Below are 56,904 nucleotides of genomic sequence, written 5' to 3' on the forward strand. Positions count from 1 at the left end.
ATCCGAACCTGTCCCCGTGCCGGTGACGGCGACGCACCCGATCCCGTGCCCGTGCCGGTGGCGGCGCCGCATCCGAACCTGTCCCCGTGCCGGTGACGGCGACGCACCCGATCCCGTGCCCGTGCCGGTGGCGGCGCCGCATCCGAACCTGTCCCCGTGCCGGTGGCGGTGACGCATCCGAACCTGCCCCCGCCGGTGACGGCGCCGCACCCGGCCCTGTCCCCGTGCCGGTGACGGCAACGCATCCGACCCTGTCCCCGCCGGTGACGGCACCGCACCCGACCCCGTCCAGGCCCGGCGCACGCCGTTTCTCACACGTCCTGGCCGCTGCCGCCGCCCGACCAGACCTTGATGCCCTTCAGGATGTCGTCGATCACCGCTGTGCGCTGGCCCACGTCCAGGCCGAAGCGGATCACGAGGATGTCGTGGGCGTCGTTGGGGGAGGGGAAGGCGACCGATTCGACGTAGCCGTCGGCGCCCTTGCTGGTGACGGCCTTCCAGCGCACCGCGTAGCCCTTCTGGCCGGCCACCGTCACGGCCTTGGAGGCGAGCACCTCGTGCGAGGTGATGCTGCCGTAGGTCGTGCCGCCGTACGACTGCTTGGCGTTGGCCGCGATGTCGGCCTTGGCGACCGCCTCGGCGGTGTCGCCCTTGGTGCCGAGCGCGGAGGCGGACGCGGTGTAGGCGCCGCCGGCCGTGCAGGTCTGGGAGGCGTTGCCGGGGCACTTGTAGGACTTGTCGGAGGTCACCTGCGCGCCGATGCTGATGACTTCGCCGGTCCAGCCGTCCGGCACCGGCATGCTGATGCCGTTGAACGGGTCGGGCAGGGTGCCGCCGCCCTTGACCTTGGGCAGCTGGGAGCGCCGGGGCGACGGCGAGGCCCCGGGGTCACCCGGGCCGCCCCGGTCCCCGGGTCCGGAGTCCTCGGGCCCGCCCCGGCCCCGCTGCTCCTGCCCCGCGCCCGCGCGGTCGGGGGTGCCGCCCGAATTCCTGGCGAGGGCGTACACCCCGACCCCGATGCTCGCCAGCACCGCGACCGCCGCCGCGACGGCTATCCCGACGCGCAGTCCACGCCGGGGCGCGGGCGGGGGCGGGAAGGGGGAGCCCGCCGGATAGACCGGGGGAGCGGGAAACGTGCCGTGGCCGGCCGGGCGGACCTGGGCCGTCCAGGCGGTGCCGTCCCACCAGCGTTCGGCGGGCGGGGCGTTGTGCGGCTGCCCGGGATCGGGATACCAGCCGGGAGGAGTCACCTGCGTCATGGACACACCGTATGAGGCATCGGTGGAAGCGTGATGCGAGCGTCCCCGACGAGATGCCCGCCGCGCCGGACCGGCCACCGTGCCGAAGTGACTTCCATCACCCCCGAAGAACCCTCTCCCGTTCCCAACTCGCACCAATCCAGGCATTATTGACGCCTCATCGGGCGCAGACCGACCGGTCGGGCCGGGGTGGCGTCGACTGGCCGGTGACCAGTCCGGGATGGGGATACGACACTGCCCGGTCGGACCACCAACCCTCCCCCGAGACGGCTACGCTCGTGGTCTGCACGCCGTCCGGGCGACCTGGGGAGGGAACAGGATGACGCGGGCACGGCCGTCGGCGGCCGCCCCGGCCCACCTGTGGGAACGGGACGCGGAACTCGCCACCATCGCGCAGGCGATCGACGACCTGCGCGCCGACCGCGACTCCGGCGGAAACGTGCTCGTGATACGCGGCGAGGCCGGACTCGGCAAGACCGCGCTGCTCAACGAGACCCGCCGCCTGGCCGAACGCCAGGGCTGCACCGTCTGGTCCGCCCGCGCCGGCGAGACCCTGCGCACCGTCCCCTTCCACGTCCTGCGCCAGCTCCTGCAGCCCATGCTCACCTCGATGCTGCCGGAGGAGGCCCGCGCCTACCTCGGCGACTGGTACGACATCTCCGGCCCCGCCCTCGGCATCGTGGAACCCGGCGCCGCCCCCGCCGACCCGCAGTACGTCTGCGACGGACTCGTCGCGACCGTACGCCGGTTCGCCACCGGCGAGTGGCCGCTCGTCCTGCTCATCGACGACGCCCACTGGGCCGACCTGGAGACGCTGCGCTGGCTCGCCGCGTTCACCGCCGGCCTCGCCGACCTGTCCGTACTCGTCGTGGTCACCCGCCGCTCCGGCGCCCTGCCCGACGGCAGCGCCCGCCACCTGGAGGCGGTGGAGAGTGCCGGACACCGCGTGGACGGCCTGAGCACCCTCACCCCGGAGGCCACCGCCGGACTCACCCGCGCCACCGTGGGTCCGCACGCCGACGACCCGTTCTGCCGCGAGGTCTGGGCCGTCACCGGCGGCATCCCCTACGACACCGTCGAACTCCTCGCCAAGGTCCGCGACAGCGAACTCCAGCCGGTCGAGGGCCGCGCCGCCGAACTGCGCGGCCTGAACCACTCCGGGCGCGGCGGAGGAGTCGTCGAGCGGCTGTCCGTACTCGGCGACGAGGCCACCCGGTTCGCGTGGGCGGCCGCCGTCCTCGGCACCGGCAGCACCGTGGACCTCGTCGCCCGGGTCGTCGGGATGACCCCGGCGGCCGCCGAGGAATGCGTCGAACGGCTCTGCGTCGCCCGCATCCTGACCGACGGCATCCCCGACCCCACCCTGCCCCCGCCGCACGGCACGGTCCTCGAATTCGTCCACCCGCTCGTCGCCAGCGCCGTCTACGACTCCATGACGGACAGCACCCGCGGCTTCCTCCACAGCATCGCCGCCAAGACCGTCACCGAGAGCGGACGCGGCGCCGCCGAGGCCGCCCGGCATCTGCTCAAGGTGGACCCCGAGGGCGACGAGGAACTGGTCGCCCAGCTGCGCGAGGCCGCCCGCGAACACCTCGCCGTCGGCGCGCCCGACGCCGCCTGCCGCTGCCTGGAACGCGCCCTGGAGGAACCGCCCCGACCCGAGATCCGCGCCAAGGTCCTCTACGAACTCGGCTGCTCCACCCGCCTGACCGCGCCCGCCGTCACCGTCGAACACCTGCGGGCCGCGCTCGCCACGCCCGGCCTCGACCACGCCGAGCGCGTCGAGGCCGTCATCCGCCTCTCCCAGGCGCTGCTCCACAACGACCAGCTGGAGGAGGCCGTCCGCACCGTCGGCGCCGAGTCCGCCAAGTACCGGCCGGGCCCGGTGCGGATGCGCCTGGAGGCCTTCCGGTTCATGTGGGAGGCCATCCACCGCGAGACGATCTCCCCGGAGCGCTCCCGGCGCCTGACCGAACTCGCCGACACCTGCACCGGCCGCGACAACAGTGAACGCGCGCTGCTCATCCTGCGCGGCTTCGACGCCATGACCCACGGCGAGAACGCCGCGGCCGTCGTGGAGCTGTGCGACCGGGCCCTGGTCAACAACCGCCTCGCGCCCGGACTCGGCTGGACCGACGAGGAGTGGGGCGTCGAGCTGCTCATGATGCTCGGCAGCACCTACGCCTACACCGACCGGCTCGACCTCGCCGACAGCCTCTTCGCCGAGGCCCTGCGCGCCTACCGGAGCGCCGGATGGCACGGCGGCCACCTCTCCCTGGCCAACTCCTACCTCGGCCTCGCCCTGCGCCGCCAGGGCAGGCTGAAGGAGGCCGAGAGCACCCTGCGCGAGGCCCTGGCGCTCGCCGAACGGGTCGGCCGGCGGCTGCCGTTGTACTGGTCCGCGATGTGCGGCCTGGTCGACACCCTGCTCGCCCGGGGCCACGTCGACGAGGCGTGGGCCGTCGCGGAGCGCGGTGGCTTCGCACCGCCGTACCCGTCCACGATCGTGCTGCCCGACCTGCACTCCGTACGCGGCCGGCTGCTGCTCGCCGTCGGCCGCACCGAGGAGGGGATCAACGAGCTGGAGGCCGCCGAGAAGACGGCCGTCGCCCGGGGCGGACACAACCCCGTCCTCGCCCCCTGGGCCGTCGACCTGGCCCGCGCCCTCGCCGTCCAGGACCCCGCGCGGGCCCGCACCCTGGCCGCCGACGCCCGCCGCCAGGCCGAGCGCTTCGGCACCGACACCGCCATCGGCGAGGCCCTGCGCTGCGCCGCGTTCCTCGCCACAGGCCAGGAGGCGGTACGCCTCGCGGGCAAGGCGGTCGCCTACCTGGAGGCGTCCCCCTGCCAGTACGAACACGCGGCCGCTCTCGTGGAGTACGGCATCGCGGCGGACTCGGCGGCCGACCTCGCCCGGGGCCTGGAACTGGCCCGCTCCTGCGGCGCCGACGGCCTGGTGACCCGCGCCGAACAGGCCCGGCGCACCGAGTAACCCGCTACCCCCGACCCCCTACGCGCTCCCCAGGATCTCCGCGAGGTCGTACCGCACCGGCTCCTCCAGCTGCGCGTACGTACAGCTCTCCGGCGTACGGTCCGGGCGCCAGCGGCGAAAGCGCGCCGTGTGCCGGAACCGCGCCCCGTTCTCCATGTGGTCGTACGCCACCTCCGCGACCCGCTCCGGGCGCAGCGGCACCCAGGACAGGTCCTTCTTGCCGGACCAGCGGCTCGGCGCCCCCGGCAGCCGGGCCTCCTCGTGCGCCGACTCCTCCGCCCAGCGCGCCCACGGATGCCCGCGCACGTCCGTCATCCGCAGCGGCGCCAGCTCCTCCACCAGCTCCGCGCGCCGCTTCATGGTGAACGCGGCCGCCACGCCCACGTGCTGGAGCGCGCCGTGGTCGTCGTAGAGCCCCAGCAGCAGCGAGCCCACCACCGGGCCGCTCTTGTGCAGCCGGTAGCCCGCCACCACCACATCCGCCGTCCGCTCGTGCTTGACCTTGAACATGGCCCGCTCGTCCGGGAGATACGGCAGCGCGAGCGGCTTGGCCACGATCCCGTCCAGGCCCGCGCCCTCGTACCGCTCGAACCACTCCCGCGCGACCTCGATGTCGGTCGTCGCCGGGGCCAGATGCACCGGCGGTGTCACCCCGGCCAGCGCCCGGTCGAGCAGGGCGCGCCGGTCGGAGAGCGGGACGTCGAGCAGGGCGTGGTCGTCCAGGGCCAGCAGGTCGAAGGCGACGAAGGAGGCGGGCGTCCGCTCGGCCAGCGTCCGCACCCGCGAGTCGGCCGGGTGGATGCGCTCGGTCAGCGCGTCGAAGTCCAGGCGCCCCTCCCGTGCGATCACGATCTCCCCGTCCAGCACGCACCGCTCGGGCAGCCGCTCCTTCAGCGCCGCCACCAGCTCGGGAAAGTACCTGGTCAGCGTCTTGCCGGTGCGGCTGCCCAGCTCGACCTCGTCCCCGTCGCGGAACACGATCGCCCGGAAGCCGTCCCACTTCGCCTCGTAGTGCATGCCCGGCGGGATCGTCGCCACCGGCTTGGCGAGCATCGGCTTCACGGGCGGCATGACCGGCAGATCCATGGCTCCGATTCTGCGCGCGCCCCGCCGTACGCGCCCGGTGTGCGCGGTGTGCGGGGGACGCCTACGGTGGCCGCATGGGCGATGCGGTGGAACTGGAGGTGGCCGGCCGGACCGTACGGCTGACCCACCCGGAGAAGGTCTTCTTCCCGGAGCGCGGATTCACCAAGCTGGACGTCGCCCGGTACTACGCCTCGGTCGGCCCCGGCATCCTGCGCGCCCTGCGCGACCGCCCCACCACCCTGGAGCGCTACCCGGACGGCCTCGGCGGCGAGTGGTTCTTCCAGAAGCGGGCGCCCAAGAACATGCCCGACTGGATCCCCACCGCCCACATCACCTTCCCCAGCGGCCGCAGCGCCGACGAGATGTGCCCCACCGAGGAGGCCGCGGCGGTGTGGGCCGCGCAGTACGGCACGCTCACCTTCCACCCCTGGCCGGTGCGCCGCGACGATGTCGACCATCCCGACGAACTGCGCATCGACCTCGACCCGCAGCCCGGCACCGGCTACGAGGACGCGGTCCGCGCCGCCTTCGAACTCCGTTCTGTGCTGGAGGAGTTCGGGGGACTGCGGGGCTTCCCCAAGACCTCCGGCGGCCGGGGACTGCACGTCTTCGTCCCCATCGAACCGCGCTGGACCTTCACCCAGGTCCGCCGCGCCGCCATCGCGGTCGGACGCGAACTCGCCCGCCGGATGCCGGAGCAGGTGACGGTGAAGTGGTGGAAGGAGGAAAGGGGTGAACGTATCTTTATTGACTACAATCAGACCGCGAGGGACCGCACCATCGCCTCCGCCTACTCCGTCCGCCCCCGCCCCGAGGCCACCGTCTCCGCACCCCTGCGCTGGGACGAGGTGGCCGACGCCCGGCCCCGCGACTTCGACCTCGCCACCATGCCGGTCAGGTTCGCGGAACTCGGCGACGTGCACGCGGACATGGACGACCATGCCTACTCCCTGGACGCCCTCCTGGAACTGGCCCGCAAGGACGAGAGCGACCACGGTCTGGGCGATCTGCCGTACCCGCCGGAGTATCCGAAGATGCCTGGCGAGCCCAAGCGGGTGCAGCCGAGCCGGGCCCGCAAGGACCAGGCTTCCTCCTGACGATCGCCCCCGGTGCCGGCGGCCGCCCCGCGGCTATCCTGGGCGGCAGCCGCCCGATGAGGAGCACCGAGTGACCGAGGCAGTGCCGCGCCCCACGCTGGAGGCCGTCGCCGAACGGGCCGGGGTGTCACGGGCCACCGTCTCCCGCGTCGTCAACGGCGGCGACGGGGTGCGCGCCCCGCTCGTCGCCCGCGTCCAGGAGGCCGTCGAGGAACTGGGCTACGTCCCCAACCGGGCCGCCCGCAGCCTCGTCACCCGACGCCACGACGCGGTCGCCGTCGTCATCGCCGAACCCGGCACCCGCGTCTTCGCCGACCCCTTCTTCGCCGCCCAACTGCGCGGGATCAGCAAGGAGTTGACGGCCCACGACAATCAGCTCGTGCTGCTGCTCACCGAGGGCCGGGACGACCACGCGCGGGTGGCCCGCTATCTGGCGGGCGGCCATGTGGACGGCGCGCTCGTCTTCTCCCTCCACCTGGACGACCCGCTGCCCGGCCTCATCCACGACGCGGCCGTCCCGACCGTCTTCGGCGGCCGTCCCGACTGGAACGACGGCAGGGGCGGCCCGGTGTACGTCGACAGCGACAACCGGGGCGGCGCCCGCGCGGCCGTACGCCATCTCGCCGCCCTCGGCCGCACCCGGATCGCACACATCACCGGACCCCTGGACCAGACCTCGGCGGTGGACCGCCTGGACGGCTACCGGGACGTCATGGGCACCGACGCCCCCGGCCTCGTCGCCCCCAGCGACTTCACCCCCTCCGGCGGCGAGCACGCCATGCGCGAACTCCTCGACCGCCGCCCGGACGTCGACGCCGTCTTCGCCGCCAACGACCTCACCGCACTCGGCGCCCTGCGCGTCCTGCGCGAGCGCGGCCGCCGGGTCCCCGAGGACGTGGCGGTCATCGGCTTCGACGACATGGCCCCCGTCGCCGAACAGACCGACCCGCCCCTGACCACCGTCCGCCAGGACATCGAGGAGATGGGCCGGTTGATGGCCCGCCTGCTGCTGCGGGGCCGTACGGCGCCGGACGGGACGCTCTCTTCCGTCGTCCTGCCTACGACGCTGGTCCACCGGGCGACGGCGTAGCGGACCTGGCTCAGCCCTGAGGCCGCTCGCCCCTGATCACCGCGAAGCGGGCGCCGTACGGGTCCGTGAGCCGTGCCATGCGGCCCACACCCGGGACGGTGACCGGAGGCAGCAGGACGGTGCCGCCGCCCTTCCGGGTCTGCTCGGCCACCGCGTCGGGGTCCGTCACCGCGAAGTACGGCAGCCAGTACGCTCCCGCCCCCGTGTCCGCCGGGTCGTCGGCCGAGCGGACGACGCCGCCGAACATCGCGTCCTCCCCGGCGCCGGGCGGGTTCACGCAGGTGTACATGCCGTCGGGGAACTCGGTGGCGGAGGTCTCCAGGCCGAGTACCCGGTGGTAGAAGGCCGCGCCCGCCGCCACGTCCGGGGTGTGCAGCTCGACCCAGCACAGCGCGCCCGGCTCGTCCGCCGCGTCCAGCCCCTCGACCTCGCCGGGCTGCCAGACCCGGAACACGGCCCCGGCGGAGTCGGCGAGGCCCGCCATCCGGCCGAGTCCCATGACGTCACCCGGCGCGAACAGCACGCTGCCGTGCGCCCGTTCGGCCGACTCCGCCGTGGCCTCGGCGTCCTCGCTGCGGAAGTACACCGTCCAGCCCGGCAGCTCACGCCCCGCACCGGTCGGCATCGCGCCGGCGACCGTCCTGCCGTCCAGCTGGAAGAAGCCGTACCCGCCCGCGTCCGGACCCAGCGGGCGGAACGTCCAGCCGAAGAGGGCGCCGTAGAAGGCGAGCGCGCCGTCGAGGTCCGGGGAGGCGAGGTCGATCCAGTTCGGAGCGCCCTCCAGGGCACGGGTGCTGAGCATGGCTCGCCCTCCTCACGGTCCGTGGCACTGCCGAGTCTGGCACCGCGCACCGGCCCGCGCCGCCGGAGCGCGTCCGCGCGCGCCGCCGTGCGGGGCGGCCGCCGGGACGCGACGATGGGCCCGGGCACCGGTGTGACGGCGTTGTTGACCCGGCGTTGACAGAACGTTTTTCGCGGCCCGGCACGATCGCCTCCATGCACACCGAGACGATGACCCCGGCCGACACCGACTGGCAGAACCAGGCCCTGTGCGCGCAGACCGGGGCCGAGTTCTTCTTCCCCGAGCCCGGCAGCTCCGTCCGCGAGGCGAAGCGGATCTGCGGCATGTGCGCGATCCGCTCCGCCTGCCTGGAGTACGCGCTCACCCACGACGAACGCTTCGGGGTGTGGGGCGGGCTGTCCGAGAAGGAGCGCATGGCACTGCGGCGCGCCTCCCGCTGAACCGGGGAGACGCGCCGCAGAGAGACAGGCCGGGTGTGGTTCAGCCCGCCGCGCGCGACGCCATCCGCGCCTTGCGGGCCGCGAGACGCTCGTCGAACGTCGTCGCCTGGGCGTCCAGACCGCCCATGTAGAGGCCGAGTTCCTCCTGCGCCGCGGCTCCCTCGGGGCCGAGACCGTCGATCTCCATGACCTTCAGGAAGCGCAGCACCGGCTGGAGCACGTCGTCGTGGTGGATGCGCAGGTTGTAGACCTCGCCGATGGCCATCTGCGCGGCGGCCCGCTCGAAGCCGGGGATGCCGTGCCCGGGCATCCGGAAGTTGACGACCACGTCGCGCACGGCCTGCATGGTGAGATCGGGGGCCAGCTCGAAGGCGGACTTCAGCAGGTTCCGGTAGAAGACCATGTGCAGGTTCTCGTCGGTGGCGATGCGCGCCAGCATCCGGTCGCAGACCGGGTCGCCCGACTGGTGGCCGGTGTTGCGGTGCGAGATGCGGGTGGCCAGCTCCTGGAACGCGACGTACGCGATCGAGTGCAGCATCGAGTGCCGGTTGTCGGACTCGAAGCCCTCGCTCATGTGCGACATGCGGAACCGCTCCAGCTCGTCCGGGTCCACCGCACGCGAGGCGAGCAGATAGTCGCGCATGACGATGCCGTGCCGGCCCTCCTCGGCCGTCCAGCGGTGCACCCAGGTGCCCCACGCGCCCTCGCGGCCGAAGAGCGAGGCGATCTCGTGGTGGTAGCTCGGGAGGTTGTCCTCGGTGAGCAGGTTCACCACGAGCGCGACGCGGCCGATGTCGGTGACCTTCGACTGGTCCTTGGCCCACGCCTCGCCGTCCTCGAACAGGCCGGGGAAGTTGCGCCCGTCGCTCCAGGGCACGTACTCGTGCGGCATCCAGTCCTTGGCGACCTTCAGATGCCGGTTCAGCTCCTTCTCCACCACCTCTTCCAGCGCGAACAGCAGCCGGGCGTCGGTCCATACGGACGGGCTGCCGAGGTGAGGGGAGGTGATCGTCACGGGAACTCCAGGAAATGCCGAGCGGGGAGCACAAACGAAGTGAAAGAGGGCGGGCAGGCCGGGGAAGGGCCGCGCCGCGAACCTACGAGATCGTAGGCTACGAGTCCGTAGGTTACGAACCCGTAGGTTAAGGGTGGCGTAAAGACGACTCCGCAGCAGGTGGGAGGGCGTTTCGAAGACGTGGCGACACGTACGCCGAATGGCCCCGGAACCGCCGGTTCCGGGGCCATTCGGGTGAACTTGTCACTCGGTCGGGCCTGCCTCGATCTCCTCCCGGCTCGTCTCGCGCAGTACCCCGTCCGCCATCAGCAGCCAGCGGGTGATCCCCGCCGAGTCCAGGAACGGCAGATCGTGGCTCGCGATCAGCAGCGCGCCCTCGTACGACTCCAGGGCCGTGGTGAGCTGCCGGACGCTCGCCATGTCCAGGTTGTTCGTCGGCTCGTCCAGGAGCAGCAGCTGGGGCGCGGGCTCGGCCAGCATCAGCGCGGCCAGCGCCGCCCGGAAGCGCTCGCCGCCGGAGAGGGTGCCCGCGAGCTGGTCGGCCCGCGCGCCCCGGAACAGGAAGCGGGCGAGCCGGGCGCGGACCCGGTTCGCGGTGGCGTCCGGCGCGAACCGGGCCACGTTCTCCGCGACCGTCGCCGTGTCGTCCAGCACGTCGAGGCGCTGCGGCAGGAACCGGAGCGGGACATGCGCCCGCGCCTCGCCCGCGACGGGCGCCAGCTCCCCGGCGACGGTCCGCAGCAGGGTCGTCTTGCCCGAGCCGTTGCGCCCGACGAGCGCGATCCGCTCCGGGCCGCGCAGATCGAGCACGCCCTCGACACGCGCCCCGAAGGCCGTCTCCAGCTTCTCCAGGGTGAGCACCTGGCGGCCGGGCGGCACGGCGGTGTACGGCAGGTCGACGCGGATCTCGTCGTCGTCCCGTACCGCCTCCACCGCCTCGTCCAGACGGTCCCGCGCCTCCGCGAGCCGCTCCTCGTGCAGGATGCGGTGCTTGCCCGCCGACTCCTGGGCGGCGCGTTTGCGGGAGCCCATCACGATCTTCGGCTCGCGCTTGGACTCGTACATCTTCTGGCCGTACCGCTTGCGGCGGGCCAGCTTGGCGTGGGCGTCGCTCAGTTCGCGCTTCTGCCGGCGCACATCGGCCTCGGCGGCGCGTACGGTGCGTTCGGCGGCCTCCTGCTCCACCGCCAACGCCTCTTCGTAGTCGGTGTAGTTGCCGCCGTACCAGGTGACCGTGCCGGAGCGCAGGTCGGCGATCCGGTCGACCAGGTCGAGGAGTTCACGGTCGTGGCTGACCACGACGAGGACGCCGGACCAGTTGGCGACGGCCGCGTGGAGGCGTCTGCGGGCATACAGATCCAGGTTGTTGGTGGGCTCGTCCAGGAGGAGCACGTCCGGGCGGCGCAGCAGGAGCGCGGCAAGACGCAGCAACACCGCCTCGCCGCCGGAGAGTTCGCCCGCCGTGCGGTCCAGGCCGAGGTGGCCCAGGCCGAGTTCGCCGAGAGTGGCGAGGGCGCGCTCCTCGACGTCCCAGTCGTCGCCGAGGGCCTCGAAGTGCTCCTCGGCGGCGTCACCCGCCTCGATGGCGTGCAGGGCGGCCCGCCGGGCGGCGATGCCCAGGGCCTCGTCCACGTGCAGGGCGGTGTCGAGTGTGACGTGCTGCGGGAGGTAGCCGATCTCGCCGAGCGCCTTCACGGTGCCCCCGGAGGGGGTGAGTTCACCGGCGATCAGCTTCAACAGGGTTGATTTTCCTGATCCGTTGGCGCCGACGAGGCCGGTGCGGCCGGGGCCGAAGGCGATGTCGAGGCCGTCCAGGACGGTGGTGCCGTCGGGCCAGGCGAAGGAGAGGGAGGTGCAGGTGAGGGATGCGGGTGCGGATGACATGGGGCCTCGCGGGGTGCCGGTGCGGTCGGGGGCGCGTATGGAGACACCGCGAGGCGGAAACCGGGACCAGGGGAGGCGGAGGAAAAGGGCCTGTGTCTGGAGGACGGCTCGGACGCCGAGGTCGTACGCCACGCACACCCCCTGGGGTGTGGACGCGGTGTCTCAGAACCTCAGACGAGCAACGTCCTACTCCGATCGACGACGACAGAACCGCTGTACACCGTAGGAGCGGCCGGGAGGGCTGTCAAAAGGTTTACCGGCGCCCCGGGGCACCCGGACGGGCCGCCGCCCCGCCCTCGGCCGCCGCCCCCGTCCTCAGCAGGCGTCCCGCATCAGCGCCGCCAGCCCGCCGTCCAGGTCCAGCTGGAGGTGCTCCCGGCCCATCGGGACCAGCTCGGCGGTGGCCGCGAGGAAGCGCCGTACGTCGCCGGAGTGCAGATGCACCACCGCCATGCCCTCCGGGGCGTGGAACTCCAGCACGGTCCGGTCGTACCCGTAGGGGCGGACCCGGACGTCCCCCTTGCCCTCCGGTCCGGCCAGCCCGGCGGCGAGCAGGTCGCGGGAGAAGGTCCAGCAGATCTCCACGCCCGCGAGGGTGGCCGGGGCCGGGAAGGTCATGCGGACGGCGAAGGGGTCGTTCCGGTCGTAGTGCAGAGTCACCGGAATGGTCGGCATACGCGGGGCGGCCGCGACCAGCCGCGCCTCCACTGCCTGCTCGATGGTGGACAACACCTTGCTCCCTCGTGACGGCCGGACGTCCTCGGGGCGTCTGGCGACCTGACACCGGGAGAGACGTCGGAAGCGGCCGTTCCGTGCACATGGAGGGACCGTGACGTCCGTCACCGTAGGGGTACTTCCGGTGGGGCGGCGCGAACGGGGTACCCGTGCCGTGTCCCCCCTTGGGCCTCCTGGGGCGGGGATGTCCGGACCACGACGACGAGACGACGACGGGAGCGATCATGCCTGCCGGTTCCAGCCCCAAGCGCGAGCGGCAGTACGAGCACATCAAGGAGAGCGAGCTGGAGCGGGGTGCGAGCACCGACCGGGCCGAGGAGATCGCCGCGCGCACGGTCAACAAGGAACGCGCCCGCACCGGCGAGTCGAAGACCGCGAGCCGCAGCTCGACCGAGGACATGTCCTCCGGCGAGCGCGGCGGCAGGCGGTCGGGCCACGGTTCCGGCGGCCCGACCTACGACCAGCTCTACAACGAGGCCAAACAGCGCAATATCCACGGCCGCTCCGACATGAACAAGGAGCAGCTGCGGCAGGCTTTGGACGAGAAGAAGGGCTGAGGCTCAGCCGGGCGTCTCGCGGTACCGCGCCGGACTCAGCCGAGCGTCTCCCGGTACCGCTCCAGCCCGGGCGCCGTCTTCGTCGCGGTGAACTCGGTGACGCGGTACTCGCACACCCCGGCGGTCACGAACGGATCGCCCGCCACGGCCTCCTCGACGGCCGCCCGGTCCGCGCCGGCGGCCAGGATGATCCCGCCGTCGCGCGGGTTCTTGCGTCCGGAGGCGAGGAAGAGCCCCTTCGCGTACTGCTCGTCCAGCCAGGTCACATGCGCGGCGAGCGCGGCCTCGACGGCGTCGAGCGGGGCGGTGTAGGTCAATTCGAGCACGAACATGATCGCGAGCGTACCGCCTGGCGCCGTACAGTCGGCTGCGCTATGACGACCATCGCACCGGTGCCCGAGGACTGGCCCACCACGGAGGCGGAGGCCCGCGCGGTGCAGGACGCCCTGCGCGGCCGGGTGATCCTTTCCGAACCCGGCCCGCCGCCGGGCACGGGCCATGTCACGGGCCTGGACGTGGCCTACGACGACGAACGCGACCTGGTCGCGGCGGCGGCCGTCGTCCTGGACGCGGCCACGCTGGAGACGGTCGCTCAGTCCACGGCGGTGGGCCGCGTCTCCTTCCCCTACGTCCCCGGCCTGCTCGCCTTCCGCGAGATCCCGACGCTCCTGACCGCCCTGTCGCGGCTCCCCTGCCCGCCCGGCCTCCTGGTCTGCGACGGCTACGGCCTCGCCCACCCCCGCCGCTTCGGCCTCGCCAGCCACCTCGGCGTGCTCACCGGACTCCCCGCGATGGGCGTGGCGAAGAACCCCTTCACCTTCACGTGTCTGGCCCCCGCCGCCCCACGCGGCAGCACGGCCCCCCTCCTGGACGGCCCGGAGGAGGTCGGCCGCGCCCTGCGCACCCGCGAGGGCGTCAAGCCGGTCTACGTCTCCGCGGGCCACCGCGTCACTCTCGCCGGCGCCGTCGCCCACACCCTGGCGCTGACCCCGGAGTACCGCCTCCCGGAGACGACCCGCAGGGCGGACGCGCTGTGCCGGAGGGCGTTGCGGGAGGCGGTGGGGGAGGGGGTGTGAGGGCGGGAGCCCACATGGAGGGAGCCCATATGGCGGGACCGCACATGGTGGGACCTCACATGGTAGGGGTCCAGTCGGTGTTCGCGCCGCACACCACCAGACAGGGTCGCTCTCCGGGAACCCGCCCGGCGAGCCACGCCGCGAAGGGGACCGCCGCCGCCGGTTCGGCCGCGATCCGGTACTCCTCCCACAGCAGGTCGCGAGCCGCGAGGATCTCCTCGTCGCCGACCAGCACGGACACCACGTCGTGGGCGGCCAGGACGGCGTAGGGGAGGGCGCCCGCCCGGCTCGCGCCGGTCGCGGAGGCGGCGACGGAGTCCACCGCCGAGTCCGTGGGACCGCCCGCCGCGAGCGCGTCGTGCAGACAGCGGCAGTGCTCGGGCTCGACGGCGACGACACGGCGTCCGCCGGGGACGACACCGCGTCCGCCGGGGGCGCCCTCGGGTACGCCGGACGCGTTCTCGGGTCCGTCGGCGACGCCCTCGGGCAGGCCGAGGGCGAGGGCCGTACCCGCCGCCAGTCCGCCGCCGCCGACCGCCACCGCGACCGTGTCGACGTCCGGGGCGTCGGCCAGGATCTCGGCGGCCACCGTGCCCTGACCGGCGACGACGGCCGGATCGTCGTAGGGGTGTACGAACCGGTGCCCCGGCCGTGCCGCGATCTCCGCCGCCGCCGAGGCGGCCTCGGCGAAGGTGGCGCCGTGCCGGACCAGCCGTGCGCCGGCGGCCTCGATGCGGCGGGCCTTCGCCTCCGGAACCGTCCGGGGTACGTAGACCGTCGCGGACATCCCGAGCAGGGAGGCCGCCGTCGCGACCGCGAGCCCGTGGTTGCCGCCCGACGCGGCCACCACATGGTCGTCCGAGGACCCGGAGAGCATCGCGTTGAGCGCACCGCGCAGCTTGAACGAGCCGCTGCGCTGCAGATACTCCAGCTTCAGCAGGACGCGGCGGCCATCGGTCTCCACGTCGAGCAGGGGCGTACGGCGGACATGGGGGCGGATGCGGTCGGCGGCGGCGCGCACGTCGGAGGCGGAGGGTGTGGGGGCCGGGCGGAGGGTGGGGGTCTTCATGCGGTCCATCCTTCGCGGGCCGCTCCCGTTAGCACAAGCGGCGATCGGTAAGCCGCCGTTAGCTGTGCTTACGATGGCTCCATGGTGCGAGAACTGGACGTGAACCGGCTGCGGGTCCTGGTCGAGGTGGCGCACGCCGGGTCCATCGCGGAGGCGGCGCGCACGCTGGCGTTCACGCCGTCCGCGCTGTCCCAGCAGATCGCCAAACTGGAGGCGGAGCTGGGCGCCCGGCTGCTGGAGCGCCGCCCGGGCGGCGTCGTCCCGACCCCGGTCGGCGCGGTCCTGGTCGAGCACGGGGAGCGGGTGATCGGCGAGCTGCGCCAGGCACGCACCGCCGTCGACACCGCGCTCGGCGTCCAGCCACGGCACCTCGCGCTCGGCTCCTTCGCCACCGCCGCCCAGACACTGGTCCCGACGGCACTCGCGGAACTCAAGAACCGTCACCCGGAAGCCGAGTTGTCGCTGGTGGACATCGAACCACCCGACGGATACGGCCTGGTGACCTCGGGCGACCTCGACGTCCTGATCACCCACCGCTATCCCGGCGTACCCCCGACCCCGCATCCCGGCCTGGAGCGGCGGCCGTTGCTCGCCGACCCGCTCCGGCTCGTCCTGCCGTCCGGCCATCAACTCGCCCCGCACCCGACCGGCATCGCCCTCGCCCGACTCGCCGACGAGACCTGGATCTCCGGCGCCCCGGGCATCCCGAACCGCGTCTGCCTCGAACACCTCGCGCGTCAGGCGGAGTTCGACCCCCGAGTGGCCTACGAATCCGCCGACTACCACGTCATCCTGGCGCTGGTGGGCGCCGGTCTGGGCATCGCGCTGGTCCCCGAGAGCGTGCTCGCCGGTGCGGACCGAAGCTGGGTCGCGGTGCGTGAGTTGCGCGGGCTCATCCCCGCGCGCGAGATCGCCGTCGTCCACCGTCGGCGGCCGGCCGTACTGGTCCGGGAGCTGACGGAATACCTGCGCACGGCGGCCGATGCCGTGCGCGGAGGCAGACGCTCGTAGTTCTAGTCCTGCAACATGTCCGTGAATTGCCAAGAGTGCCCTGGCGAGTGATCGGCAAAGAGCGTGCACGCCTCTCGCTGCATGGGCCTCACGGTGGGGTCAACCGCGCCGCAGGGCCGCAGAATGACGTACGTGAACTCGTCGTCCTCCCAGATGACCCACACGTGAGAGTCAGGGCTCAGCTCGCCCAGGTAAGCGGCGTGACAGGTGCTGTGCCGGCTGCCCAGCTCACACACAACGTGGCCGTACAGCTCCCAGGGGAAATCCTCCCCCACCGGTATGCCCCCGGCCGCAAGGGCCTTCATCAGGTCCAACCACGGTGAGGGGGCGGAGGCATTGCAGTGATACATGATCGCTCTCTGTCTGGGAAAAGAGAGCCCCGCCCGCGAGCCTTCGGGGGTGGAGCACGCGGGCGGGGCAGATGATGCAGCGAAGGCGGGGCCTCGCTGATGGGGTCGCTAGGCGCTGAGCTCCAGCGCGGCGGGCTCGAAGTAGGACTCCGCGCGGAAGACACCGGCGAAGGTGCCGGGGCCGTGCCGGTCATCGAGCCACGCGCCCAGCCCTCGCGTGTCACCGCTGATCACGGCAGCCAACAGGAGGTCGTGCAGGTTCTCCTCCTCCCCGGGTGCGAACTCCCCTAGGAAGGACGCGTATCGGCGGCTCACGCCCGCCTCGAACCGGCACAGCCTCTCGACGTACTCGGCTTCCTCGCCGGAAAGCTCCTCGCGCAGCTTCGCCGTCACGTCGCTGGCTGAGAGCGTCCCGGTCATGTCCCGGAACGCGAGTCGGCCCATGGTGTCCTCGGGCTCGCGGATGTCCGCTCGTTCTGCTGCCTCGCGGGTGATGCGTTGGGCCTCCCTGTCGCAGGCCCCCTCCATGACGATCCCGAGGTTCCGCGTGTGCGGGCTCCCCTGTGGGTCGGCGGCCGAGTAGGACTGTCCGGAGGGGCGCCGGAAGTTGATCCCGTACTGAGTCCGGGTCGGCTTGCCTCCGACCGAGATGTACCGCCGCCGAGAGCCGTAGTGCAGACAGTCATGGGCGTAGGCCCGGAGCAGGTCGAGTAGCGCCAGTTCCGGGCGCTGGGGCGTGTCGCCCCCCATCGGACCGTGCATGGTCACGACCGCGAACATCTGAAGATGGCGGTAGCCCTGGTTCAGGTGCTGGAACCCTCCGAAGGCACCGACCCGCCGCGACTCCGCCCCCACCAACACGCGGTCGAGCGGCAGGAGTTGAGAGAGACTGAGTTCCGCGTAGCGGCACCGGACCGCGTACAGCCCGCTGTGGAACACGGCCGTGTCGCGCCCGCGTTCTGCCACGCCGTGAGGCGTTCCGGGGCCGTTCGGAACGTGTGCTCCGGGTGCTGGCCGGTCAGCTCCGACGAGTCAGCCCGTAAGAAACCCAGGGCTGCGGCGACGCCATCACCGATGACGGTCTCGTTCGGCGCGAACGGCGTCACTCCTGCGGGTCGCCCAGGATGAGCTGCCGGTGGGAGTCCTGCATTCCCTCGGGCAGCGAGTCCGTGCTGAACCACTGTGCCTCCAAGATCTCGAAGTTGTCGATCTTCAGGGTTCCTCCGGTGTGCAGCGCTTCGTACGCCACCTCAACCCGGAGTTTGTAGCCGCTTGTCACGCTCACCAGCCGACCGGGCTTCACGCTCAACCCGGTCTCCTCCTTCACCTCCCGCACGATGGTGAGCGGGAACTCTTCACTCTTGATCGCGTAACCGGTGGGAAGTCCCCACGGCCTCTCCGGGGGCCACATGCGGTGCTTGAGCAGCAGCACTTGACCCACATCGTTTCGGACGACTCCCGTCACGCCGACCATGAATTTGGCGTGTGCGAACCACAGAACCCGCCATTGCAGAGGGCCCCGGATCAGCCGCCAGAGTCGGGCAACCATTCGTTTCATCGTTTGCCTTTCATCGGGCCTGCGCGGCGCTTCGGGTGCGCCTCCGCAGTGATTGCGCCGAGTCTTTCAGCCGGAGACAGCCTTCGAGGCTCGACGCCGTGACCCGCCGTCAGGCAGAGCCGAACGGGGCGGGCAACGCTGCTGCCCCCATAGCGAATGCGAGCCTCGGCCCGTCGGACGGTCACAGGTACTCACCCCGACTGCGCGCGTTCGCGCGAGCGGTCTTCGCCTGTAAGCGCTGTTCAGGGCTGGCCGGCTGTACCGATTCGGGGGCAACGGTCCATTCCCTGCCGCCAGTGATCGGCCGCAGGGACCACTGACCGCACCACTCCCCGCGAAACTCGCCCACCTTGTCTCGACTGGTGTCGTACACAAGATCGCTGATCTGCGGCATGAAATCGCCCATCGAATGCCCCCTTTCCGGTGCCGGGTTCGATCTAAGAGAACCGCCGCAGGGGGTATCCGGGTACCGTCAACGTCACTGGCAAACCCTGGCACTTGGCTTGGGCGCGGTCGGGAGGAGCGGGGATGGGTGAAGATAAGAACAGTAGGAACCAAAAGCTCAGCGACATGTTCGAGCGCTCAGGTATGACCCAAGGGGACTTAGCGCGCAGGATTGGGAAAAGGCCCAACTCTACGGCCTCCGGGGAGTACAGCCCGACGCAACCAATGTGCGACGCTGATTGCAGGGCGGCCAGCCGCGCGACCCCTTGCCGAAGATCATTGCTGACACGTTCTCGGATCACTTCGGGTACCGGGTGACGACGTACGACCTTGGCTTGGGAGACTCGCCCGACCTTGACCGGCCGCTGACCTACAGCTCATCGTTCCAAGAGACGGTCGAGTCAGTGACCGAGCTAGGGAGAGCGGACATGGACCGCAGGAATTTTCTGGCCACTACGCCGTTCTTGGCGGCGGCGAGCGTCGGGCCGTCACGCGACTGGTTGTTGAACGTGCTCGACCAGGACGAGCCCGAGCCCGGCCCCCGCGTCCGACTGGAAGACGTGACGAGCGTCCGCAACATGTTCGGGACGTTCCAAGAAATGGACGTGATGCAGGGGGGCGGCTCCGGCCGCCTGGTGCTCACTGAGTACATGAATCAGCACGTGTATCCACTCCTTCGGCGTACTCACTCGGACGCCGTACGTAGTGCGTTGTGCAGCGCTGCTGCTGAACAGACGTACCTGCTCGGATGGATGGCTTTCGACAACGGCGAGCACGGCACCGCACAGCGGTATCTGATTCAGGCCCTCCGTCTGGCGGAAGAGTCAGGGGACGTGGCGCTCGGAGCGCACGTCCTCGCAGGCATGGCCGACCAAGCGACGTTGCTAGGCAACCCTGTCGAGGGACGCCGGTTGGCGCAGGCCGGGAGGCAAGGGCTACGAGAAGTGCAGTCCCCCGCCTGCCTCGCGGACCTTTGGGCGCTGGAAGCCCGTGCGCTTGCCGCGCTCGGGGACGAGCGGGGGACGGCGCGGGCCGTGCTGCATTCGGAAGCTGCGTTCGCCCGTGTGGTGCGGGAGGACGAGCCGGAGTGGGCCAAGTTCATCGACGGGGCGTATCTGCACGGCGAGCACGCCAACGCGTTCCGCGATCTTCAGCAGCCTGAGCACAGCGCAGAGCACGCACGGCAGTCCATCGAGTATGCCCGCGCCCAGAACCGAGCGCGACGCGGAGCGATGTCCCACGCTGTCCTTGCTGTGTCCCACCTTCAGCGCGGGGACCTCGAAGCCGCACACGCAACGGGCGTCCGCACGCTCGAACTCGCAAGGCGCGTGAAGTCCTCACGAAGCGTCGAAGCGGTTCAGGACGTACAGCGACGCATGATCCCGTTCGGTCGGCACGCCCTTGTTGCTGACTTCAACGAGCGCGCCCGGCAGCTTGTAGCCGCCGCCTAGCCGAGGAGTTGCGGCTGCTACGCCGTCTTTGGTGAGCGGAGAAGGCGGCCGCTGTCCTACCTCTCCGCCACCACCCGGAACCCGATCCCCGCCCCCCTGAGCCGCTCGGTCAGCGCGTCCCCCATCGCCGTCACCGTCGTGACCTGCCCGGAGACCGGGGGATTGCTGTCGAAGGCCAGGGAAAGCGCCGACTCCGCGAACATCTTCGCCGTTTCGTCGTAGCCGGGGTCGCCGCCGGTGACCTCGGTGTAGACGCGGCGCCCGTCGCCCTCGCCGATGAAGCGGACGCGGAACCAGCTGCGGGCGCGGCGCTCGGGGCTGGGCCCCTCGCCGGGGCGGAGGCGGGCGGAGAGCCAGTTGCGGACCGGCGGGAGCTGGGCGGCGCAGGCGAGGGCGCCGACGGCGGCGATGCCGCCCGCCGCGACCGGGAGGTGGCGTACGGCCGCGTAGTGGCGGTAGCGGAAGTCGGGGCCGTAGCGGTCGAGGGAGCGGGCCGAGCGGACGACGATCTGGGGGTCGATGGTGGGCAGCGGGAGCGCCCAGGCGCCGATCTCGCCGGCGTAGCGCGGGGCGCCCAAGGGAGCCGTGGCCCGGCGGCCGAGCAGGCGGGGCTCGTGGCGGGCGCGGTCGCGGGCGGCGGCCAGCATCCGGCCGCCGCCCGCGAACTGGCCCAGCGCGGAGGCCAGGGTGCCGCCGGAGAAGGCCGCGTCCACGGTCACGAACCCGTCCACGGTGAGCGGCACCCCCTCGGGCAGCTGCCGGACCGTGAAGTACGCGCCCAGGTCGTGCGGCACCGAGTCGAAACCGCACGCGTGCACCAGCCGGGCGCCGGTCTCCCGCGCGCGGGCGTCGTGCCGTACGTACACCAGGTCCACGAACTCCGGCTCGCCGGTCAGGTCGAGGTAGTCGGTGCCGGTGTCCGCGCAGGCGGCGACCAGGTCCTCGCCGTGATCGACGTACGGGCCGACCGTCGTCGCCACCACGCGCGCGTGCTCGGCGAGGGCGCGGAGGGTGGCCGGTTCGGCCACGTCCGCCCGGAGGACGCCGATCGCCTCGCCGCCCGGCAGTTCCGCGCGCAGTCGCTCCAGGCGGGCCTCGTCGCGGCCCGCGATCGCCCAGCGCAGCCCGGCGGGGGCGTGTGCGGCGAGGTAGCGCGCGGTCAGGGTGCCGACGAAGCCGGTGGCTCCGAAGAGCACGATGTCGTAGGGACGGTCCGTCGTCTTCACCCTGCTCATGACACCCCTGTCCATGACCCTCCCGCCCGTGCCACCCCTTGGTGGTACAGCCCGCGCCGCGCCGGTCGGCCGAGGCTAGCGTGGGCGGTGCGGACCACGACCGGCGGGCCGGAGGCGGTCGTGCGGGTGCCCGGGAATACCCGGAAGAAGCGGACGAAGCCCGCCGGGCACTCGGCTAAGCGCTCGCTCGTTCAGGTCTTGTGCCCGGTGGAACGTCTTCCTAGCATCACCGGTGTTACATCGGTTGTGTCACACACGCTTGGGGGCTGACGGCATGACGACGGCAACGACGCCGGGGCAGGGCCCGCTCACCGGCGTGCGCGTGGTGGAGCTGGCCGGCATCGGCCCAGGGCCGTTCGCCGCGATGCTGCTGGCCGACCTCGGCGCGGACGTGGTCCGGGTGGACCGCCCGGGCGGTGCCGGACTCGGCGTCGACCCGGCGTACGACGTGACCAACCGCAACAAGCGCTCCGTCGTCCTCGACCTCAAGGCCCCCGAAGGCCCCGCGCGCGTGCTCGACCTCGCCGAGCGCGCCGACATCCTCATCGAGGGCTACCGCCCGGGAGTGGCCGAGCGGCTCGGCGTCGGCCCCGCCGACTGCCACGCCCGCAACCCCCGTCTGGTCTATGGCCGCATGACCGGCTGGGGCCAGGAAGGACCGCTCGCCCAGCGCGCCGGCCACGACGCGGCGTACATCGCCCTCACCGGCACCCTCGGCATGATCGGGCGCCCCGGCGAGCCCCCGGCGCTGCCCGCCAACCTCCTCGGCGACTACGCGGGCGGCTCTCTCTACCTCGTCGTCGGCGTCCTCGCCGCCCTCCACCACGCGCGCGGGAGCGGCACCGGACAGGTCGTGGACGCCGCGATCGTGGACGGCACCGCCCATCTCTCCGCCATGATCCACGGCATGCTCGCGGCCGGCGCCTGGCAGGACCGCCGCGCCGCCAACCTGCTGGACGGCGGCTGCCCGTACTACGGCACGTACGAGACCGCCGACGGCCGGTACATGGCGGTGGGCGCCCTGGAGGCCCGGTTCTACGGCGAGTTCCTGCGCCTGCTCGGTTTGGAGGGGCTGGAGAGCGCCCACCACGACCTCACCCGCTGGCCCGAGCTGCGCGAACGGACAGCGGCCCGCTTCAAGTCCCGTACCCGCGAGGAGTGGACGGCCGTCTTCGCGGACTCCGACGCCTGCGTGGCCCCCGTGCTCTCCCTGACCGAGGCCCCGCACCACCCCCACCTCGCCGCGCGCGGCACCTTCACCGACCACGCGGGGCTCACCCAGCCCGCCCCGGCCCCCCGCTTCTCCACCACCCCGACCGCCGTCCGCACCGGCCCCGCGCTGCCGGGCACCGGAACATCCGAAGTGGCCCGGGAGTGGGGGATTCCCCCACTCGACGACGACCGCCACGACGACTCCCTCGCAGGCGCCGACTGACAGCGGCGACCCCCGCGACACCCCGCCCGGCCACCGGCCACCCACCCGAAAGGCACCCCAGTGAGCAGCGAAGCGTACGTGTACGACGCGATCCGCACCCCGCGCGGCCGCGGCAAGGCGAACGGCGCCCTGCACGGCACCAAGCCCGTCGACCTCGTCACCGGCCTCATCCGCGAACTGCGGGGCCGCTACCAGGGCCTGGACCCGGCCGCCATCGACGACATCGTGCTCGGCGTCGTCGGCCCGGTCGGCGACCAGGGCTCGGACATCGCCCGGATCGCCGCCGTCGCCGCAGGGCTGCCGGACACCGTGGCGGGCGTCCAGGAGAACCGCTTCTGTGCCTCGGGTCTGGAGGCCGTCAACATGGCCGCCGCCAAGATCCGCTCCGGCTGGGAGGACCTGGTGCTCGCGGGCGGCGTCGAGTCGATGTCCCGGGTGCCGATGGCCTCGGACGGCGGCGCCTGGTTCAACGACCCGATGACCAACCTGGCCACCAACTTCGTGCCCCAGGGCATCGGCGCCGACCTCATCGCCACCATCGAGGGCTTCTCCCGCCGCGACGTGGACGAGTACGCGGCGCTGTCCCAGGAGCGCGCCGCCACCGCGATCAAGGAGGGCCGCTTCGAGCGCTCCCTCGTCCCGGTGAAGGACCGCGCGGGCCTGACCGTCCTCGACCACGACGAGCACCCCCGCCCCGGCACCACCGCCGACTCCCTCGCGAAGCTCAAGCCGTCCTTCGCGGACATCGGCGAACTCGGCGGCTTCGACGCGGTCGCGCTGCAGAAGTACCACTGGGTGGAGAAGATCGACCACGTCCACCACGCGGGCAACTCCTCCGGCATCGTGGACGGCGCCTCCCTGGTCGCCATCGGCTCGCGCGAGGTGGGGGAGCGCTACGGCCTCACCCCGCGCGCCCGGATCGTCTCCGCCGCCGTCTCCGGCTCCGAGCCCACCATCATGCTCACCGGTCCCGCCCCCGCGACCCGCAAGGCGCTCGCCAAGGCCGGCCTGACCATCGACGACATCGACCTGGTCGAGATCAACGAGGCGTTCGCCGCCGTCGTGCTCCGCTTCGTCAAGGACATGGGCCTGTCCCTGGACAAGGTCAACGTCAACGGCGGCGCCATCGCGCTCGGCCACCCCCTCGGCGCCACCGGCGCGATGATCCTCGGCACCCTCGTGGACGAACTGGAGCGCCAGGACAAGCGCTACGGCCTGGCCACCCTGTGCGTCGGCGGCGGCATGGGCATCGCCACGATCGTCGAGCGCGTCTGAACTCCCGGCGGAATCAGCGGAATCAGCGGCACCAAGAGACTTCTACGGAGACGACTGTCATGACCGAGAGCACCACCATCCGCTGGGAACAGGACGACACCGGTGTCGTCACCCTCGTCCTCGACGACCCCGGCCAGTCCGCGAACACCATGAACCAGGCGTTCCGCGACTCCCTCGCGGCGGTCACCGACCGCCTGGAGGCCGAGAAGGACTCCGTCCGGGGCGTCATCTTCACCTCGGCCAAGAAGACCTTCTTCGCGGGCGGCGACCTGCGCGACCTGATCCGGGTCACCCCCGAGACCGCCCAGGACCTCTTCGACGGCGGCCTCGCCATCAAGCGGAACCTGCGCCGCATCGAGACCCTGGGCATCCCGGTCGTCGCCGCGATCAACGGCGCGGCCCTCGGCGGCGGCTTCGAGATCGCCCTCGCCTGCCACCACCGGATCGCCCTGGACGCCCCCGGCTCCCGCATCGGCTGCCCCGAGGTCACCCTCGGCCTGCTGCCCGGCGGCGGCGGTGTGGCCCGTACGGTACGGCTGCTCGGCATCACCGACGCGCTGCTGAAGGTGCTGCTCCAGGGCACCCAGTACAACCCGCGCCGCGCGCTGGACAACGGCCTCGTGCACGAGGTGGCCGAGACGCCGGAGGAGCTGATCGCGAAGGCCCGCGCCTTCATCGACGCCCACCCGGAGTCCGGGCAGCCCTGGGACCAGCCCGGTTACCGCATCCCCGGCGGCACCCCGGCCAACCCCAAGTTCGCCGCCAACCTGCCCGCCTTCCCGGCCTCCCTGCGCAAGCAGACCAACGGCGCCCCCTACCCGGCCCCGCGCAACATCCTCGCGGCCGCCGTCGAGGGCGCCCAGGTCGACTTCGAGACGGCCCAGGTCATCGAGGCGCGCTACTTCGTGGAGCTGGCCGCCGGGCAGACCGCCAAGAACATGATCCAGGCGTTCTTCTTCGACCTCCAGGCCGTCAACTCCGGCGCCAACCGCCCCAAGGGCATCGAGCCCCGCAAGGTCCGGAAGGTCGCCGTCCTCGGCGCGGGCATGATGGGCGCGGGCATCGCCTACTCGTGCGCGCGCGCCGGCATCGAGGTCGTGCTCAAGGACGTCGCCCTGGAGGCGGCCGTCAAGGGCAAGGGCTACTCCGAGAAGCTGTGCGCCAAGGCCGTCGCCAAGGGCCGTACCAGCCAGGAGAAGGCCGACGCCCTGCTGGCCCGCATCACCCCGACCGCCGACGTGGCCGACCTCGCCGGCTGCGACGCGGTGATCGAGGCCGTCTTCGAGGACACCGCGCTCAAGCACAAGGTGTTCCAGGAGATCCAGTCCGTCGTCGCGCCGGACGCGCTGCTGTGCTCCAACACCTCCACGCTCCCCATCACCGCGCTGGCCGAAGGCGTCGAGCGGCAGGGCGACTTCATCGGGCTGCACTTCTTCTCGCCGGTCGACAAGATGCCGCTCGTCGAGATCATCAAGGGCGAGCGCACCGGCGACGAGACCCTGGCCCGCGCCTTCGACCTGGTCCGGCAGATCAACAAGACCCCGATCGTCGTCAACGACTCGCGCGGCTTCTTCACCTCCCGGGTGATCGGCCACTTCATCAACGAGGGCGTCGCGATGGTCGGCGAGGGCATCGAGCCGGCCTCCGTGGAGCAGGCGGCGGCCCAGGCGGGCTACCCGGCCAAGGTCCTCTCCCTGATGGACGAGCTGACCCTGACCCTCCCGCGCAAGATCCGCGCCGAGACCCGCCGTGCCGTCGAGGAGGCGGGCGGCACCTGGACCCCGCACCCCGCCGACGAGGTCGTGGACCGCCTGGTCGACGAGTTCCACCGCCCCGGCCGCAGCGGCGGCGCCGGCTTCTACGACTACGAGGACGGCAAGCGCGCGGGCCTCTGGCCGGGCCTGCGCGAGCACTTCACCAAGCCGGGGTACGAGATCCCGTTCCGCGACATGCAGGAGCGGATGCTGTTCTCGGAGGCCCTGGACACCGTCCGCCTGCTGGAGGAAGGCGTCCTGACCTCCGTCGCCGACGCCAACATCGGCTCGATCCTCGGCATCGGCTTCCCCGGCTGGACGGGCGGTGTCCTCCAGTACATCAACGGCTACGAGGGCGGCCTGCCCGGATTCGTGGCCCGGGCACGGGAGTTGGCGGAGCGCTACGGCGACCGCTTCGACCCGCCCGCGCTGCTGGTGGAGAAGGCGGAGCGGGGCGAGGTGTTCACGGACGCGCGCTGACGCATCGTCAGATGGGGGCGCCCCGGGCCGGATTCGTCCGCCGGGGGCGCCCTTTCTATCCTTGGTGACCGTTCGCGGCGGCCGCCGCGCACGGAACCGACGGGGGAGAGCCGAGAATGGGTGCGGGCTGGCGCCGACTGGTGCTGACGACGGCTGTGGGCGGCATCGGACTGAGCCTGTACGCGGGCTTGCTGACCGTCGAGGACGTACGCGACCGGGCCGCGAGCGAGCGTGACATCGCCGCAGCCTGCGACCACCTGGTGTCGGGGGCGCAAGTGATGGACCTGCAGGGCGGCATGGTCCGGGCGGAATCCGACGACTGGGACAAGCGCCGGCTCGACATACGGCGGCTGCCCGGCACCTGCACCGTCTACAAGAAGACGGACGGCCCGCACAAATCCACCGAGCTGTTCCGGCTGGCCGTGCGGAGCGGCGACGACCCCGAGCCGGTGAACGGCGTCGGCGACCAGAGCTCCGTCCCCTTCTCCCTGTTCGACGACCACCTCCGTCCGAAGGCCGACGCCACCGCGGTCGCCGCCCGGGACCCGGAGGACTGGCCGCTGGGCGACGGCACGCTGGGCTCGTACACGGACTTCCGCACGACGATCCGTGCCGAGTGCGGCCCCGGCAGCGACACCGGGGCGCCGGGGCTGCTGAAGGTCACCGCCGTCGCCCTGTACCCGAAGGTCCCCGGCGAGGACCGCCGGCGCCTGGCGTCCCTCGCGCACGCGGCGATGCGGCAGCTCACCCACCGGACCGGCTGCCACACGCGGCTGCCGGCCCTGCCCGCCCGGCTGGCCCCCGTCCCCACCAGGCTGCGCCCGGCCGCCTCGGCCGGCGGATCCTGCCGCTGGGCCGCACGGCTGGTGAAGAAGGAGAACCGGCTCCCCGACCGTGCCCTGGCCACCCCGGTCCGCGACACGAACCCCGTCGAGAGCTGCCTGCTGGCGGTCGGCCCCGACCGGGTCCGGGCCGTCGCCCCCGGCCTGGACGGCGCTCAGCGCGACTACGCCGAGGCCACGCGCGCGGCCGCACCCTGGTGGCTGCGCACGGTCTCCTACTTCGGCGCCGAGGCGGAGTCCGTGAACCTCCGCACCCTCACCGACGACACGAAACTCAAGCCCGGCACGGCCGGCGGCGAGGAAGGCACCTGGTGGGCCTCCTCCCTCTGCCACGGCGAACCCGCCCTCCACACCCTCGCCACCGCCTCCCCCTACGACCGCGTCCTCGGCCCCGAGGCGATCAACTCCATGTTCCGCGCCTACGTCGACGACATCACGGCCCGCCGGGGGTGCGCCCACGTCACGTACCCCACGGCGAAGGACTTCCGGAAGAGGTGACGGGACCGGCCCGGTGAAGGGAGCTGTCGTCGGCGGGGAGTCGTGGGGCAGGGAGTCCCGGACGCTCCGTGAACGGGCCGGGCGCACGGTGCCGGGAATCCGGAACACGGGGTCCTACCTGGCCTCCCAGGTCGGCGACGTCTCACACCGGGAGGTGCGGGAGGGCGAGCTGTGGTCCAAGCCCACCTGGGCCGACGCCCAGAGCACCCGTGAGGGAACGGCGGCGCCCAGCTGCCGTGGGTCGACCCGGCACCGCCCGTCCCCTAGTCCCCGTCCTCCGCGGCCCCGGAAGCCCCCGCCTCTCCCAGCCACTGCCGCACCTCGCGCTTCAGCGACCGCTGGAACGTGGTCAGCAGCGCCTGCACCACCAGGGGCTGCATGTGGGCGGACAGGGAGCGGACGTCGCGGGCGTCCCGTTCCGTCACCGCGCCGCGGAGCAGGTCGGAGAGTTCACGGGCGGCGGCGCGGGAGTGGTCGAGGAGGGCGGTGCGGGCGGCGAGGATGACCTCCTGGGAGAGGGGGACGTCCAGGAGGCGTACACCGAGACGCAGGAGCCCGGCGTCCACGCGCCAGCCGTCGCCCTCCGGGGCGAGGACGTCCATCGCGGCGAGGCGGTGCAGGTCGTCCTCGTCCAGCGGGCGCCCGGCCCGGCGCTCCAGGTCCGCGTGCGAGAGCGTCTCCACCGCCTCGGGCGCCCAGGAGGAGACCACCGCGCGGTGCACGGCGAGGTCCTGGTCGGAGAGGTCGGCCGGGAGCCGCTCCAGATACCGTTCGATCCCGGCCAGCGTCAGCCCCTGGAGCTGGAGTTCCTCGATCAGCGCGAGGCGGGCCAGGTGCGCGCGGCCGTACCGGCCCACCCGGCGCGGGCCTATCACCGGGGGCGGCAGCAGACCCCGCGTGCCGTAGAAGCGGACCGTGCGCACGCTGACGCCGGACCGCGCGGCCAGCTCGTCGATGGTGAGCGCGGGTTCCTCGGCCTCGGTCGTCATGCGCAGCAGTATCGCCGCCGTACCGGTGCGGTGAAAGCCGGGGAGGATGTGTGAGAAGTACCGCTCTGTGACGTGGACCACCGCATTACGGGTGATCTCTCTGGGAAGCTGCTCCCTTGGTCTGAACCGCGACACACCGAGGCGGGGTGGGCCGAATTGTCAGGACCCCGGGCCCTCGTGGTCCGGGCGCACCAGAGAGTGGAACGACCCGTGAGCAAGGAAGCCGTGGAATCGGCACCGGCCGCCGTACAGGCGGCCCAGGCGTCCCAGACGCCCGCGGACGCGGGCGACGCCGGATACAGCAAGGACCTCAAGGCCCGTCACGTCAACATGATCGCCATCGGCGGTGCCATCGGCACCGGCCTGTTCCTGGGCGCCGGCGGCCGTCTGCACAACGCGGGCCCCGCGCTCGCGATCGCCTATCTGGTCTGCGGCGTGTTCGCCTTCTTCGTCGTGCGTGCGCTCGGCGAGCTGGTCCTGTACCGCCCCTCCTCGGGCTCCTTCGTGTCGTACGCGCGCGAGTTCCTCGGGGAGAAGGGCGCCTACGTCGCCGGCTGGATGTACTTCCTGAACTGGTCGACCACCGGCATCGCGGACATCACCGCGATCGCGCTCTACACGCACTACTGGAGCATGTTCACGCCGATCCCGCAGTGGGTGCTGGCGCTGATCGCCCTCGCGGTGGTGCTCTCCGTGAACCTGATCTCGGTGAAGATCTTCGGCGAGATGGAGTTCTGGTTCGCGATCATCAAGGTGGCGACCCTCGTCAGCTTCATGTTCGTCGGCATCTTCCTGCTGGCCACCCGGCACGACGTGGGCGGCCACCAGCCCGGCCTGAGCGTCGTCACCGACCACGGCGGCATCTTCCCGCACGGCATGATGCCCGTCGTCCTGGTCATGCAGGGCGTGATCTTCGCGTACGCCGCGCTGGAGCTGGTCGGCGTCGCCGCCGGTGAGACCGAGCAGCCCGAGAAGGTCGTCCCGCGCGCGGTGAACTCGATCATGTGGCGCGTGGGCCTGTTCTACGTCGGCTCGGTCGTGCTGCTCGCGCTGCTGCTGCCCGGCTCGGTGTACTCCGCCGACCAGAGCCCGTTCGTCACCGTGCTGTCCAAGATCGGCATCCCGGCGGCCGGCGACGTGATGAACCTGGTCGTGCTGACCGCCGCCATGTCCTCGCTGAACTCCGGTCTGTACTCCACCGGCCGCATCCTGCGCTCCATGGCGGCCGCCGGCTCCGCGCCGAAGTTCACCGCCCGCATGAACCGCAGCCAGGTCCCCTACGGCGGCATCCTGCTGACGTGCGCGGTCTGCGTGCTCGGCGTCGGCCTGAACTACCTCGTGCCCAGCCAGGCCTTCGAGATCGTGCTGAACGTGGCCTCGCTCGGCATCATCAGCACCTGGGTCATCATCATGGTGTGCCACATGATCTTCGTCCGCCGCGCCCGCGCGGGCCAGGTCACCCGGCCGCACTTCCAGCTGAAGTTCAGCCCGGTCACCGAGATCGCCACCATCGTCTTCCTGCTGGTCTGCCTCGGCATGATGTGGAACGACCCGGATGTGGGCCGCAAGACCCTGCTGCTCATCCCGGTCATCGCGGTGCTGCTGGTCGCGGGCTGGTACGGGGTGCGGGGGCGGGTCGCCCGCAACGCGGCCAAGGAGCCGGTGGAACTGTCGAAGTAGCGGTTCCCGGGACTGCCTGCATCCCGTGAAATGGCAGGTCGGCGGCGTTGTCAGTGGCCGCCGCTACGGTGGCGTCATGTCGGAGATCGTTTCGGGGGTCCTTTCGGGGATCGCCTACGTCCGGGGTGACGCCACCGAGCCGTGTGCGGACGGCACACGGGTGATCGCCCACGTCTGCAACGACGCCGGCGGCTGGGGGAGAGGCTTCGTCGCCGCCCTCTCCGGGCGCTGGCCGGAGCCCGAGGCGTCCTACCGCGTCTGGTACCGCGACCGCGCGGGCAACGACTTCGGCCTGGGCGCCGTCCGGCTCGTGCCCGTCGCCCCGGACCTGTGGGTGGCCAACATGATCGGCCAGCACGGCATGAGAAGACCCGGCAGAACCGCCCCGGCCCCGGTCCGCTACGACGCGATCGACACCGCCCTGGACCGTCTCGCCGGCCAAGTGATCCAACGCGGCGCCTCCGTGCACATGCCTCGCATAGGCTGCGGCCTGGCGGGCGGGAGCTGGCCGCGCGTGGAGCCGCTGATCACCGAGCGGCTGGTGCGGCGGGGCGTCGCGGTGACGGTGTACGACCACGGGGAGGGCGGGCCATGACCGCGCGGGACGGGATCGACGTACTGGTGCTCGGCGGCGCCGGAGTGGACACCATCGTGCCGGTGCCCGAGCTGCCGCTGCCCTATGCCGACAGCTACATGATCGACTCGGGCATCCGCACCCGGGCCGGACAGACCGGCGACTTCGTCGCCCTGGGGCTCGCCGCCCTCGGCCTGCGCGTCCACCACCTCGACCTGCTCGGCGACGACCCCGAGGGCGCCCTCGTCCGCGCCCTGCACGCCGCACACGGCATCGCCCTGACCGCGCTCGACCAGCCCGCCGGTACGAGACGCGCGGTCAACCTGGTCGGCCCGGACGGCCGCCGCCTCTCCCTCTACGACACGAGCCGCGCCCGCCCGGACGACCGCTTCCCGCCGGACGTCCTGCGCCCCCTGGCCGAGGCGAGCCGCCACGTCCACGTCACCATCACCCAGCCCTGCGCCGGGGCGCTGCCCCTGCTGGCGGACACCGGCGTCCCGCTCTCCACCGACCTCCACGACTGGGACGGCGAGAACCCGTACCACGAGCCCTTCGCCCTCGCCGCCGACCTCGTCTTCCTCTCCGCCGCCGCCCTCGCCGACCCCGAGTCCACGATGCGCCGCATCATGGCGCGCGGCCGCGCCCGCACCGTCGTCGCCACGGCGGGCGCCAAGGGCGCGTACCTCCTGACCGGCGGCGAGCTGACCCACATACCCCCGGCCGTCCCACCCGCCCCGGTGACGGACTCCAACGGCGCCGGGGACGCCTTCGCCGCCGCCTATCTCTACGGCCACCTCGACGGCGAACCGCCGGAGCGCTGCGCCCGCTACGGCGCGATCGCGGGGGCGTACGCGTGCACGATCCCGGCGGACCGGGCGGAGGCGATCGGCCGGGACGCGCTGCGCTAGATTCCTCGTCGGTCTGCAAGTCCTACAGTCTGAGGAATCCAACGTGTCCCTGTCAGCGGCCCCGGGCGGCCCGAACGCCTCCCACACCCCCGAGCAGATACGACGTAACCGCCTGATCTTCCTCGCGGTGCTGGTCGTCCTCGCCGGCCTGGTGGCGTTCGTCTCCCTGGGTCCGTACGACAAGAAGGACCAGTCCGCCACGCTCAAGGCCGGTGACTGCTTCCAGAACGTCGGCACGGCCAAGAACGCGAAGGCCGAGAAGCTCGACTGCACCGACCCGCACGCCGACTACAAGGTCCTCAAGAGGGAGAAGGACGCGGTCGTCGACACCTTCGCGTGCTCCGGCGTGCCGGGCACGACCGGCTCGCTCACCCAGGTGGCGAAGGACTCGTTCGTGGTCTGCTTCAAGAAGAACGACCAGAAGGGCGACAAGTAGCCGCGGGGTATGGCCGGGCGGCGGGCCGGTCCGTGGCCGGGCCCGCCGGACGGCGCCGGGCTCAGTGCCCGTGGACGTCGTTCGTCGCCTCGATCTTCTTCCAGGACTTCGGCGGGGACACCTGCGCGGCGCCGCGGGCCAGGGACGCTCCCGTCGCGGGCGCGGCCGGCTTCGACGGCTCGAACAGCCAGGTGTCGAAGAGCGACGCCAGTGGCTTGCCCGAGATCTCCTCCGCGTAGCGCCGGAAGTCGGAGACCGAGGCGTTGCCGTAGGCGTGGGACTTCGGCCAGCCCTTGAGGATCGTGAAGAAGGCGTCGTCGCCGACGGCGTGCCGCAGGGCCTCGATCGCGAGCGCGCCCCGGTCGTAGACGGCGAGGTCGAACTGACCGTCCGCCCCGGGGTCGCCCGGCTTCACCGTCCAGAACGGGTCGTCCGCCGGGTGGGAGGCGTAGACGTAGTCGGCGAGTTCACGGGTGGTGCCCTCGCCCTCGTGCTCGGACCACAGCCACTGGGCGTACCGGGCGAAGCCCTCGTTGATCCAGATGTCCTTCCAGCCCTTGAGTGAGACGTCGTCGCCGTACCACTGGTGGGCCAGCTCGTGCACGACCACCGAGGTGTTGGAGCCGGCCGCGAACTGCTTCGGGCTGTAGTAGACGCGGGTCTGCGTCTCCAGCGCGTAGCCGGTGGTGGTGTTGGGGACGTAGCCGCCCGCCGAGGAGAAGGGGTACGGGCCGAAGTAGCCGCTCAGCCAGTCCACCAGCTCGCCGGTGCGCTCCACGCTGGCGCGGGCGGCGCCGTCGTTGTCGCCGAGGTCCTTGCTGTAGGCGTTGATCACCGGCACCCCGCCCTCGGAGGTGGAGGTGGTGATGTCGAAGCGGCCGAGGGCCAGCGTGGCCAGATAGGTCGCCTGCGGCTTGTCCTGGCGCCAGCTGTAGCGGGTCCAGCCCAGCTTCGAACTGGTCGACGTCAGCGCGCCGTTGGAGATCGCCTGGGTGCCGTCCGGGACGGCCACCGAGACGTCGTAGGTCGCCTTGTCGCTCGGGTGGTCGTTGCTCGGGAACCACCACCACGCCGACTCGGGCTCGTCGGCCGCCACCGCGCCGTCGGGCGTGCGGTGCCAGGTGGTGAAGCCGTACGCGCTCTTCGTGGACGGCACCCCGGAGTAGCGGACCACGACGGTGACCTGCGTCCCCTTCGGCAGCGGGGTCTTCGGCGTGACGACCAGCTCGTGTTCGCCGGAGGAGGCGAAGGCGGCCTTGACGCCGTTGACCCGCACCTCGCTCACGTCGAGCAGGAAGTCCAGGTCGAAGCTGGAGAGGTCCTGGGTGGTCTTCGCCAGGATGGTCGCGGTGCCCTCCAGCTCGTCCGTCTTCGGCTGGTACTGCAGGCGGAGGTCGTAGTGCGCGACGTCGTAGCCGCCGTTGCCGTAGGACGGGTAGTAGGGGTCACCGATGCCCGGCGCGCCCGGCGTGAAGGTCGCGGCCGACGCCGGGACCGCCAGCAGGAGGGAGGCCGCGGCCAGCGCGCCGGGCGCGATGATTCTGCGGTGCACGTCAGCTCCAAGTCGTCGGTACGGAAAGTCTGTTCGGAGCCTATTGAGTCCCTGTGGCCCGGCGGGTGTCCACGGCCGCTCCTGTCACACGATCGCCATTCGGCCGACACGCCGCCCCCGCCCGACCCGTCACACCGCGCCCACCCGGGTGGACACGCCACTCCCGCCCCGAAGCGCCCTCTTCTGCACGGCAGTTGACCGGAGTACCGTCCGCCCATGCCGATTCGCACGCTGTGGAGAACGCTCGCGATCCTGGCCGTCGGAGCCCTGACGGCCGTCTTCCTCGTACCGTCCGCCGCCCAGGCGGCACCCCGCGAGAGCAGGCCCGTCTACTCGTACGCGCACGCCGTCCGCGAGTCGGTGTGGGTGGACACCGGTCTGGACGAGGACGGCGACGGCCGCACCGACCGCGTCGCCGCCGACATCGTCCGCCCCTCCGAACCCGCCCGCGAGGGCCGCAAGGTGCCCGTCATCATGGACGCCAGCCCCTACTACTCCTGCTGCGGCCGGGGCAACGAGAGCCAGCTCAAGACGTATGACGCGCAAGGTCACGTCGTGCAGATGCCGCTCTTCTACGACAACTACTTCGTGCCGCGCGGCTACGCCGTCGTCGGCGTCGACCTCGCCGGCACCAACCGCAGCGACGGCTGCGTGGACGTCGGCGGCCGCTCCGACATCCGCTCCGCCAAGGCTGTCGTCGACTGGCTCGGCGGCCGGGCCCGCGCCTACACCAGCCGCACCGGCGGCACACCGGTGAAGGCGAGCTGGACCAACGGCGCGACGGGCATGATCGGCAAGAGCTGGGACGCCACCATCGCCAACGGCGTCGCCGCCACCGGGGTGAAGAACCTCAAGACCATCGTGCCGATCAGCGGCATCTCCTCCTGGTACGACTACTACTTCGCCCAGGGCGCCCAGCTCTACGACGGCGGCCCCGACGAGCTGGCCGGGTACGTCGAGAGCGACTCCGCCCAGGCCCACTGCGCGGCGGTACAGAAGAAGCTCGCGGACGGCAGCCCCGCCAGTGGCGACTGGACCGGGCTGTGGACCGAGCGGGACTACGTCAAGGACGCGGCCAAGGTCCGTGCCAGCGTCTTCCTGGTGCACGGCATGCAGGACCTCAACGTCCGCACCAAGCACTTCGGACAGTGGTGGGACGCGCTCGCGAAGCACGGCGTCGAGCGCAAGATCTGGCTCTCCCAGACCGGCCACGTCGACCCCTTCGACTACCGGCGCGGCGCCTGGGTCGACACCCTGCACCGCTGGTTCGACCACGAACTCCTCGGCTACGCCAACGGCATCGACCGCGCGCCCATGGCCGACATCGAGCGCCACCCCGACCAGTGGGTCACCTCCGCCGTCTGGCCCCCGCGCGACACCCGGACCACCACCCTGTACCCGGCCCGGGGCACCACCCCCGGCGTCGGCACCCTGGGTGTCCGCCGGGCCACCGGCACCGAGCGGTTCACCGACGACCCCGGCCGCAGCGAGACCGACTGGGCGGCCGACCTCACGAAGTCCACGCCCGACAAGGCAGCCTTCGTCACCCCGGTACTCACCGGACCGCTGCGGATCTCCGGCTCCTCGCACGTCACCGTGACCGCCACCCCGAGCACCGCCTCCGCCCATCTGTCCGCCGTCCTGGTCGACCTCGGCCCGGACACCATCCGCGACTACGCCGACGGCGCCGAGGGGATCACCACCCTCACCGACCGCACCTGCTGGGGCGAGAGCACGGCCGGGGACAGCGCCTGCTTCAAGGCCACGGCGGCCAGGACGGCGCACGTGGACGCCACCGTCGTCAGCCGGGGCTGGGCCGACCTCGGCCACCACGCCTCGCTCGCCAAGGGCACCCCGCTCGTCCCCGGCCGCGCCTACACGATGACCCTCGACCTGGCCGCCACCGACCACGTCGTCCCGAAGGGCCACCGGCTGGCCCTGGTCGTCGCGGGCACCGACAAGGACCTCATCGAACCGCCCTCCACCCGCCCCACCCTCACGCTCGACCTCGCCCGCACCAGGGCCCGACTCCCGCTGGACGGCGGCCCCAAGGCCTTCGCCCGGGCCACCGCAGGAGCACCCGCCGCGCATGCGACCGCACCCGCCGCACGCACCCTCACCGTCGTCGGCACCCCGGAGTGCGCGACCGGTCACGGCGACAGGTGCACCTCGTCGCCCCGCCGGACCGTGCCCGGTTCGAGCACGTCCAGGTAGACACCGACGCACGACAGACGGCCCAAGTCGAAGACCGGCACCCGGTGTTCGCGGGCCACGGTACGCATGACGCCCGGGTCGGCCGGAAGGCCGGCCTGGGCCAGCGTGGGCACCACACAGCGCGGGGTGGGCACGGTGACGCGGAACAGGGCGTCACCGACGCGGAGTTGACCTCCGAGCCAGCCGTCCTCGGGGAAGCCGGGGGCGCCCGGGGTGTCCACGACCAGGTTCGGCCGGAAACGGCGCGCGTCGAAGTCCCCGGCGGGGTAAGCCGATTGCAGCCGCGCCAGGGACGCCGTGGTGACCAGATGCACCCTGCCGTAGTCGAAGAACGTCCCCGGCGCGACCCGCCCGGACGTGATCGCCGCACCGGTGGCGTCCGTACGGGCCGTATCGCGGAGTACGTCCGGAAGCCCGCCCTCGTACTCGGGCACCGCACGCTCCAGCGCGCCCCCGCCCCGCGCCGGATCGTCCGACACGAAGACCTCGCGGCCGAGCAGCTTGGACAGCCGGGCATTCAACTCCGGGTCGCCCAGGGTGAGTTCCGTGCCGTCCGGCAGTGCGACCGTCACGACGTCGGACAGTGTCGCCCGGCAGGTCAGCAACGGACCCCACTTGCGCGGGTGTTTGGCGGACCCGACCGCCCCCGACCCGACCGCCCCCGACGCGTCCAGCACCGCCGCCACCCGGTCCCCGTACAGCCCCCGCGCGGTGACCGCGACGCCGGTCAGGGACTCGCCGAGCATGGACTTCACCGGGTAGCGGTACACCGCGCGCACCGTCGCCATGGCCGGGATCATCACCGGCACGCGGCCGCGAGGTCGAGACTGCGGGAGACGGCGGCGGGGATGTCCGTGACGGGGAACAGGGCGTGCCGTACGACCCGTTCGGCGTCCACGACGAGGACGAGCCGCTTGACGCGCAGGTCCTGACCCGCGCGGAACGTCGGCAGCCGCAGCGCGGCGGTCAGTTGGAGCCGGTCGTCGGACAGCAGCGGGAAGGGCAGCTCCTCGGCGCGGGCGAACGCGGCCTGTTCCACCGGGGTCTGGGTGCTCACCCCGCGCACCGCGACTCCCGCCTTCGCGAACTCCGGCCAGGCCGCGCGGAACTGGCGGTTCTCCAGCGTGCAGCCCGCGCTGCCGGGCACGGCCGAGGGCGCCGGTTCGACGGGGAGCCCGGGTATGCCGGTGGCCGGGTAGGCGAACAGGACGGTCGCGCGGGCGGTGGGGGAGACCGGGTCGTGGGCGGCGCCGTCCGTCCCCGGCAGGAGCAGGCCGGCGGGGACGCGCTCACCGACGAGGGCCGCGACCCGCCGCGCCTCCGCGCCGTCGTCGGGTGCCTGCCCGGTGAGCGTGCCGTCGCCGAGGAGCCAGCGGTCCGCCCAGTCCTGGAGCGACACCAGGACGGGCAGCAGCCCGCGCCCCTGCTCGGTCAGCACGTACTCGTGGCGCGGCGGGCGGTCCTGGTAGCGGCGGCGCTCCAGCACACCGTGGTCGGTCAGCGCGCGCAGCCGCTCCGCGAGGACCTTGCGGGACACGCCCAGCTCCTCCGCGAGCCGGTCGAAGCGCACATGGCCGCGCGCGATCTCCCGCAGCACCAGCAGGCTCCACCAGTCGCCCACCACCGCGGCCGCCTGTGCGATGCCGCAGGCGTCGTCCGCCTCGCGCCGCGGCCTCATCGTCGTGGCCCCATCGTCGTAACCTCCCCAGACTCCCCAGGAACGCGCCGCCGGAAGCCGTTGACAGGCCGCCGTGCGCCCATAGTAGGTTCCTTTTCGGAACCTGGTCGGTATCGAAAGGGAACCTACAGTGTCGCAGCACCTCTGGAACGCCGTGGACGACTATTTCAACGGCCTGCTGGTCGAGGAGGACGCCGCGCTGCGGGGCGCGGCCGAGGAGAGCGAGGCGGCCGGGCTGCCGCCCCATCAGGTCGCCCCGAACCAGGGCAAGCTGCTGCATCTGCTGGCCCGTATCCAGGGCGCCCGCTCGGTCCTGGAGATCGGCACCCTCGGCGGCTACAGCACCATCTGGCTGGCCCGCGCGCTGCCCGAGGGCGGCCGGCTCATCACCCTGGAGGCCGACCCGCACCACGCCGCGGTCGCCGCCGCCAACATAGCGGCCGCCGAGGTCGGCCACCTGGTGGACCTGCGCGTCGGCAAGGCCGTCGACACCCTGCCGGTGCTCGCGGACGAGGGCGTGGCCCCCTTCGACCTCGTCTTCATCGACGCCGACAAGCCGTCCAACCCCGAATATCTGCGCTGGGCGCTCCGGCTCACCCGGCCCGGCAGCGTCATCATCGGCGACAATGTCGTACGGGACGGCGCGGTGACGGATCCGGCGAGCGCCGACCCCCGCGTGCAGGGAGTCCGCAGCTTCACCGAACTCATCGCGGAACACCCGCGGTTGACCGCGACCACGCTCCAGACCGTCGGGGCGAAGGGGTACGACGGGTTCACCCTGGCGCTCGTCACCGAGTAGCCGGGCAACCGTCCGCCGCAGACCATCAGTCGTCCCCCACCGAGCAGCCCGAGGCGCACATGGCCACCGTCACCCACCTGACGTACTACCCCGTCAAGGGCTGCGCCGGAGTCCCCGTGGCGGAAGCCCGGCTGACGCCCGCCGGACTCGCGCACGACCGCAGCTTCATGGTCGTCAGCGAGGAGGGCGTCTTCCGCACACAGCGGCGTGATCCCCAACTGGCGCTCATCCAGCCCGGGATCAGCCCCGCCGGCGATCAACTCACCCTGCGCGCCCCCGGCCACGGCACCGTGCGCCTCTCCGTGGACACCTCCGGCGCCGCCCGCCCGGTCGACCTCTTCGGCACCGCCTACCGGGGCATCGACCAGGGTGACACGGCGGCCGGCTGGCTGTCCCGGGTGCTCGGCACGCCCAGCAGGCTGGTCCGGGTGCCGCCCGACCACCACCGGGTGACCGACGGCCGGACCCCGGGCACCTCCGGCTACGCCGACAGTTGCCCCCTGCACATCGTCTCCCGCGCCACCCTGGACGAGCTGAACCGCAGGCTCACGGCACGCGGCGCAAACCCGCTGCCGATGAGCCGCTTCCGCCCCAACGTCGTCATCGACGGCTGGGACGAGCCCCACACCGAGGACCGCGTCCTCCTCCTCGGCCTCGGCGCGGCCGAACTCGGCTACGCCAAGCTCGCCATCCGCTGCGCCGTCACCATGGTCGACCAGGACACCGGCGCGAGATCGGGCCCCGAACCGCTGCGCACCCTCGCCGGATACCGCCGCGCGACGGAGGGCGGAGTCGCCTTCGGCGCGAAGTTCGCCGTCCTGCGCCCGGGCAAGGTGTCCGTGGGGGACGAAGCGGTCGTCGGCCGGTGGGGCGAGTCGGAACTGTAGGCCGCCCACCGGCCGGCCGGGCCGTCCAGCGCCGTATAACGGCGTACACCCTCGACCGCGCGTACGACCGTTGCCCCGTGCGGACCAAGGGAAATCCGGCCACCGTGCGACGGGCACCGCACGACCGCGCTCCCGGCCGGCTCCCGGTCCCGCCGGCGCCGGGATACTCGCAGCATGTCTGCCGCTTACGCGACCTTCGGCCTGGTACCGGCGTTCCGCGCGGGCGGCGTGCTGCCCGACGGCGGCTATCAGATCCACCGCGACTTCACGGACTTCGCCGTGGACGGGCAGCCCCTGCTGCTCCGGTTCCCCGACCTCGACGCGGTGACCCCGCTCGCCTCCGACCTGCCGCCCGAGGTGCTCGCCGCGCAGGTGCGGGGGCTGCTCCTGGAAGGCGAACCCCCGCTGCCCGGTGGCCGGTTCGTGGTGTACGGCTGCCCCGAGTGCGCGGATCTGGCGTGCGGCGCGCTGACCGCCGTCGTGGAACGGGACGGGGGCGACGTCGTCTGGCGCGACTTCGCCTGGCAGGACGGCGAGCACACCGAACCGGTGCGCGACGGCTACGGCGGCACCGGACCGTTCCGCTTCCCCGCGCCCGCCTACCGGACCGCCCTCACCGCCCTGCTCGACCGGCCCGACGCCGCGCCCGCGCCCCGCCCCCACGTACTGGTCATCGGCCCCCGCGCCGGGGTGCCCGCCCGCCTCGCCGCCGCCCTGCGCGGCACCGGCATCGGCGCCGACGTCACCCCGGAGGTGGACGACGTACCGGCGGAGGAGCTGCGCCGCTACGACGCCGTGCTGTACGCCCCCGGGGTCCCCGAGCCCCGACGGGCCGCCGTACGCGAGGTGTTCACGCGGGCCGGGGTCGGCACCGCCCACGTGGACGCCCTCGCGCCCATCGTCCCGCTCCTCGTCGCCCAGACCGAGCAGGCGCTCGACCACGACCCGCACCGCCCGCGCCGGATCACCGCCCTGAGCGCCGACCGCCACACCGCCGTACTCGACGTGGCCACCGCCTCCCGCGTCCGGCTCCTCGCCTACCGCCGCGACCGCCTCCACCGCGTCCACGTCCGCGAGCTCCTCGACGAGGTCCTCGCACCGGGCACCCACCACCTCCCGCTGGACCCGAGAGCGGTGCGCGGCAACGCCTACGTCGTGGCCCGTACGACGGGGACGGTCCTGACCGCACCGGCCGCCCCCTGACACATGGCGGCACCCCACCCCGCCGGACATTAAAATCGGCCCCCTGATGACTGCCACCCTCGTCGCCAAGAACCTCGCCGCCGGGCACGCCGACCGCTCCCTCTTCTCCGGACTCGACCTCGTCGTCGCGCCCGGGGACGTCATCGGACTGGTCGGGGCCAACGGCGCGGGCAAGTCCACGCTGCTCAAGCTCCTCGCCGGGCTCACCCCGCCCGAGGACGGAGAGCTGCGGCTCTCCCCGCCCACCGCCGCCGTCGGCTATCTGCCGCAGGAGCCCGAGCGCAGGCCGGGGGAGAGCGTGCGGGAGTTCCTGGGCCGCCGCACCGGCGTCGCCGAGGCGCAGCGGATCATGGACGAGGCCACCCAGGCGCTCGTGGACGGCGCGCCCGGCGCCGACGACGCCTACGCCACGAGCCTGGACCGCTGGCTGCACCTGGGCGGCGCCGACCTGGACGAACGCGCCGAGGAGGTCGCCGCCTCCCTCGGCCTCGCCGTGGACCTCGACCGGCCCATGACCTCCCTCTCCGGCGGCCAGGCGGCCCGCGCCGGACTCGCCTCGCTGCTGCTCTCCCGCTACGACATCTTCCTTCTGGACGAGCCCACCAACGACCTCGACCTCGACGGCCTGGAACGCCTGGAGCGCTTCGTCACCGGCCTGCGCGCGGGCACCGTCGTCGTCAGCCACGACCGCGAGTTCCTCACCCGCACGGTCACCAAGGTCCTCGAACTCGACCTCGCCCAGCGGCAGATCAACCTCTACGGCGGCGGCTACGCCGGCTACCTGGAGGAGCGCGAGGTCGCCCGCAGGCACGCCCGCGACGACTACGAGGAGTACGCCGACAAGCGCGCCGCCCTCCAGGACCGCGCCCAGACGCAGCGCTCCTGGATGGACAAGGGCGTCAAGAACGCCCGGCGCAAGGCCGGCAACGACAACGACAAGATCGGCCGCAAGTTCCGCAGCGAGGCCAGCGAGAAGCAGGCCGCCAAGGCCCGCCAGACCCAGCGGATGATCGAGCGCCTGGAGGTCGTCGACGAGCCCCGCAAGGAGTGGGAGCTGCGCATGGAGATCGCCTCCGCGCCCCGCTCGGGCGCGGTCGTCGCCGGCCTGCGCGACGCCGAGGTACGGCGCGACGGCTTCACCTTCGGACCGGTCACGCTCCAGATCGACTGGGCCGACCGCATCGCCGTCACCGGAGCCAACGGCGCGGGCAAGTCCACCCTGCTCGGCGCCCTCCTCGGCCGCGTCCCGCTGGACGCCGGGCACGCCACGCTCGGCTCCGGCGTCCTGGTCGGCGAGGTGGACCAGGCGCGCGGCCTCTTCCACGGCCCCGAGACCCTGCTCGACGCGTTCCAGGCGGCCGTGCCCGACACCGAACCGGCCGAGGTGCGCACCCTGCTCGCCAAGTTCGGCCTGAAGGCCGACCACGTGCTGCGCCCCGCCGCGACCCTCTCCCCGGGCGAACGCACCCGCGCCGCCCTCGCCCTCCTCCAGGGCCGGGGCGTCAACCTGCTCGTCCTCGACGAGCCGACCAACCACCTCGACCTACCCGCCATCGAGCAGCTGGAGTCGGCCCTCGACGCCTACGACGGCACGCTCCTCCTCGTCACCCACGACCGCCGCATGCTCGACGCGGTCAAGGTGAACCGGCGCCTGGAGGTCGCGGACGGCAAGGTGACGGAACGCTAGACCCCGCACGGCTCCGAGCGAGCCACGGTGCCGGGCGGCGCACCACACCCGCCCGGCACCCCATGCGGCTCAGCGGCGCCCGTCACCCGGGTTCAGCAGACCCGCGCGCCGCAGCGCGTCCGCCATCGCGCTGTTGGCGGGCGCGGGCGCCTGACGGCCGCCCCGGTCGCCACCGCGCCCCTGGCCCTGCCGGCCGCCCTGGCCCTGTCGGCCACCCTGGCTCTGGCCCTGCCGGCCGCCCTGACCCCGCCGCTGCTGCGGCGGCCGGGAACCGCCGCCCCGTCGGTCGTCGCCGTCCTGCCCCTGCGCCGCCGCCTCGTCGTCAAGACGCAGCGTCAGCGCGATCCGCTTGCGCGGGATGTCCACGTCCAGGACCTTCACCTTGACGATGTCACCCGGCTTGGCCACGTCACGCGGGTCCTTCACGAACGTCTTCGACATCGCGGACACGTGCACCAGACCGTCCTGGTGGACGCCGATGTCCACGAACGCGCCGAACGCGGCCACGTTCGTCACCACGCCCTCGAGGACCATCCCGGCGGACAGGTCGGAGATCTTCTCCACACCCTCCTTGAAGGTGGCCGTCTTGAAGGCCGGACGCGGGTCGCGGCCCGGCTTCTCCAGCTCCTTGAGGATGTCGGTGACCGTCGGCAGACCGAAGGTGTCGTCCACGAAGTCGGCCGGGCGCAGCGAGCGCAGCACCCCGGTGTTGCCGACCAGCGAGGCGACCTCCTGACCGGTGGTCTTCACCATCCGCCGCACCACCGGATACGCCTCCGGGTGCACGCTGGAGGAGTCCAGCGGGTCGTCACCGCCCCGGATGCGCAGGAAGCCCGCGCACTGCTCGTACGCCTTCGGGCCGAGCCGGGAGACCTTCTTCAGCTGGGCGCGGGAGGTGAAGGGGCCGTTGGCGTCGCGGTGCGCCACGATGTTCTCCGCGAGGGTGGCGGAGACGCCGGACACCCGCGAAAGCAGCGGCACGGACGCGGTGTTGACGTCCACACCGACGCCGTTCACACAGTCCTCGACCACTGCGTCCAGCGAGCGCGACAGCTTCACCTCGGACAGGTCGTGCTGGTACTGCCCGACCCCGATCGACTTCGGGTCGATCTTCACCAGCTCGGCCAGCGGGTCCTGGAGCCGGCGCGCGATGGAGACCGCGCCGCGCAGCGACACGTCCATGCCGGGCAGCTCGCGCGAGGCGTACTCCGACGCCGAGTACACCGACGCGCCCGCCTCCGACACCATCACCTTGGTGAGGTTCAACTCCGGGTGCCTGGCGATGAGTTCGGTGGCCAGCTTGTCGGTCTCGCGGGACGCGGTGCCGTTGCCGATCGCGACCAGGTCGACCGAGTGCTCCTTCGACAGACGGGCCAGCTTGGCGATCGCCTCGTCCCACTTGTTGGCCGGGACGTGCGGGTAGATCACGTCCGTGGCGACGGCCTTGCCGGTCGCGTCCACCACGGCCACCTTCACGCCCGTACGGAAACCGGGGTCCAGGCCCAGCGTCGAGCGGGTGCCGGCCGGGGCGGCGAGCAGCAGGTCGCGCAGGTTGGCGGCGAACACGTTCACCGCCTCGTCCTCGGCGGCCGTACGCAGCCGCAGCCTGAGGTCGATGCCGAGGTGCACGAGCACCCGGGTGCGCCAGGCCCAGCGGACCGTGTCCGTCAGCCACTTGTCGCCCGGACGGCCCCGGTCCGCGATGCCGAACCGGGTCGCGATGAAGCCCTCGTACGTCGACGGGCCCTCGACCGGCTCCTCCGGCTCCAGGACGAGGTCGAGGACCTCCTCCTTCTCGCCGCGCAGCATCGCGAGGACGCGGTGCGAGGGCAGCTCGGTGAACGGCTCGGTGAAGTCGAAGTAGTCGGCGAACTTGGCGCCCGCCTCCTCCTTGCCCTCGCGGACCTTGGCGGAGAGCCGCCCGCGCGTCCACATCCGCTCGCGCAGCTCACCGATCAGGTCGGCGTCCTCCGAGAACCGCTCGGTCAGGATCGCCCGCGCGCCGTCCAGCGCGGCCTGCGCGTCCGCGACGCCCTTGTCCGCGTCCACGAACGCGGCAGCGGCGGCGGCCGGATCGACCGACGGATCGGTCAGCAGCCCCTCGGCCAGCGGCTCCAGGCCCGCCTCGCGCGCGATCTGCGCCTTGGTGCGCCGCTTCGGCTTGTACGGCAGATAGACGTCCTCCAGGCGCGCCTTGGTCTCGGCGCCCCGGATGCGGGCCTCCAGCTCCTCGGTGAGCTTGCCCTGCTCGCGCACCGAATCGAGGATCGCGGCCCGCCGGTCCTCCAGCTCCCGCAGATAGCGCAGCCGTTCCTCGACCGCGCGCAGCTGCGCGTCGTCGAGCATCTCGGTCGCTTCCTTGCGGTAGCGGGCGATGAAGGGCACGGTCGAACCGCCGTCGAGCAGCTCCACCGCGGCCTTCACCTGCCGCTCCCGTACGCCGAGTTCCCCGGCGATCCTGCCTTCGATGGACGCTGTGAGGGGTGTCGTCACGATCCCGTACCGCCTTCTCCACTGAGGTTGCGCGGCAATTGTGGCAGGTGACACCGACATCCGGACGGCAGGGCGCTCCGGCGGCCCGTCGGCGCGCGGGGCACGCGCCCCGGTCACTCCGGCGCCGGCACGCTCCAGGTGAAGCGGTGCGACCGGCGCTCCAGGAACGCGGTGACGCCCTCGGCGGTGTCGGCCGAGGCGCGGGCCTGCTCCGCCCAGTGGGCGTCGCGGTCGGTGCGGCCGTCCGCGAACTCCTTCGCCGCCGCCTGGGTCAGCCGGGAGCGGGACGCCAGCACCCCGGTCAGCCCGTCCATCCGCTTGTCCAGGTCCCCGGCGGGCAGCACCTCGTCCACCAGACCGGTGCGCAGCGCGCGCTCGGTGTCGATCAACTCGCCCGAGAACAAAAGGTACTTGGCGGTCGCCGGGCCCACCAGCGACACCAGCCGGCGGGTGGAGGAGGCCGGGTAGACGATGCCGAGCTTCGCCGGGGTCACCCCGAACAGCGCCCCCTCCTCCGCGAGCCGCAGATCGCAGGCCGCGGCGAGCTGCGCGCCCCCGCCCACACAGTGCCCCCGGACGGCGGCCAGCGTCGGCTTCGGGAACGCGGCGAGCGCCTCCTCGGCCGCCACCGCGAGCCCCTGCACCTCCTGGGGCCCCGCCCGGAGCGAGGAGATGTCGGCACCCGCGCAGAAGGTCCCGCCCTCGCCGGTCAGCACCAGCGCCCGTACCTCCGGGTCTGCGGCGAGCCGGCCGAGGAGCGGGGGCAGCGACCCCCACATCGCGGCGGTCATGGCGTTGCGCTTGGCCGGATTGCGGATGACGACGGTGGCGACGTGACCGGTGACCCGGTACGACAGCTGCGGCTCCATGCGGCGGATCGTACCGACCCGGCCCTTCCCGCCGGTAAGCCCCGGTGCGCTGTCCGAATCGACACCGGGACCAAACCCGTACAACCCGAAGAGTTCGGGAACCGGCGTCCGGAGGACAGGAACGGTCGCGCGGGCGACCAGGGCATACGTGAACGGTCGAAAACGTTCGATACCCGCTGACTTCTGTTCAGTCATCCGGCGCGGACCCGATCATTACCAACACTCGACGTGTGGTGACAATCGAGCGCGAGGGTGGCGACCGGACGATGGACAACCACGGGCGCGGGAGCGTGCCGCGCCCAGCGGAGGAGGGCGCCCGGCCGGCGCCCGGGACACTGCCGTACGAAGGGGTCTGGAGGTTCACCGCGGCCACCGTGGACGCCTCGGTCCCGCAGGCCCGGCACGCGGTGCGCGATCTGCTGCTGCGCCAGGGCGTACCCGTCGCCGACGACGTGGCGCACGGGCTGCTGCTGATCGTCTCCGAGCTGGTCACGAACGCGGTCAAGCACGCGGCGCTGCTGTCGCCGATGCTCGCCGTGGAGGTGGCCGTCGGCGCGGAGTGGGTGCGGGTGTCGGTGGAGGACAACCATCCCTACCGGCCGACCGCCCTGGAGGCGGACCACGGTCAGACCGGCGGACGCGGGCTGCTGCTCGTGCGCGAGGTGGCGCGGGAGGCGGGCGGCCAGGTCGACGTGGAGCACACGGCGAGCGGCGGCAAGGTCATCTGGGCGGCCCTGCCGCTCAAGCCCGCGCTCCAGCGGTGAGACCGCCCCCGGTCGCCCGGCGCCGTCAGGGTGCTCCTACCAGCCCGCCGAGGGGCCGGTCAGTTCCCTGATCGCGGGGCGGGCCGCGTCCAGGACGGTCAGGAACCACGCCGAGAACGGCTCACGGGCGTGCCGCTCCGCCAGCTCGGCGGCGGTCACGAAGGCGGTCGCGCCCACCTCCTCCTCGTCGGGCGCCACGGTCTCCTGGACCAGGCCGACGAAGAGGTGGTTGAACTCCTGCTCCACCAGGCCCGAGGCCGGGTCCGGGTGGTTGTAGCGGACCGTGCCCGCCTCGGCCAGCAGCGAGGGGGAGACACCCAGCTCCTCGTACGTCCGCCGGGCCGCCGCCGCGAAGGGGGCCTCGCCCGGGTACGGGTGGCCGCAGCAGGTGTTGGACCAGACACCGGGGGAGTGGTACTTGCCGAGCGCCCGCTGCTGGAGCAGCAGCCGGCCCCGCTCGTCGAAGAGGAACACCGAGAACGCCCGGTGCAGCTGTCCCGGCGGCTGATGGGCGGTGAGCTTCTCCGCGGTGCCGATCGTCACGCCCTTCTCGTCGACGAGTTCCAGCAGAATCGGCTGTGTGGTGCCGCTCGACGAGCTGTGCGTCTCGGTGGCAGGTGTGATCGGCATACCCATCCTTCGCCTCGGTCTTGGCACCCCAAGTCTGCCGTACGAATCCGGCACTCCCGGCACTTCCCGGCACGTCCGCATGTCCCGTGCCAGGTGTGGCGGAAGCGGGGCCCGGAAGCACATCGTGCCCGGCGCCCGCAGCGGGGAACCTCACGAAGCCCTCGCACACGGGTGCGCACCGTCAACGTACGCCACCGGAACAGGGCGCGGGGTGGAGGCCCCCGGAGCCGCCGTCAGCGGCCGCGGCCGACCGCCGCCCTCAGTGGCAGAGCCGCGCCTCGTGCTCCGCGTGGCCGCCGGGCTCCAGCTGGAACGTGCAGTGCTCCACGTCGAAGTGGTCGCCGAGGCAGCCCTGGAGTTCGTGCAGCATCTTCTCGTGGCCGATCGCGTTCAGCACCTCCGTGCTGACGACCACGTGCGCGGAGAGCACCGGCAGGCCCGAGGTGATGGTCCAGGCGTGCAGATCGTGCACGTCCTCCACACCGTCCAGCTCCAGGATGTGCGTGCGCACCTCGGCCATGTCCACGTTCTTCGGGGCCGCCTCCAGGAGCACGTCCAGCGTCTCGCGCAGCAGCTTGACCGTCCTCGGCACGATCATCAGACCGATCACCAGCGAGGCGATCGGGTCGGCGGCCTGCCAGCCGGTGGTCAGGATGACGGCCGCCGAGATGATCACCGCGACGGAGCCGAGCGCGTCGGCGGCGACCTCCAGGAAGGCGCCGCGCACATTCAGGCTGTCCTTCTGCCCGCCCATCAGCAGCAGGAGCGAGACGGAGTTCGCCACCAGACCGATCGCACCGAAGACGATCATCAGACCGCCCTCGGTCCCGGCGGGCGTGACGAACCGCTCCACCGCCTCGAAGAGCACATAGCCGCCGACGCCGAGCAGCAGCAGACAGTTGGCCAGCGCCGCCAGGATCTCGGCGCGCGCGTAACCGAAGGTGCGGTTGGCGCTGGGCGGCCGGGCCGCGAAGTGGATGGCGAGCAGCGCCATGATCAGCCCCACCGCGTCGGTCGCCATGTGGGCCGCGTCCGCGATCAGCGCGAGCGAGTCCGCCAGCATCCCGCCGACGATCTCCACCACCATGATGGTGAGCGTGATCCCCAGCGCCGCCCGCAACCGCCCCCGGTACGCGGCCGCGGCCGTCCCGGTCGGCGCATGGCTGTGCCCATGGCCGTGGTCGTGCCCTGCCCCCATACCGAAGACCGCCCTTCCCTCTGGCCACCGGCTCACAGTGAACAACGCCCGGCCCCCACGGGGCAACGCGGCACTGAACACCGTTGTCATATCGCCTGACCTGCGCAAACGAACCGCAGGTCAGGCGCGTGGAAAAGGAGTTCCGCGCTCGCGCCGGGTGGGTGAGGATGACCCTTTCGGACCCGGAAGGGGGACGCGGGGACGGGGTACGAACTGCGGGCGGTGATCGCCGGCCGGACGCGGCTGGAGGAGGCGGTACGGGACCTGCCCGCCGCCCGCGTGGCACGGCTCGGACAGGGCCTGGCGCTGCTGCCGGTCACCGACGTGTTCTTCGACTCCGTCACCGACGGAACCGTCGTCCTGGGTCCGCTCCACCTGGATGAGGACGAGCCCTTTCCGGCCGGGGGCACCCCGGTCTCCCGGGCGCTGCGGCACCTGGGCGTCGTGGCGCGGGCCGGGCAGGACGAGTTCGAGGCGGCCGGGCTGGGGCGGCGGCGGAGCAGCGAGGACTGGCTCGCCTGAACGACGGCCACCCGGCCGTACTGAAGGGTGTGCGGGCGTGCGGGCGGCCACCGGGCCGCGCGTTCACGGGCGGCTGCCGCCCGTGAACGCGCCGGGGCTCACCCGTGGTGGTGCCGCCACCCCTCCCACGCCGACGCCACCATCTCCCGTACGTCCCGCCGGGCCTCCCAGCCCAGTTCCGTACGGGCGCGGGCGGCGGAGGCGACCGCGCGGGGGGCGTCGCCCGGGCGGCGGGGTGCGACGAGGGGCGGGACGGTCTCGCCGGTGACCTCGCCGATGACGGTGATCAGCTCGCGGACGGAGACGCCCTCACCGCTGCCGATGTTCAGGGTCAGGTCGCCGGTGAAGTCGCCGTCGGACAGCCGGCGGGCCGCCGCGAGGTGGGCGTCGGCGAGGTCGGCCACGTGGATGTAGTCGCGGACGCAGGTGCCGTCCGGGGTCGGATAGTCGTCGCCGAAGATCCGCGGGGCCTCGCCGCGGGTGAGGCGGTCGAAGACCATCGGGACGATGTTGAACACCCCGGTGTCCGAAAGCTCAGGGGCCCCGGCCCCCGCCACGTTGAAGTAGCGCAGGCACACCGTCGCGATGCCGTGCGCCCGGCCCGCCGCCCGGACCAGCCACTCACCGGCCAGCTTGGTCTCGCCGTAGGGGTTGACCGGCAGACACGGGGTGTCCTCGGTGATCAGGTCCACGTCCGGGTTGCCGTACACCGCCGCCGAGGAGGAGAACAGCAGCCGCCGCACCCCGCTCTCCGCCATCGCGTCCAGGAGCGTGCCGAGGCCCCCGAGGTTCTCCCGGTAGTAGCGGGTGGGCTCCGCCACCGACTCCCCGACCTGCTTGCGCGCCGCGAGATGCACCACACCGCTCACCCCGCGCTCGGCCAGCACCCGCTTCAGCAGATCGCCGTCCAGCGTCGAGCCCTCGACCAGCGGCACCCCCTCGGGCAGCCGCTCCGGCACGGCGGCCGACAGGTCGTCGAGCACGACGACGCTCTCCCCGGCACCGGCCAGCGCCCGCGCCACGTGTGCTCCGATGTATCCGGCTCCGCCGGTGATCAGCCACGTCATGGTCGCCCACCCTATGCCGACCCGCGCCCGCCCCGGCAGACGCAGTACGCACGCCCCCGCTGTCCGCGATGCCCGGTTCTGTGCCCCGTGGTTTGTGGGGCGGCCCCCGCATCCCCGATGATGATCGCGGCATGGGCGGCGAAGGCGCCGCGACGGCCCCGCGAGGGCCGGCCCGTGAACGCCCGGTGAACGTCGGCTCCGCCCGATCGGATAGCCTCTGCCGACATGCCGCCCAGGGTGCCGCAGGCAGGGCGCCCCACCACGCACCACGCAAGCGACCGGCGCCGACGCGCCGGCACCCAGGGAGTGAGTTCGGTTGTCGACCGCCATCGTCACCGGTCAGCCGGTACCCGGATCGTCCCTCGAAAGCGATCTGCGGTCCCTCGGCTTCGATGTGTGCGTGGCCGCCGACTCCTCCGAGGCCGAGACCCTGCTCGCCGCCATACCGTCGGGCCACCGCATCGCCCTGGTGGACGCCCGCTTCGTCGGCCACCCGCACGCGCTGCGCCTCGGCCTGACCGACCCCCGCTTCCCGCTCGCCGCCGTACCCGGCGCCGTCACCGCGCAGGCCACCGCCCGCCAGGCGCTCAGCCGCGCGCTGACCCGCGAGACCACCGCCGGCGGCGGCACCGCCGTCGCCGTGGACAGCCTGCCCGACCGCCTGGTCACCGCCCTGGACGCCGACTACGGCGAGGTCCACCGCCCCGAGCTCGGCAGCCTCGTCGCCACCGTCCCGGCCGACCCCCAGACCCGCAACGAGGCCCGGCAGGCCGTCGCCGCCGTCGACGACGAGGCCGTACGCCTGAAGTCCGCCGTGAAGTCCCGGGACGGCTTCTTCACCACCTACTGCATCAGCCCGTACTCGCGGTACATCGCCCGCTGGTGCGCCCGCCGGGGCCTCACCCCGAACCAGGTCACCACCGCCTCGCTGCTCACCGCGCTCATAGCGGCGGCCTCGGCCGCGACGGGCACCCGCGCCGGGTTCATCGCCGCCGGTGTCCTGCTGATCGCCTCCTTCGTGCTGGACTGCACCGACGGCCAGCTCGCCCGCTACTCCCTGCAGTACTCCACCCTCGGCGCCTGGCTCGACGCCACCTTCGACCGCGCCAAGGAGTACGCCTACTACGCCGGTCTCGCCCTCGGCGCGGCCCGCGGCGGCGACGACGTATGGGCCCTCGCGCTCGGCGCGATGATCCTCCAGACCTGCCGCCACGTCGTGGACTTCTCCTTCAACGAGGCCAACCACGACGCCACCGCCAACACCAGCCCCACCGCCGCCCTCTCCGGCAAGCTGGACAGCGTCGGCTGGACGGTCTGGGTCCGCCGCATGATCGTCCTGCCCATCGGCGAACGCTGGGCCATGATCGCCGTCCTCACCGCCGCGACCACGCCCCGCATCACCTTCTACGTCCTCCTGATCGGCTGCGCCTTCGCCGCGACGTACACCACGGCGGGCCGCGTGCTGCGCTCGGTGACCCGCAAGGCGCGACGCACGGACCGGGCGGCCCAGGCGCTGGCGGACCTCGCCGACAGCGGTCCGCTCGCCGCGCTCTTCGGGAAGTGGGCCGTCCGGATCCACGGCACCAGATCCCTCGCGTTCTTCGCCGGCGCGTGCGTGGTGGCCGGCGCGGCCTTCCTCCCGTACGGCACCGCCGCCGTGGCCGTCGCGGCCGCGGTCTACACGCTCACCTCGGCCGCCGCCGTCGCCCGCCCCCTCAAGGGCGCCCTGGACTGGCTCATCCCCCCGCTGTTCCGTGCCGTCGAGTACGGCACCGTCCTGGCGCTGGCGGTCAAGGCGGACGTACCCGGGGCCCTCCCGGCGGCGTTCGGCCTGGTGGCAGCGGTCGCCTACCATCACTACGACACGGTGTACCGCATCCGCGGCGGCGCCGGCGCGCCGCCCGCGTGGCTCGTGCGCGCCATCGGCGGTCAGGAGGGACGGGTCCTGCTCGTCGCCGTCCTGGCCGCGCTGCTGACCGCCCCGCGGTTCACCGTCGCGCTCACGGTCCTCGCCGTGGTCATCGCCTTGCTGGTGCTCGCCGAGAGCATCCGATTCTGGGTGTCCGCGGGGGCGCCCGCCGTTCACGACGAAGGAGAAACCGCATGATCGGCCTCGTGCTGGCGGCCGGCGCCGGACGGCGTCTGCGCCCCTACACCGACACGCTGCCCAAGGCGCTGGTGCCGGTCGGCCCCGAGGGCGACGAGGAGTCGCTCACCGTCCTCGACCTCACCCTGGGCAACTTCGCGGAGATCGGGCTCACCGAGGCCGGTGTGATCGTCGGCTACCGCAAGGAGGCCGTGTACGCCCGCAAGGAGGCCCTGGAGGCCAAGTACGGGCTGAAGATCACCCTCATCGACAACGACAAGGCCGAGGAGTGGAACAACGCCTACTCCCTGTGGTGCGGCCGTGACGCCCTCAAGGACGGCGTGATCCTCGCCAACGGCGACACCGTGCACCCCGTCTCCGTCGAGAAGACGCTGCTCGCCGCGCGCGGTGACGGCAAGAGGATCATCCTCGCCCTCGACACCGTGAAGTCCCTGGCGGACGAGGAGATGAAGGTCGTCGTCGACCCCGCCAAGGGCGTCCAGAAGATCACCAAGCTGATGGACCCCGCCGAGGCCACCGGTGAGTACATCGGCGTGACCCTCATCGAGGGCGACGCGGCGGCCGACCTCGCCGACGCCCTGCGCACGACCTTCGAGCGCGACCCGCAGCTGTACTACGAGGACGGCTACCAGGAGCTCGTCAACCGGGGCTTCAAGATCGACGTCGCCCCCATCGGGGAGGTCTCCTGGGTCGAGATCGACAACCACGACGACCTCGCCCGGGGACGGGAGATCGCGTGCCGGTACTGACAAGGCTCATTCCGTCACCGGTCGTCGTGGACATCCGCCCGGGTGCCCTCGACGACCTGGCCGCCGTACTCGCCGACGAGCGCGTCTCGCACTCCGGCCGGCTCGCCGTCGCCGTCAGCGGCGGCTCGGGCGCCCGGCTGCGCGAGCGCGTCGCCCCCCAGCTGCCCGGCGCGACCTGGCACGAGGTCGGCGGCGGCACGCTGGACGACGCGATCCGCCTGGCCGACGCCATCCGCGGCGGTCACTACGACGCCGTGGTCGGACTCGGCGGCGGCAAGATCATCGACTGCGCCAAGTACGCGGCCGCCCGCGTCGGCCTGCCCCTGGTCGCCGTACCCACGAACCTCGCGCACGACGGCCTGTGCTCGCCGGTCGCCACGCTCGACAACGACGCGGGCCGCGGCTCCTACGGCGTGCCCAACCCCATCGCCGTCCTGATCGACCTGGACGTCATCCGCGACGCCCCGCCGCGCTTCGTGCGCTCCGGCATCGGCGACGCGATCTCCAACGTCTCCGCCATCGCGGACTGGGAGCTGGCCAACCGGGTCAACGGCGAGAAGATCGACGGACTCGCCGCCGCCATGGCCCGCCAGGCCGGCGAAGCCGTACTGCGCCACCCCGGCGGCATCGGGGACAACCAGTTCCTCCAGGTCCTCGCCGAGGCGCTGGTCCTCTCCGGCATCGCCATGTCGGTCTCCGGCGACTCACGCCCCTCCTCGGGCGCCTGCCACGAGATCAACCACGCCTTCGACCTGCTCTTCCCGCAGCGCGCCGCCAGCCACGGCGAGCAGTGCGGCTTCGGTGCCGCCTTCGCGATGTTCCTGCGCGGCGCACAGGAGGAGTCGGTCCACATGGCCGCCGTCCTGCGCCGCCACGAGCTGCCGGTACGGGCCGAGGACATGGGCTTCACGGCGGACGAATTCGTCCGCGTCGTGGAGTTCGCCCCGGAGACCCGCCCCGGCCGTTACACGATCCTCGAACACCTCGACCTCCAGCCGACCCAGATCAAGGACATCTACGCCGACTATGTCAAGGCCATCGGTAGCTGAACTCCGTCCGGTCGTCCACCCCGCCGGGGTGAAGGACCGGCGCAGCGGTGAGCACTGGGCGGGACGCCTCTACATGCGCGAGGTGTCCCTGCGCATCGACCGCTACCTGGTCAACACCAGGATCACGCCCAACCAGCTCACGTACCTGATGACCGTCTGCGGCGTGCTCGCGGCCCCGGCGCTGCTGGTGCCGGGCATCTGGGGCGCCGTCCTCGGCATCGTGGCCACCCAGCTGTACCTGCTGCTGGACTGCGTGGACGGCGAGATCGCCCGCTGGCGCAAGCAGTACTCGCTCGGCGGGGTCTACCTCGACCGGGTCGGCGCCTACCTCACCGACGCCGCCGTCCTGGTCGGCCTCGGCCTGCGCGCCGCCGACCTGTTCGGCACCGGACGCATCGACTGGCTGTGGGCCTTCCTCGGCACGCTCGCCGCGCTCGGCGCCATCCTCATCAAGGCGGAGACCGACCTCGTCGGCGTCGCCCGGCACCAGGCCGGGATGCCCCCGGTGAAGGAGTCGGCCGCCGAGCCGCGCTCCTCCGGTATGGCGCTCGCCCGGCGCGCCGCCGCCGCGCTCAAGTTCCACCGGCTCATCCTCGGCATCGAGGCGTCGCTGCTGATCCTGGTGCTCGCGATCGTGGACCAGGTGCGCGGCGACCTCTTCTTCACCCGGCTCGGCACCGCCGTGCTCGCCGGCATCGCCCTGTTGCAGACCGTGCTGCACCTGGTGTCCATTCTCGTGTCCAGCAGGCTGAGGTGAACGGCGTGACGAACGGCATGAAGGTCGGCGCGGTCGTCATCACGATGGGCAACCGGCCCGAGGAGCTGCGCGCCCTGCTCGACTCCGTCGCCAAGCAGGAGGGCGACCGCGTCCAGGTCGTCGTCGTCGGCAACGGCTCGCCCGTGCCCGACGTCCCCGAGGGCGTGCGCACCGTCGAACTGCCCGAGAACCTCGGCATCCCCGGCGGCCGCAACGTCGGCATCGAGGCATTCGGACCCGGCGGCAGCGACGTCGACATCCTGCTCTTCCTCGACGACGACGGCCTCCTCGCCCGGTACGACACCGCCGAGCTGTGCCGCGAGGCGTTCGCCGCCGACCCCCGGCTCGGCATCATCAGCTTCCGCATCGCCGACCCCGACACCGGCGAGACCCAGCGCCGGCACGTGCCCCGGCTGCGCGCCTCCGACCCGATGCGCTCCTCCCGGGTGACCACGTTCCTCGGCGGCGCCAACGCCGTACGCACCACGGTGTTCACCGAGGTCGGCGGGCTGCCGGACGAGTTCTTCTACGCCCACGAGGAGACCGACCTCGCCTGGCGGGCGCTGAACGCGGGCTGGATGATCGACTACCGCGCCGACATGGTGCTGTTCCACCCGACCACCGCGCCCTCCCGGCACGCGGTCTACCACCGCATGGTCGCCCGCAACCGGGTCTGGCTGGCCCGCCGCAACCTCCCGGTCCTGCTCGTCCCCGTCTACCTCGGGGTCTGGCTGCTGCTCACCCTGCTGCGCCGTCCCTCGGGACCGGCCCTCAAGGCGTGGTTCGGCGGCTTCAAGGAGGGCTGGACGACCCCCTGCGGTCCCCGCCGCCCGATGAGCTGGCGTACCGTGTGGCGGCTGACCCGGCTGGGCCGGCCGCCGGTGATCTGACAAGCTCGACGGTGCGGCCCGAACGCACGTCGCAGAACACATGACGTACTCGAAGACGAAAGTTTCCACCCGTGAGTGAGACATTCCATGACGGCGGTGTCGCGGTGACCGCGGCCCCGTCGCCCGACGAGGGACTGACGGCGGCCGAGCTCGCCGCCAAGTACGGGCTCGCGGTGAGCGGCGCCCGGCCCTCGCTCGTCGAGTACGTCCGCCAGCTGTGGGGCCGGCGGCACTTCATCCTCGCCTTCTCCCAGGCGAAGCTGACCGCGCAGTACAGCCAGGCCAAGCTCGGCCAGCTGTGGCAGGTCGCCACCCCGCTGCTGAACGCGGCCGTCTACTACTTCATCTTCGGCCTGATCCTGCACGCCAGCCGGGGCATGTCCCACGACGTGTACATCCCGTTCCTGGTCACCGGCGTCTTCGTGTTCACCTTCACGCAGAGCTCGATCATGTCCGGCGTCCGCGCGATCTCCGGCAACCTGGGCCTGGTGCGCGCCCTGCACTTCCCGCGCGCCGCGCTGCCCGTCTCGTTCTCGCTGCAGCAGCTCCAGCAGCTGATGTTCTCCATGATCGTCATGTTCCTGGTGGCGATCGGCTTCGGGAACTACCCGCGGCTGTCCTGGCTGCTGATCATCCCGGTGCTGGTGCTCCAGTTCCTGTTCAACACCGGGCTCGCGCTGATCGTGGCCCGCATGGGCGCCAAGACGCCCGACCTCGCCCAGCTGATGCCCTTCCTGCTGCGCACCTGGATGTACGCCTCCGGCGTCATGTTCTCCATCGGGCACATGCTGGCGGGCCGGCCCGAGTGGATCGTGCGGGCCCTCCAGGCCAACCCCGCCGCCGTCTACATGGACCTGATGCGCTTCGCGCTGATCGACGGCTACGGCGCCTCGAACCTGCCCCCGCACGTGTGGGCCATCGCCGCCTTCTGGGCCGTGGTGATCTTCGTCGGCGGCTTCGTGTACTTCTGGAAGGCTGAGGAGCGGTACGGCCGTGGCTGAGCACAACACCGGCGATCACCGTCCGACCGTCATCGCGGACGACCTGCACATCGTCTACCGGGTCAACGGGGCCAAGACCGGCAAGGGCAGCGCCACCGCCGCCCTGAGCCGCATCGTCAAGCGCGGCGAGGAGCGCGGGGTGCGCAAGGTGCACGCCGTGCGCGGTGTCTCCTTCATCGCCTACCGGGGCGAGGCCATCGGTCTGATCGGCTCCAACGGCTCCGGCAAGTCCACCCTGCTGCGGGCCATCGCCGGTCTCCTCCCGGCCGAGAAGGGCAAGGTCTACACCGACGGCCAGCCCTCCCTGCTCGGCGTCAACGCGGCCCTGATGAACGACCTGACCGGTGAGCGCAACGTCATCCTGGGCGGTCTCGCGATGGGCATGACGCGCGAGCAGATCAAGGAGCGTTACCAGGACATCGTCGACTTCTCCGGGATCAACGAGAAGGGCGACTTCATCACCCTGCCGATGCGCACCTACTCCTCCGGCATGGCCGCCCGGCTCCGCTTCTCCATCGCCGCCGCCAAGGACCACGACGTCCTCATGATCGACGAGGCCCTTGCCACCGGCGACCGCAAGTTCCAGAAGCGCTCCGAGGCCCGCATCCGCGAGCTGCGCAAGGAGGCCGGCACGGTCTTCCTGGTGAGCCACAACAACAAGTCGATCCGCGACACCTGCGACCGCGTCCTGTGGCTGGAGCGCGGCGAACTCCGCATGGACGGACCCACCGAAGAGGTCCTCAAGGAGTACGAGAAGTTCACGGGC

General features: G+C 72.3%; 51 protein-coding genes (1 of these 51 only partly in view). 30 read left to right on the forward strand and 21 right to left on the reverse strand.

Features of this window, described 5'->3' with window-relative positions:
* Nucleotides 1-311: 311 nt before the first annotated feature.
* Nucleotides 312-1,259 carry a DUF2510 domain-containing protein gene (locus AB0898_RS28545; protein WP_366805899.1) on the reverse strand — a complete coding sequence of 316 codons (948 nt, stop codon included), beginning with the start codon at nt 1,257-1,259 and terminating at the stop codon, nt 312-314.
* A 319-nt stretch (nt 1,260-1,578) separates the two neighbouring features.
* Here AB0898_RS28545 and AB0898_RS28550 point away from each other — a divergent pair, with 319 nt between their 5' ends.
* The gene (locus AB0898_RS28550; protein WP_366805900.1) at nt 1,579-4,251 is read left to right on the forward strand and encodes an AAA family ATPase; all 2,673 of its coding nucleotides are present in this window, start codon (nt 1,579-1,581) and stop codon (nt 4,249-4,251) included.
* An 18-nt stretch (nt 4,252-4,269) separates the two neighbouring features.
* Here the strand turns inward: AB0898_RS28550 and AB0898_RS28555 are convergent, their stop codons facing one another.
* A complete protein-coding gene (locus AB0898_RS28555) occupies nt 4,270-5,337 on the reverse strand; it encodes an ATP-dependent DNA ligase (protein WP_366805901.1) in 1,068 nt (355 codons plus the stop codon).
* Nucleotides 5,338-5,411: 74 nt separating this feature from the next.
* On the opposite strand from AB0898_RS28555, the gene ligD reads away from it, so the two are divergent.
* Nucleotides 5,412-6,434 carry a non-homologous end-joining DNA ligase gene (gene ligD / locus AB0898_RS28560; protein WP_366805902.1) on the forward strand — a complete coding sequence of 341 codons (1,023 nt, stop codon included), beginning with the start codon at nt 5,412-5,414 and terminating at the stop codon, nt 6,432-6,434.
* Between the two features lie 70 nt (nt 6,435-6,504).
* Entirely contained in the window at nt 6,505-7,524 is a 1,020-nt protein-coding gene (locus AB0898_RS28565; RefSeq protein ID WP_366805904.1) for a LacI family DNA-binding transcriptional regulator, read from the forward strand.
* A 10-nt stretch (nt 7,525-7,534) separates the two neighbouring features.
* Here the strand turns inward: AB0898_RS28565 and AB0898_RS28570 are convergent, their stop codons facing one another.
* Nucleotides 7,535-8,326: a VOC family protein gene (locus tag AB0898_RS28570; protein ID WP_366805905.1), complete on the reverse strand. Its 792-nt coding sequence runs from the start codon at nt 8,324-8,326 to the stop codon at nt 7,535-7,537.
* Between the two features lie 194 nt (nt 8,327-8,520).
* Between AB0898_RS28570 and AB0898_RS28575 the strand changes: the two genes are divergently transcribed.
* Nucleotides 8,521-8,766: a WhiB family transcriptional regulator gene (locus AB0898_RS28575; RefSeq protein WP_366805906.1), complete on the forward strand. Its 246-nt coding sequence runs from the start codon at nt 8,521-8,523 to the stop codon at nt 8,764-8,766.
* A 40-nt stretch (nt 8,767-8,806) separates the two neighbouring features.
* On the opposite strand, the gene AB0898_RS28580 is transcribed toward AB0898_RS28575, so the two are convergent.
* The 3 genes from AB0898_RS28580 to AB0898_RS28590 form a co-directional block, all read right to left on the reverse strand.
* Nucleotides 8,807-9,781: an acyl-ACP desaturase gene (locus AB0898_RS28580; RefSeq protein ID WP_366805907.1), complete on the reverse strand. Its 975-nt coding sequence runs from the start codon at nt 9,779-9,781 to the stop codon at nt 8,807-8,809.
* 243 nt (nt 9,782-10,024) lie between these two features.
* Entirely contained in the window at nt 10,025-11,665 is a 1,641-nt protein-coding gene (locus AB0898_RS28585; protein WP_366805908.1) for an ABC-F family ATP-binding cassette domain-containing protein, read from the reverse strand.
* Between the two features lie 315 nt (nt 11,666-11,980).
* Nucleotides 11,981-12,397 (reverse strand): SsgA family sporulation/cell division regulator, encoded by a 417-nt coding sequence (locus tag AB0898_RS28590; protein ID WP_366805909.1) that lies wholly within the window; start codon nt 12,395-12,397, stop codon nt 11,981-11,983.
* A 227-nt stretch (nt 12,398-12,624) separates the two neighbouring features.
* On the opposite strand from AB0898_RS28590, the gene AB0898_RS28595 reads away from it, so the two are divergent.
* A complete protein-coding gene (locus AB0898_RS28595) occupies nt 12,625-12,957 on the forward strand; it encodes a plasmid stabilization protein (protein WP_366805910.1) in 333 nt (110 codons plus the stop codon).
* Between the two features lie 35 nt (nt 12,958-12,992).
* Here the strand turns inward: AB0898_RS28595 and AB0898_RS28600 are convergent, their stop codons facing one another.
* A complete protein-coding gene (locus AB0898_RS28600; protein WP_366805911.1) occupies nt 12,993-13,289 on the reverse strand; it encodes a YciI family protein in 297 nt (98 codons plus the stop codon).
* Between the two features lie 42 nt (nt 13,290-13,331).
* Here AB0898_RS28600 and AB0898_RS28605 point away from each other — a divergent pair, with 42 nt between their 5' ends.
* Nucleotides 13,332-14,033 carry an endonuclease V gene (locus AB0898_RS28605; RefSeq protein WP_366805912.1) on the forward strand — a complete coding sequence of 234 codons (702 nt, stop codon included), beginning with the start codon at nt 13,332-13,334 and terminating at the stop codon, nt 14,031-14,033.
* Nucleotides 14,034-14,088: 55 nt separating this feature from the next.
* Here AB0898_RS28605 and AB0898_RS28610 read toward each other — a convergent pair whose 3' ends face one another.
* A complete protein-coding gene (locus AB0898_RS28610; RefSeq protein WP_366805913.1) occupies nt 14,089-15,102 on the reverse strand; it encodes a pyridoxal-phosphate dependent enzyme in 1,014 nt (337 codons plus the stop codon).
* Nucleotides 15,103-15,183: 81 nt separating this feature from the next.
* Between AB0898_RS28610 and AB0898_RS28615 the strand changes: the two genes are divergently transcribed.
* Nucleotides 15,184-16,113, forward strand: a complete 930-nt coding sequence (locus AB0898_RS28615; protein ID WP_366805914.1) for a LysR family transcriptional regulator — start codon at nt 15,184-15,186, stop codon at nt 16,111-16,113.
* Nucleotides 16,114-16,571: 458 nt separating this feature from the next.
* Here AB0898_RS28615 and AB0898_RS28620 read toward each other — a convergent pair whose 3' ends face one another.
* From AB0898_RS28620 to AB0898_RS28630, 3 genes are all read right to left on the reverse strand, one after another.
* Nucleotides 16,572-17,429, reverse strand: a complete 858-nt coding sequence (locus tag AB0898_RS28620; RefSeq protein ID WP_366805915.1) for a hypothetical protein — start codon at nt 17,427-17,429, stop codon at nt 16,572-16,574.
* A gap of 136 nt (nt 17,430-17,565) precedes the next feature.
* Entirely contained in the window at nt 17,566-18,021 is a 456-nt protein-coding gene (locus AB0898_RS28625; protein WP_366805917.1) for an NUDIX domain-containing protein, read from the reverse strand.
* A gap of 181 nt (nt 18,022-18,202) precedes the next feature.
* The gene (locus AB0898_RS28630) at nt 18,203-18,427 is read right to left on the reverse strand and encodes a hypothetical protein (RefSeq protein WP_366805918.1); all 225 of its coding nucleotides are present in this window, start codon (nt 18,425-18,427) and stop codon (nt 18,203-18,205) included.
* A 304-nt stretch (nt 18,428-18,731) separates the two neighbouring features.
* Between AB0898_RS28630 and AB0898_RS28635 the strand changes: the two genes are divergently transcribed.
* On the forward strand, nt 18,732-19,916 hold the full coding sequence (locus AB0898_RS28635) for a transcriptional regulator (protein WP_366805919.1): 1,185 nt from the start codon (nt 18,732-18,734) through the stop codon (nt 19,914-19,916).
* A 56-nt stretch (nt 19,917-19,972) separates the two neighbouring features.
* Here the strand turns inward: AB0898_RS28635 and AB0898_RS28640 are convergent, their stop codons facing one another.
* Nucleotides 19,973-21,151: a saccharopine dehydrogenase NADP-binding domain-containing protein gene (locus AB0898_RS28640; RefSeq protein ID WP_366805920.1), complete on the reverse strand. Its 1,179-nt coding sequence runs from the start codon at nt 21,149-21,151 to the stop codon at nt 19,973-19,975.
* Nucleotides 21,152-21,425: 274 nt separating this feature from the next.
* Here AB0898_RS28640 and AB0898_RS28645 point away from each other — a divergent pair, with 274 nt between their 5' ends.
* The 4 genes from AB0898_RS28645 (at nt 21,426) to AB0898_RS28660 (ending at nt 27,435) form a co-directional block, all read left to right on the forward strand.
* On the forward strand, nt 21,426-22,586 hold the full coding sequence (locus AB0898_RS28645; RefSeq protein ID WP_366805921.1) for a CaiB/BaiF CoA-transferase family protein: 1,161 nt from the start codon (nt 21,426-21,428) through the stop codon (nt 22,584-22,586).
* 60 nt (nt 22,587-22,646) lie between these two features.
* Nucleotides 22,647-23,861 carry an acetyl-CoA C-acetyltransferase gene (locus AB0898_RS28650; protein ID WP_366805922.1) on the forward strand — a complete coding sequence of 405 codons (1,215 nt, stop codon included), beginning with the start codon at nt 22,647-22,649 and terminating at the stop codon, nt 23,859-23,861.
* Between the two features lie 59 nt (nt 23,862-23,920).
* Nucleotides 23,921-26,095 carry a 3-hydroxyacyl-CoA dehydrogenase NAD-binding domain-containing protein gene (locus AB0898_RS28655; RefSeq protein WP_366805923.1) on the forward strand — a complete coding sequence of 725 codons (2,175 nt, stop codon included), beginning with the start codon at nt 23,921-23,923 and terminating at the stop codon, nt 26,093-26,095.
* A gap of 116 nt (nt 26,096-26,211) precedes the next feature.
* On the forward strand, nt 26,212-27,435 hold the full coding sequence (locus AB0898_RS28660) for a hypothetical protein (RefSeq protein WP_366805924.1): 1,224 nt from the start codon (nt 26,212-26,214) through the stop codon (nt 27,433-27,435).
* 263 nt (nt 27,436-27,698) lie between these two features.
* On the opposite strand, the gene AB0898_RS28665 is transcribed toward AB0898_RS28660, so the two are convergent.
* Nucleotides 27,699-28,424 (reverse strand): MerR family transcriptional regulator, encoded by a 726-nt coding sequence (locus AB0898_RS28665; protein WP_366805926.1) that lies wholly within the window; start codon nt 28,422-28,424, stop codon nt 27,699-27,701.
* Between the two features lie 210 nt (nt 28,425-28,634).
* On the opposite strand from AB0898_RS28665, the gene AB0898_RS28670 reads away from it, so the two are divergent.
* From AB0898_RS28670 to AB0898_RS28685, 4 genes are all read left to right on the forward strand, one after another.
* A complete protein-coding gene (locus tag AB0898_RS28670) occupies nt 28,635-30,104 on the forward strand; it encodes an amino acid permease (RefSeq protein ID WP_366805927.1) in 1,470 nt (489 codons plus the stop codon).
* Between the two features lie 76 nt (nt 30,105-30,180).
* Entirely contained in the window at nt 30,181-30,699 is a 519-nt protein-coding gene (locus tag AB0898_RS28675; RefSeq protein ID WP_366805928.1) for a macro domain-containing protein, read from the forward strand.
* Nucleotides 30,696-31,586 carry an adenosine kinase gene (locus tag AB0898_RS28680; protein WP_366805929.1) on the forward strand — a complete coding sequence of 297 codons (891 nt, stop codon included), beginning with the start codon at nt 30,696-30,698 and terminating at the stop codon, nt 31,584-31,586. Before AB0898_RS28675 ends, AB0898_RS28680 begins: the two co-directional genes overlap by 4 nt.
* Before the next feature lie 43 nt (nt 31,587-31,629).
* Entirely contained in the window at nt 31,630-32,022 is a 393-nt protein-coding gene (locus AB0898_RS28685; RefSeq protein WP_366805930.1) for a hypothetical protein, read from the forward strand.
* Nucleotides 32,023-32,083: 61 nt separating this feature from the next.
* Here AB0898_RS28685 and AB0898_RS28690 read toward each other — a convergent pair whose 3' ends face one another.
* Entirely contained in the window at nt 32,084-33,574 is a 1,491-nt protein-coding gene (locus tag AB0898_RS28690) for a M1 family metallopeptidase (RefSeq protein ID WP_366805931.1), read from the reverse strand.
* Nucleotides 33,575-33,790: 216 nt separating this feature from the next.
* On the opposite strand from AB0898_RS28690, the gene AB0898_RS28695 reads away from it, so the two are divergent.
* Nucleotides 33,791-35,788 (forward strand): Xaa-Pro dipeptidyl-peptidase, encoded by a 1,998-nt coding sequence (locus AB0898_RS28695; protein WP_366805932.1) that lies wholly within the window; start codon nt 33,791-33,793, stop codon nt 35,786-35,788.
* Here AB0898_RS28695 and AB0898_RS28700 read toward each other — a convergent pair.
* Entirely contained in the window at nt 35,725-36,576 is an 852-nt protein-coding gene (locus AB0898_RS28700; RefSeq protein ID WP_366805933.1) for an MOSC domain-containing protein, read from the reverse strand. The genes AB0898_RS28695 and AB0898_RS28700 overlap by 64 nt on opposite strands.
* A gap of 11 nt (nt 36,577-36,587) precedes the next feature.
* Nucleotides 36,588-37,466: a winged helix-turn-helix transcriptional regulator gene (locus tag AB0898_RS28705; RefSeq protein WP_366805934.1), complete on the reverse strand. Its 879-nt coding sequence runs from the start codon at nt 37,464-37,466 to the stop codon at nt 36,588-36,590.
* Between the two features lie 130 nt (nt 37,467-37,596).
* Here AB0898_RS28705 and AB0898_RS28710 point away from each other — a divergent pair, with 130 nt between their 5' ends.
* From AB0898_RS28710 to AB0898_RS28725, 4 genes are all read left to right on the forward strand, one after another.
* The gene (locus AB0898_RS28710) at nt 37,597-38,265 is read left to right on the forward strand and encodes an O-methyltransferase (protein ID WP_366805935.1); all 669 of its coding nucleotides are present in this window, start codon (nt 37,597-37,599) and stop codon (nt 38,263-38,265) included.
* A gap of 59 nt (nt 38,266-38,324) precedes the next feature.
* Entirely contained in the window at nt 38,325-39,152 is an 828-nt protein-coding gene (locus AB0898_RS28715; protein ID WP_366805936.1) for an MOSC N-terminal beta barrel domain-containing protein, read from the forward strand.
* A gap of 174 nt (nt 39,153-39,326) precedes the next feature.
* Complete coding sequence (locus AB0898_RS28720) at nt 39,327-40,355, forward strand: oxidoreductase (protein ID WP_366805937.1); 1,029 nt, start codon at nt 39,327-39,329, stop codon at nt 40,353-40,355.
* A gap of 46 nt (nt 40,356-40,401) precedes the next feature.
* Nucleotides 40,402-42,042: an ABC-F family ATP-binding cassette domain-containing protein gene (locus AB0898_RS28725; RefSeq protein ID WP_366805938.1), complete on the forward strand. Its 1,641-nt coding sequence runs from the start codon at nt 40,402-40,404 to the stop codon at nt 42,040-42,042.
* Between the two features lie 69 nt (nt 42,043-42,111).
* Here the strand turns inward: AB0898_RS28725 and AB0898_RS28730 are convergent, their stop codons facing one another.
* Both AB0898_RS28730 and AB0898_RS28735 read right to left on the reverse strand, forming a co-directional pair.
* On the reverse strand, nt 42,112-44,535 hold the full coding sequence (locus AB0898_RS28730; RefSeq protein WP_366805939.1) for a Tex family protein: 2,424 nt from the start codon (nt 44,533-44,535) through the stop codon (nt 42,112-42,114).
* A 113-nt stretch (nt 44,536-44,648) separates the two neighbouring features.
* The gene (locus AB0898_RS28735) at nt 44,649-45,404 is read right to left on the reverse strand and encodes an enoyl-CoA hydratase/isomerase family protein (RefSeq protein WP_366805940.1); all 756 of its coding nucleotides are present in this window, start codon (nt 45,402-45,404) and stop codon (nt 44,649-44,651) included.
* A 266-nt stretch (nt 45,405-45,670) separates the two neighbouring features.
* On the opposite strand from AB0898_RS28735, the gene AB0898_RS28740 reads away from it, so the two are divergent.
* A complete protein-coding gene (locus AB0898_RS28740; RefSeq protein WP_366805959.1) occupies nt 45,671-46,168 on the forward strand; it encodes an ATP-binding protein in 498 nt (165 codons plus the stop codon).
* 36 nt (nt 46,169-46,204) lie between these two features.
* Here the strand turns inward: AB0898_RS28740 and idi are convergent, their stop codons facing one another.
* Entirely contained in the window at nt 46,205-46,798 is a 594-nt protein-coding gene (gene idi / locus AB0898_RS28745) for an isopentenyl-diphosphate Delta-isomerase (protein ID WP_366805941.1), read from the reverse strand.
* A 259-nt stretch (nt 46,799-47,057) separates the two neighbouring features.
* Nucleotides 47,058-47,996: a cation diffusion facilitator family transporter gene (locus AB0898_RS28750; protein ID WP_366805942.1), complete on the reverse strand. Its 939-nt coding sequence runs from the start codon at nt 47,994-47,996 to the stop codon at nt 47,058-47,060.
* Between the two features lie 222 nt (nt 47,997-48,218).
* Between AB0898_RS28750 and AB0898_RS28755 the strand changes: the two genes are divergently transcribed.
* Nucleotides 48,219-48,518, forward strand: coding sequence for a hypothetical protein (locus AB0898_RS28755; RefSeq protein ID WP_366805943.1), 300 nt, complete (start codon nt 48,219-48,221; stop codon nt 48,516-48,518).
* A 98-nt stretch (nt 48,519-48,616) separates the two neighbouring features.
* On the opposite strand, the gene galE is transcribed toward AB0898_RS28755, so the two are convergent.
* Entirely contained in the window at nt 48,617-49,585 is a 969-nt protein-coding gene (gene galE / locus AB0898_RS28760; protein WP_366805944.1) for a UDP-glucose 4-epimerase GalE, read from the reverse strand.
* Nucleotides 49,586-49,901: 316 nt separating this feature from the next.
* Between galE and AB0898_RS28765 the strand changes: the two genes are divergently transcribed.
* From AB0898_RS28765 to AB0898_RS28795, 7 genes are all read left to right on the forward strand, one after another.
* Complete coding sequence (locus AB0898_RS28765) at nt 49,902-51,692, forward strand: DUF5941 domain-containing protein (RefSeq protein WP_366805945.1); 1,791 nt, start codon at nt 49,902-49,904, stop codon at nt 51,690-51,692.
* A complete protein-coding gene (locus AB0898_RS28770) occupies nt 51,689-52,441 on the forward strand; it encodes a phosphocholine cytidylyltransferase family protein (RefSeq protein WP_366805946.1) in 753 nt (250 codons plus the stop codon). The genes AB0898_RS28765 and AB0898_RS28770 overlap by 4 nt, the downstream gene beginning before the upstream one ends.
* Nucleotides 52,429-53,490 (forward strand): iron-containing alcohol dehydrogenase family protein, encoded by a 1,062-nt coding sequence (locus AB0898_RS28775; protein WP_366805947.1) that lies wholly within the window; start codon nt 52,429-52,431, stop codon nt 53,488-53,490. The genes AB0898_RS28770 and AB0898_RS28775 overlap by 13 nt, the downstream gene beginning before the upstream one ends.
* Nucleotides 53,468-54,247, forward strand: coding sequence for a CDP-alcohol phosphatidyltransferase family protein (locus AB0898_RS28780; protein ID WP_366805948.1), 780 nt, complete (start codon nt 53,468-53,470; stop codon nt 54,245-54,247). The genes AB0898_RS28775 and AB0898_RS28780 overlap by 23 nt, the downstream gene beginning before the upstream one ends.
* Before the next feature lie 17 nt (nt 54,248-54,264).
* Nucleotides 54,265-55,137 carry a glycosyltransferase gene (locus AB0898_RS28785; RefSeq protein ID WP_366805960.1) on the forward strand — a complete coding sequence of 291 codons (873 nt, stop codon included), beginning with the start codon at nt 54,265-54,267 and terminating at the stop codon, nt 55,135-55,137.
* Nucleotides 55,138-55,208: 71 nt separating this feature from the next.
* A complete protein-coding gene (locus AB0898_RS28790; RefSeq protein ID WP_366805949.1) occupies nt 55,209-56,138 on the forward strand; it encodes an ABC transporter permease in 930 nt (309 codons plus the stop codon).
* A protein-coding gene (locus AB0898_RS28795; protein ID WP_366805950.1) for an ABC transporter ATP-binding protein crosses the window boundary here: on the forward strand, nt 56,131-56,904 show its 5' portion. The gene runs 6 nt beyond the window's last position; 774 of the gene's 780 nt are visible here — the first part of the coding sequence; the start codon lies at nt 56,131-56,133; its stop codon lies off the right edge, out of view. The genes AB0898_RS28790 and AB0898_RS28795 overlap by 8 nt, the downstream gene beginning before the upstream one ends.

Source organism: Streptomyces sp. NPDC005435, assembly GCF_040703155.1.
Classification (GTDB): domain Bacteria; phylum Actinomycetota; class Actinomycetes; order Streptomycetales; family Streptomycetaceae; genus Streptomyces.

What these genes read in the sequence shown, in the direction of transcription:
- AB0898_RS28545 (WP_366805899.1), bottom strand. Translation starts at nt 1,259, where the DNA reads ATGACGCAGGTGACTCCTCCCGGCTGGTATCCCGATCCCGGGCAGCCG.
- AB0898_RS28550 (WP_366805900.1), top strand. Translation starts at nt 1,579, where the DNA reads ATGACGCGGGCACGGCCGTCGGCGGCCGCCCCGGCCCACCTGTGGGAA.
- AB0898_RS28555 (WP_366805901.1), bottom strand. Translation starts at nt 5,337, where the DNA reads ATGGATCTGCCGGTCATGCCGCCCGTGAAGCCGATGCTCGCCAAGCCG.
- ligD (WP_366805902.1), top strand. Translation starts at nt 5,412, where the DNA reads ATGGGCGATGCGGTGGAACTGGAGGTGGCCGGCCGGACCGTACGGCTG.
- AB0898_RS28570 (WP_366805905.1), bottom strand. Translation starts at nt 8,326, where the DNA reads ATGCTCAGCACCCGTGCCCTGGAGGGCGCTCCGAACTGGATCGACCTC.
- AB0898_RS28575 (WP_366805906.1), top strand. Translation starts at nt 8,521, where the DNA reads ATGCACACCGAGACGATGACCCCGGCCGACACCGACTGGCAGAACCAG.
- AB0898_RS28585 (WP_366805908.1), bottom strand. Translation starts at nt 11,665, where the DNA reads ATGTCATCCGCACCCGCATCCCTCACCTGCACCTCCCTCTCCTTCGCC.
- AB0898_RS28595 (WP_366805910.1), top strand. Translation starts at nt 12,625, where the DNA reads ATGCCTGCCGGTTCCAGCCCCAAGCGCGAGCGGCAGTACGAGCACATC.
- AB0898_RS28600 (WP_366805911.1), bottom strand. Translation starts at nt 13,289, where the DNA reads ATGTTCGTGCTCGAATTGACCTACACCGCCCCGCTCGACGCCGTCGAG.
- AB0898_RS28605 (WP_366805912.1), top strand. Translation starts at nt 13,332, where the DNA reads ATGACGACCATCGCACCGGTGCCCGAGGACTGGCCCACCACGGAGGCG.
- AB0898_RS28610 (WP_366805913.1), bottom strand. Translation starts at nt 15,102, where the DNA reads ATGAAGACCCCCACCCTCCGCCCGGCCCCCACACCCTCCGCCTCCGAC.
- AB0898_RS28615 (WP_366805914.1), top strand. Translation starts at nt 15,184, where the DNA reads ATGGTGCGAGAACTGGACGTGAACCGGCTGCGGGTCCTGGTCGAGGTG.
- AB0898_RS28625 (WP_366805917.1), bottom strand. Translation starts at nt 18,021, where the DNA reads ATGAAACGAATGGTTGCCCGACTCTGGCGGCTGATCCGGGGCCCTCTG.
- AB0898_RS28630 (WP_366805918.1), bottom strand. Translation starts at nt 18,427, where the DNA reads ATGGGCGATTTCATGCCGCAGATCAGCGATCTTGTGTACGACACCAGT.
- AB0898_RS28640 (WP_366805920.1), bottom strand. Translation starts at nt 21,151, where the DNA reads ATGAGCAGGGTGAAGACGACGGACCGTCCCTACGACATCGTGCTCTTC.
- AB0898_RS28645 (WP_366805921.1), top strand. Translation starts at nt 21,426, where the DNA reads ATGACGACGGCAACGACGCCGGGGCAGGGCCCGCTCACCGGCGTGCGC.
- AB0898_RS28655 (WP_366805923.1), top strand. Translation starts at nt 23,921, where the DNA reads ATGACCGAGAGCACCACCATCCGCTGGGAACAGGACGACACCGGTGTC.
- AB0898_RS28660 (WP_366805924.1), top strand. Translation starts at nt 26,212, where the DNA reads ATGGGTGCGGGCTGGCGCCGACTGGTGCTGACGACGGCTGTGGGCGGC.
- AB0898_RS28665 (WP_366805926.1), bottom strand. Translation starts at nt 28,424, where the DNA reads ATGACGACCGAGGCCGAGGAACCCGCGCTCACCATCGACGAGCTGGCC.
- AB0898_RS28675 (WP_366805928.1), top strand. Translation starts at nt 30,181, where the DNA reads ATGTCGGAGATCGTTTCGGGGGTCCTTTCGGGGATCGCCTACGTCCGG.
- AB0898_RS28680 (WP_366805929.1), top strand. Translation starts at nt 30,696, where the DNA reads ATGACCGCGCGGGACGGGATCGACGTACTGGTGCTCGGCGGCGCCGGA.
- AB0898_RS28695 (WP_366805932.1), top strand. Translation starts at nt 33,791, where the DNA reads ATGCCGATTCGCACGCTGTGGAGAACGCTCGCGATCCTGGCCGTCGGA.
- AB0898_RS28700 (WP_366805933.1), bottom strand. Translation starts at nt 36,576, where the DNA reads ATGGCGACGGTGCGCGCGGTGTACCGCTACCCGGTGAAGTCCATGCTC.
- AB0898_RS28705 (WP_366805934.1), bottom strand. Translation starts at nt 37,466, where the DNA reads ATGAGGCCGCGGCGCGAGGCGGACGACGCCTGCGGCATCGCACAGGCG.
- AB0898_RS28715 (WP_366805936.1), top strand. Translation starts at nt 38,325, where the DNA reads ATGGCCACCGTCACCCACCTGACGTACTACCCCGTCAAGGGCTGCGCC.
- AB0898_RS28720 (WP_366805937.1), top strand. Translation starts at nt 39,327, where the DNA reads ATGTCTGCCGCTTACGCGACCTTCGGCCTGGTACCGGCGTTCCGCGCG.
- AB0898_RS28725 (WP_366805938.1), top strand. Translation starts at nt 40,402, where the DNA reads ATGACTGCCACCCTCGTCGCCAAGAACCTCGCCGCCGGGCACGCCGAC.
- AB0898_RS28735 (WP_366805940.1), bottom strand. Translation starts at nt 45,404, where the DNA reads ATGGAGCCGCAGCTGTCGTACCGGGTCACCGGTCACGTCGCCACCGTC.
- AB0898_RS28740 (WP_366805959.1), top strand. Translation starts at nt 45,671, where the DNA reads ATGGACAACCACGGGCGCGGGAGCGTGCCGCGCCCAGCGGAGGAGGGC.
- idi (WP_366805941.1), bottom strand. Translation starts at nt 46,798, where the DNA reads ATGCCGATCACACCTGCCACCGAGACGCACAGCTCGTCGAGCGGCACC.
- AB0898_RS28750 (WP_366805942.1), bottom strand. Translation starts at nt 47,996, where the DNA reads ATGGGGGCAGGGCACGACCACGGCCATGGGCACAGCCATGCGCCGACC.
- galE (WP_366805944.1), bottom strand. Translation starts at nt 49,585, where the DNA reads ATGACGTGGCTGATCACCGGCGGAGCCGGATACATCGGAGCACACGTG.
- AB0898_RS28770 (WP_366805946.1), top strand. Translation starts at nt 51,689, where the DNA reads ATGATCGGCCTCGTGCTGGCGGCCGGCGCCGGACGGCGTCTGCGCCCC.
- AB0898_RS28780 (WP_366805948.1), top strand. Translation starts at nt 53,468, where the DNA reads ATGTCAAGGCCATCGGTAGCTGAACTCCGTCCGGTCGTCCACCCCGCC.
- AB0898_RS28785 (WP_366805960.1), top strand. Translation starts at nt 54,265, where the DNA reads ATGAAGGTCGGCGCGGTCGTCATCACGATGGGCAACCGGCCCGAGGAG.